General features: G+C 61.4%; 57 protein-coding genes and 1 tRNA gene (1 of these 58 running past the window's edge). 35 read left to right on the top strand and 23 right to left on the bottom strand.

What is annotated here, in order from left to right; all coding sequences use genetic code 11:
* Positions 1–125 precede the first annotated feature (125 nt).
* Positions 126–677 (bottom strand): recombination regulator RecX, encoded by a 552-nt coding sequence (recX, locus tag A6U98_RS23935; protein WP_064653374.1) that lies wholly within the window; start codon positions 675–677, stop codon positions 126–128.
* Between the two features lie 9 nt (positions 678–686).
* Positions 687–1712 (bottom strand): histone deacetylase family protein, encoded by a 1026-nt coding sequence (locus tag A6U98_RS23940; RefSeq protein ID WP_064653376.1) that lies wholly within the window; start codon positions 1710–1712, stop codon positions 687–689.
* A gap of 133 nt (positions 1713–1845) precedes the next feature.
* On the opposite strand from A6U98_RS23940, the gene A6U98_RS23945 reads away from it, so the two are divergent.
* Positions 1846–2457 carry an HAD-IA family hydrolase gene (locus A6U98_RS23945; protein ID WP_064653378.1) on the top strand — a complete coding sequence of 204 codons (612 nt, stop codon included), beginning with the start codon at positions 1846–1848 and terminating at the stop codon, positions 2455–2457.
* 15 nt (positions 2458–2472) lie between these two features.
* On the opposite strand, the gene A6U98_RS23950 is transcribed toward A6U98_RS23945, so the two are convergent.
* The gene (locus A6U98_RS23950) at positions 2473–2991 is read right to left on the bottom strand and encodes a GNAT family N-acetyltransferase (RefSeq protein ID WP_064653380.1); all 519 of its coding nucleotides are present in this window, start codon (positions 2989–2991) and stop codon (positions 2473–2475) included.
* A gap of 24 nt (positions 2992–3015) precedes the next feature.
* The gene (locus tag A6U98_RS23955) at positions 3016–3582 is read right to left on the bottom strand and encodes an XRE family transcriptional regulator (RefSeq protein ID WP_064653381.1); all 567 of its coding nucleotides are present in this window, start codon (positions 3580–3582) and stop codon (positions 3016–3018) included.
* A gap of 137 nt (positions 3583–3719) precedes the next feature.
* Here A6U98_RS23955 and tenA point away from each other — a divergent pair, with 137 nt between their 5' ends.
* The 4 genes from tenA to A6U98_RS23975 all read left to right on the top strand — a co-directional run bounded on the left by tenA (position 3720) and on the right by A6U98_RS23975 (position 6915).
* Positions 3720–4418, top strand: coding sequence for a thiaminase II (gene tenA, locus A6U98_RS23960; RefSeq protein WP_064653383.1), 699 nt, complete (start codon positions 3720–3722; stop codon positions 4416–4418).
* A 76-nt stretch (positions 4419–4494) separates the two neighbouring features.
* Entirely contained in the window at positions 4495–6327 is a 1833-nt protein-coding gene (gene lepA, locus A6U98_RS23965; protein WP_017962846.1) for a translation elongation factor 4, read from the top strand.
* 58 nt (positions 6328–6385) lie between these two features.
* The gene (locus A6U98_RS23970) at positions 6386–6616 is read left to right on the top strand and encodes a type II toxin-antitoxin system CcdA family antitoxin (RefSeq protein ID WP_003544591.1); all 231 of its coding nucleotides are present in this window, start codon (positions 6386–6388) and stop codon (positions 6614–6616) included.
* Positions 6616–6915 (top strand): CcdB family protein, encoded by a 300-nt coding sequence (locus A6U98_RS23975; RefSeq protein ID WP_064653384.1) that lies wholly within the window; start codon positions 6616–6618, stop codon positions 6913–6915. The genes A6U98_RS23970 and A6U98_RS23975 overlap by 1 nt, the downstream gene beginning before the upstream one ends.
* Before the next feature lie 4 nt (positions 6916–6919).
* On the opposite strand, the gene A6U98_RS23980 is transcribed toward A6U98_RS23975, so the two are convergent.
* The 3 genes from A6U98_RS23980 to A6U98_RS23990 form a co-directional block, all read right to left on the bottom strand.
* The gene (locus A6U98_RS23980; protein ID WP_064653386.1) at positions 6920–7372 is read right to left on the bottom strand and encodes a GFA family protein; all 453 of its coding nucleotides are present in this window, start codon (positions 7370–7372) and stop codon (positions 6920–6922) included.
* Positions 7373–7458: 86 nt separating this feature from the next.
* Positions 7459–8007 carry a sugar O-acetyltransferase gene (locus tag A6U98_RS23985; RefSeq protein WP_064653388.1) on the bottom strand — a complete coding sequence of 183 codons (549 nt, stop codon included), beginning with the start codon at positions 8005–8007 and terminating at the stop codon, positions 7459–7461.
* Between the two features lie 11 nt (positions 8008–8018).
* Positions 8019–8795, bottom strand: coding sequence for a type 1 glutamine amidotransferase (locus tag A6U98_RS23990; RefSeq protein ID WP_197496435.1), 777 nt, complete (start codon positions 8793–8795; stop codon positions 8019–8021).
* Between the two features lie 210 nt (positions 8796–9005).
* Here A6U98_RS23990 and A6U98_RS23995 point away from each other — a divergent pair, with 210 nt between their 5' ends.
* Positions 9006–9299, top strand: a complete 294-nt coding sequence (locus A6U98_RS23995) for a SelT/SelW/SelH family protein (protein WP_003544579.1) — start codon at positions 9006–9008, stop codon at positions 9297–9299.
* Positions 9300–9304: 5 nt separating this feature from the next.
* Here A6U98_RS23995 and A6U98_RS24000 read toward each other — a convergent pair whose 3' ends face one another.
* The gene (locus tag A6U98_RS24000; protein WP_064653391.1) at positions 9305–9724 is read right to left on the bottom strand and encodes a BA14K family protein; all 420 of its coding nucleotides are present in this window, start codon (positions 9722–9724) and stop codon (positions 9305–9307) included.
* A gap of 168 nt (positions 9725–9892) precedes the next feature.
* Between A6U98_RS24000 and A6U98_RS24005 the strand changes: the two genes are divergently transcribed.
* From A6U98_RS24005 to A6U98_RS24055, 11 genes are all read left to right on the top strand, one after another.
* A tRNA-Leu gene (locus A6U98_RS24005) sits at positions 9893–9979 on the top strand.
* Positions 9980–10487: 508 nt separating this feature from the next.
* Positions 10488–12395 carry a TIR domain-containing protein gene (locus tag A6U98_RS24010; protein ID WP_064653393.1) on the top strand — a complete coding sequence of 636 codons (1908 nt, stop codon included), beginning with the start codon at positions 10488–10490 and terminating at the stop codon, positions 12393–12395.
* A gap of 335 nt (positions 12396–12730) precedes the next feature.
* Positions 12731–13015: a hypothetical protein gene (locus tag A6U98_RS38150; RefSeq protein ID WP_064653395.1), complete on the top strand. Its 285-nt coding sequence runs from the start codon at positions 12731–12733 to the stop codon at positions 13013–13015.
* A gap of 548 nt (positions 13016–13563) precedes the next feature.
* Positions 13564–14337: a glucose-1-phosphate cytidylyltransferase gene (gene rfbF, locus A6U98_RS24020; RefSeq protein WP_003544573.1), complete on the top strand. Its 774-nt coding sequence runs from the start codon at positions 13564–13566 to the stop codon at positions 14335–14337.
* Positions 14328–15392: a CDP-glucose 4,6-dehydratase gene (gene rfbG / locus A6U98_RS24025; protein WP_027682134.1), complete on the top strand. Its 1065-nt coding sequence runs from the start codon at positions 14328–14330 to the stop codon at positions 15390–15392. The genes rfbF and rfbG overlap by 10 nt, the downstream gene beginning before the upstream one ends.
* Positions 15389–16624, top strand: coding sequence for a class I SAM-dependent methyltransferase (locus A6U98_RS24030; RefSeq protein ID WP_064653397.1), 1236 nt, complete (start codon positions 15389–15391; stop codon positions 16622–16624). Before rfbG ends, A6U98_RS24030 begins: the two co-directional genes overlap by 4 nt.
* Complete coding sequence (rfbC, locus tag A6U98_RS24035; protein WP_064653399.1) at positions 16621–17163, top strand: dTDP-4-dehydrorhamnose 3,5-epimerase; 543 nt, start codon at positions 16621–16623, stop codon at positions 17161–17163. Before A6U98_RS24030 ends, rfbC begins: the two co-directional genes overlap by 4 nt.
* Positions 17160–18398, top strand: a complete 1239-nt coding sequence (locus A6U98_RS24040; protein WP_064653401.1) for a glycosyltransferase family A protein — start codon at positions 17160–17162, stop codon at positions 18396–18398. Before rfbC ends, A6U98_RS24040 begins: the two co-directional genes overlap by 4 nt.
* Before the next feature lie 76 nt (positions 18399–18474).
* Positions 18475–19623, top strand: a complete 1149-nt coding sequence (locus A6U98_RS24045) for a DegT/DnrJ/EryC1/StrS family aminotransferase (protein WP_064653402.1) — start codon at positions 18475–18477, stop codon at positions 19621–19623.
* 32 nt (positions 19624–19655) lie between these two features.
* Complete coding sequence (locus A6U98_RS24050; RefSeq protein WP_064653405.1) at positions 19656–20414, top strand: CmcI family methyltransferase; 759 nt, start codon at positions 19656–19658, stop codon at positions 20412–20414.
* 24 nt (positions 20415–20438) lie between these two features.
* On the top strand, positions 20439–21113 hold the full coding sequence (locus tag A6U98_RS24055; protein WP_064653407.1) for a GNAT family N-acetyltransferase: 675 nt from the start codon (positions 20439–20441) through the stop codon (positions 21111–21113).
* Between the two features lie 5 nt (positions 21114–21118).
* Here A6U98_RS24055 and A6U98_RS24060 read toward each other — a convergent pair whose 3' ends face one another.
* Both A6U98_RS24060 and A6U98_RS24065 read right to left on the bottom strand, forming a co-directional pair.
* The gene (locus A6U98_RS24060; protein ID WP_064653409.1) at positions 21119–21451 is read right to left on the bottom strand and encodes a hypothetical protein; all 333 of its coding nucleotides are present in this window, start codon (positions 21449–21451) and stop codon (positions 21119–21121) included.
* A 61-nt stretch (positions 21452–21512) separates the two neighbouring features.
* On the bottom strand, positions 21513–23120 hold the full coding sequence (locus A6U98_RS24065; protein WP_064653411.1) for a GumC family protein: 1608 nt from the start codon (positions 23118–23120) through the stop codon (positions 21513–21515).
* 135 nt (positions 23121–23255) lie between these two features.
* On the opposite strand from A6U98_RS24065, the gene A6U98_RS24070 reads away from it, so the two are divergent.
* From A6U98_RS24070 to A6U98_RS24125, 12 genes are all read left to right on the top strand, one after another.
* Positions 23256–24305, top strand: a complete 1050-nt coding sequence (locus A6U98_RS24070; protein WP_064653414.1) for a glycoside hydrolase family 5 protein — start codon at positions 23256–23258, stop codon at positions 24303–24305.
* A 2-nt stretch (positions 24306–24307) separates the two neighbouring features.
* A complete protein-coding gene (locus A6U98_RS24075; protein ID WP_064653415.1) occupies positions 24308–25600 on the top strand; it encodes a hypothetical protein in 1293 nt (430 codons plus the stop codon).
* Between the two features lie 40 nt (positions 25601–25640).
* Positions 25641–26660 carry an acyltransferase gene (locus A6U98_RS24080; protein ID WP_064653417.1) on the top strand — a complete coding sequence of 340 codons (1020 nt, stop codon included), beginning with the start codon at positions 25641–25643 and terminating at the stop codon, positions 26658–26660.
* Positions 26661–26971: 311 nt separating this feature from the next.
* Positions 26972–27856 carry a formyltetrahydrofolate deformylase gene (gene purU, locus A6U98_RS24085; RefSeq protein ID WP_018244360.1) on the top strand — a complete coding sequence of 295 codons (885 nt, stop codon included), beginning with the start codon at positions 26972–26974 and terminating at the stop codon, positions 27854–27856.
* 119 nt (positions 27857–27975) lie between these two features.
* Complete coding sequence (locus tag A6U98_RS24090) at positions 27976–30897, top strand: aminotransferase (RefSeq protein WP_064653419.1); 2922 nt, start codon at positions 27976–27978, stop codon at positions 30895–30897.
* 521 nt (positions 30898–31418) lie between these two features.
* On the top strand, positions 31419–31613 hold the full coding sequence (locus tag A6U98_RS24095; protein ID WP_003544544.1) for a hypothetical protein: 195 nt from the start codon (positions 31419–31421) through the stop codon (positions 31611–31613).
* Positions 31614–31841: 228 nt separating this feature from the next.
* A complete protein-coding gene (locus A6U98_RS24100) occupies positions 31842–32837 on the top strand; it encodes a P1 family peptidase (protein ID WP_064653421.1) in 996 nt (331 codons plus the stop codon).
* Positions 32838–32952: 115 nt separating this feature from the next.
* Positions 32953–33873, top strand: coding sequence for a LysR family transcriptional regulator (locus A6U98_RS24105; RefSeq protein WP_027682150.1), 921 nt, complete (start codon positions 32953–32955; stop codon positions 33871–33873).
* Between the two features lie 150 nt (positions 33874–34023).
* Complete coding sequence (locus A6U98_RS24110; RefSeq protein WP_197496436.1) at positions 34024–35553, top strand: ABC transporter substrate-binding protein; 1530 nt, start codon at positions 34024–34026, stop codon at positions 35551–35553.
* Positions 35554–35891: 338 nt separating this feature from the next.
* The gene (locus A6U98_RS24115) at positions 35892–36839 is read left to right on the top strand and encodes an ABC transporter permease (RefSeq protein ID WP_064653425.1); all 948 of its coding nucleotides are present in this window, start codon (positions 35892–35894) and stop codon (positions 36837–36839) included.
* Between the two features lie 3 nt (positions 36840–36842).
* Positions 36843–37706, top strand: a complete 864-nt coding sequence (locus A6U98_RS24120; RefSeq protein WP_064653427.1) for an ABC transporter permease — start codon at positions 36843–36845, stop codon at positions 37704–37706.
* Positions 37707–37742: 36 nt separating this feature from the next.
* Positions 37743–39134 (top strand): amidase, encoded by a 1392-nt coding sequence (locus tag A6U98_RS24125; RefSeq protein ID WP_064653429.1) that lies wholly within the window; start codon positions 37743–37745, stop codon positions 39132–39134.
* Here A6U98_RS24125 and A6U98_RS24130 read toward each other — a convergent pair whose 3' ends face one another.
* The 3 genes from A6U98_RS24130 to A6U98_RS24140 all read right to left on the bottom strand — a co-directional run bounded on the left by A6U98_RS24130 (position 39135) and on the right by A6U98_RS24140 (position 41914).
* On the bottom strand, positions 39135–39992 hold the full coding sequence (locus tag A6U98_RS24130) for an NlpC/P60 family protein (protein ID WP_064653430.1): 858 nt from the start codon (positions 39990–39992) through the stop codon (positions 39135–39137).
* Positions 39993–40003: 11 nt separating this feature from the next.
* Entirely contained in the window at positions 40004–40354 is a 351-nt protein-coding gene (locus A6U98_RS24135) for a MarR family winged helix-turn-helix transcriptional regulator (protein ID WP_064653432.1), read from the bottom strand.
* Positions 40355–40501: 147 nt separating this feature from the next.
* On the bottom strand, positions 40502–41914 hold the full coding sequence (locus A6U98_RS24140; protein WP_064653434.1) for a M17 family metallopeptidase: 1413 nt from the start codon (positions 41912–41914) through the stop codon (positions 40502–40504).
* Between the two features lie 144 nt (positions 41915–42058).
* Between A6U98_RS24140 and A6U98_RS24145 the strand changes: the two genes are divergently transcribed.
* Positions 42059–42895 carry a tetratricopeptide repeat protein gene (locus A6U98_RS24145; protein ID WP_064653436.1) on the top strand — a complete coding sequence of 279 codons (837 nt, stop codon included), beginning with the start codon at positions 42059–42061 and terminating at the stop codon, positions 42893–42895.
* Positions 42896–42944: 49 nt separating this feature from the next.
* Here the strand turns inward: A6U98_RS24145 and A6U98_RS24150 are convergent, their stop codons facing one another.
* The 10 genes from A6U98_RS24150 to A6U98_RS24195 all read right to left on the bottom strand — a co-directional run bounded on the left by A6U98_RS24150 (position 42945) and on the right by A6U98_RS24195 (position 52700).
* Positions 42945–43577: a LysE family translocator gene (locus A6U98_RS24150; RefSeq protein ID WP_064653438.1), complete on the bottom strand. Its 633-nt coding sequence runs from the start codon at positions 43575–43577 to the stop codon at positions 42945–42947.
* A gap of 200 nt (positions 43578–43777) precedes the next feature.
* Complete coding sequence (locus A6U98_RS24155) at positions 43778–44764, bottom strand: type II secretion system F family protein (RefSeq protein ID WP_064653440.1); 987 nt, start codon at positions 44762–44764, stop codon at positions 43778–43780.
* 15 nt (positions 44765–44779) lie between these two features.
* Positions 44780–45787 (bottom strand): type II secretion system F family protein, encoded by a 1008-nt coding sequence (locus A6U98_RS24160; protein ID WP_064653441.1) that lies wholly within the window; start codon positions 45785–45787, stop codon positions 44780–44782.
* A gap of 5 nt (positions 45788–45792) precedes the next feature.
* On the bottom strand, positions 45793–47268 hold the full coding sequence (locus tag A6U98_RS24165; RefSeq protein ID WP_064653442.1) for a CpaF family protein: 1476 nt from the start codon (positions 47266–47268) through the stop codon (positions 45793–45795).
* 132 nt (positions 47269–47400) lie between these two features.
* Complete coding sequence (locus A6U98_RS24170) at positions 47401–48678, bottom strand: CpaE family protein (RefSeq protein ID WP_064653444.1); 1278 nt, start codon at positions 48676–48678, stop codon at positions 47401–47403.
* A 14-nt stretch (positions 48679–48692) separates the two neighbouring features.
* Entirely contained in the window at positions 48693–49445 is a 753-nt protein-coding gene (locus A6U98_RS24175; RefSeq protein WP_064653446.1) for a CpaD family pilus assembly protein, read from the bottom strand.
* Positions 49442–50941, bottom strand: a complete 1500-nt coding sequence (locus A6U98_RS24180) for a type II and III secretion system protein family protein (protein WP_064653448.1) — start codon at positions 50939–50941, stop codon at positions 49442–49444. Before A6U98_RS24180 ends, A6U98_RS24175 begins: the two co-directional genes overlap by 4 nt.
* Positions 50942–50952: 11 nt before the next feature.
* The gene (gene cpaB / locus A6U98_RS24185) at positions 50953–51768 is read right to left on the bottom strand and encodes a Flp pilus assembly protein CpaB (protein WP_064653450.1); all 816 of its coding nucleotides are present in this window, start codon (positions 51766–51768) and stop codon (positions 50953–50955) included.
* 110 nt (positions 51769–51878) lie between these two features.
* Positions 51879–52391 carry a prepilin peptidase gene (locus tag A6U98_RS24190; protein WP_064653451.1) on the bottom strand — a complete coding sequence of 171 codons (513 nt, stop codon included), beginning with the start codon at positions 52389–52391 and terminating at the stop codon, positions 51879–51881.
* 123 nt (positions 52392–52514) lie between these two features.
* Positions 52515–52700 (bottom strand): Flp family type IVb pilin, encoded by a 186-nt coding sequence (locus tag A6U98_RS24195; RefSeq protein WP_064653453.1) that lies wholly within the window; start codon positions 52698–52700, stop codon positions 52515–52517.
* A gap of 380 nt (positions 52701–53080) precedes the next feature.
* On the opposite strand from A6U98_RS24195, the gene A6U98_RS24200 reads away from it, so the two are divergent.
* The 5 genes from A6U98_RS24200 to A6U98_RS24220 form a co-directional block, all read left to right on the top strand.
* Positions 53081–53485, top strand: a complete 405-nt coding sequence (locus A6U98_RS24200) for a pilus assembly protein N-terminal domain-containing protein (protein ID WP_064653455.1) — start codon at positions 53081–53083, stop codon at positions 53483–53485.
* A gap of 115 nt (positions 53486–53600) precedes the next feature.
* A complete protein-coding gene (locus A6U98_RS24205; protein WP_064653457.1) occupies positions 53601–54236 on the top strand; it encodes a TadE/TadG family type IV pilus assembly protein in 636 nt (211 codons plus the stop codon).
* Entirely contained in the window at positions 54236–54817 is a 582-nt protein-coding gene (locus A6U98_RS24210) for a TadE/TadG family type IV pilus assembly protein (protein WP_064653458.1), read from the top strand. The genes A6U98_RS24205 and A6U98_RS24210 overlap by 1 nt, the downstream gene beginning before the upstream one ends.
* 206 nt (positions 54818–55023) lie before the next feature.
* Positions 55024–56244, top strand: coding sequence for a phosphopentomutase (locus tag A6U98_RS24215; protein ID WP_064653460.1), 1221 nt, complete (start codon positions 55024–55026; stop codon positions 56242–56244).
* Positions 56241–56414 carry the start of an adenosine deaminase gene (locus tag A6U98_RS24220; RefSeq protein WP_064653462.1) on the top strand. The gene runs 795 nt beyond the window's last position, so only the first 174 of its 969 coding nucleotides appear in the window; the start codon lies at positions 56241–56243; its stop codon lies off the right edge, out of view. Before A6U98_RS24215 ends, A6U98_RS24220 begins: the two co-directional genes overlap by 4 nt.

Below are 56414 nucleotides of genomic sequence, written 5' to 3' on the forward strand. Positions count from 1 at the left end.
GGTCTTCCATCCGCCACCGCAAGAGGCATTACAGCGCCAAGAGCGGGTAAAGGGAAGTTACAAAGGTGGCGGCAGCCGGATAAGGGGCCGGCATCGGCGATCTCCTAGGCCGAGGCGATGCGATATCAGCGACGGCCAGCAAGGATGACCTCTTCGGCGTCTTCGAAGCTCATTTCGAAGACTTTCCTGCCGATGTCGAAGTTGAAGCCGTTGCGGGCGAAAGCCGAAAGCTCCTTCGCCTTTCGCTTTTCGTCGAGCTCGACCCGGCGGAAGGGGCCGAAGGCGCGTTTGCGGGCAAAAATCGCTGCGGCATAGAGATCGTCAGCCTCCTCAAGTGCCGCCTCGACCTTGTCGCTGGAGACGCCCTTGGCAGCAAGCTTCTGGGCGATCGCGCGCTTCGATTTACCGCCGCGCACGGCAGAGCGCGTGCTGACCTCCGCATAGGCGTGATCGTCGAGCACCTTGTTGTCATAGGCAAATTTGACGGCGAAATCGGCAACGGCCTTGAGTTGTGCCGCGCTGATATCCTCGAATTTCTCCTTCGCCTTGCGGGTGATTGCGTCAAACAGCTGCTTTTCCGTCATCATCCGCCGCTCGAGGCGGTAGACGGTGGAGTTGCGCGCCCAGCTCAGCATGCGTGATGTCGGAATGTCGGATGGAACGGTCTCGTCGGTCATCGGCAGTGATCAGGCTTCCAGACCCTTGAGGACATTGGCAACGTTGAGGCCGATCTCCGGCACGCCGTAGCCGCCCTCCATGCAGGCGAGCACCGGCAGGCCGGCGGAAGCGATCATCGCGCCCATGCGGGTGAAATCGTCGGAGGTGAGGCTGAAGAAGGAGATCGGGTCGCGCTCGAAGGTATCGACGCCGAGTGCCACGACGATCGCCTCGGCGCCGAAGGCCTTGATGCGGGCCAGCGCATCGGCAAGGGCCGAAGACCAGACATCCCAAGGCGTGCCCGGCGGCATCGGATAGTTGCGGTTGGCGCCCGTGCCCTGCCCCTCGCCTTCCTCGTCGGCATGCCCGAGAAAATAGGGAAAGGCATGCATGGGATCGCCATGCAGCGAGGCGGTGAAGACATCGCCTCTGTGATAGAAGAGATCCTGCGTGCCGTTGCCATGGTGGAAATCGACATCCAGGACCGCGACTTTCCTCGCACCATGGTCGAGCAGCCGCTGCGCGGCGACACCTGAATTGTTGATGAAGCAATAGCCGCCGAAGAGATCGATTCCGGCATGGTGGCCGGGCGGGCGGCAGAGCGCGAAGGCGAAACGATTGCCGGCATTCAACCAGTCGGCACCTGATATCGCGCAGCGCATCGAGGCGATTGCCGCCTCGTAGGAGCCCTTGGTGATCGAGGTGTCGGCGGCATTGGCGTAGTGGCCGATCGCGCCGACGATATTGTCGGGCACGCGCTGGCTGGTGCGGCGAACGGCGAAGGAATTGGCGATCGCCTCGCCGGTGAAACCGGCCGCCACCCAGCGGTCCCAGACCGTGGCGAGAAAATCCAGATAAGCGGGATCATGCACTTTTCGAGCCGTTTCCAATCCGTGCGGATCGGGCGCCACGACATCGGCAAAGCCCGCCTGCTTGACCGCCGCCAGGATCCATTCGGCGCGAAACGGCGCCTCGAAAGGCGTCACCAGCTGGCCGGCGTGCAGCTCGGTCCTGGCATCGCGCAGCTTGTGATCTTCGGAATAGATGACGCGCATTTCAGATCCTGCCCTTGATTGACAATGGAGATTTACACGGCTCGGCCGCGACAAAAAAGTGGCGCCACGTCTTGAACGTCCAGGCGGATGACGCCACCTTCGCCGGTGTTTTGAGAACGAGGAAATTTTCTGCATGAAAGTGCTGATGGTCGATGTCGACGGCGTACTCATTCATGGCCGTCCGGCCGATGGCCTGCCTCTCTTCACCTATCTGGAGCGCGATCTCGGCCTGCGCCCCGACCTGCTGCAGCAGGAATTCTTCCAAACTCACTGGCGCGATATCATCATCGGCCGCGCGGCGCTGGAACCGCGGCTTGCCAGCGTTCTCGCAAAGATCGCGCCCCACCTCAGCGCCGAAACACTGATCGACTACTGGTTCGAAAACGATTCCCGTCTCGACCGCAATCTGCTCGAAGACCTTGCCGCTCTCAGGCAAAGCGGCATCACTCTCCTGCTGGCGACCAACCAGGAGCATAGGCGGGCACGCTACCTGATGGAGCAAATCGGCCTTAACGCGCATTTCGAAGACATCATCTATTCCGCAGCACTCGGGCACAGCAAGCCTTCTCCCGATTTCTTCCGGCTGGCGACCGATCGGGCCGGCGTGCTGCCCGGCGAAATCGCCTTCATCGACGATATGGCGGTGAATATCGAAGCGGCGCGACAGTTCGGCTGGAATGCCGCGCAATGGACGGCGGGCACGACGCTTGGCGGCGCGCTTCCGGTCTTCGCCAGGCCGGCATGAGCGGCGCCGGCGCAATCAGATAAGCCGCTTGTAGAACAGGGTGGTGGCGCAGAAACCGCCTTCCGGCCACAGCGCATAATCGGGGATGACACCGACGCGCTGCCAGCCCAGGCGCGGATAGATCGCCTCGGCATCGCTGCCGGTTGCCGTGTCGAGCACGAGCAGGGTCTTGCCGCCGCTTGCCGCCTCGCGCTCGGCGGCATCCATCAGCAGCCGGGCGAGCCCCTTGCCGCGGGCGGAGCGGTGCACCAGCAGCTTCTTCAGGTCGCCGCGATGCGGCTGGTTCGGCATCTGCGCGGCCCCCACCTGGACGGTGCCGACGATCCTGCCGTCGAGTTCGGCGACCAGGAGCAGATTGCCGCCGGTGGCAACGGCATCGGCGACATCACGCCAATAGGGCTCGGCGTCCTCGGGCCCATAGGGCTGCATGAAGCCGACGGAGGCGCCGCCCGCGACGCAATCGACAAGCACTTGCGAAAGGGCCGGAATGGCGGCGCGAGCCTCCTCGGCGGAAAGGGTGCGAATAGCAGGCATGCTGTTCTCCTGAATTGAATGCTTCTATCGGCCGCCGCGATCGAGCACGACGCAATAGCGTGCCGGCGCGTTGCCCGGATTGTGGAAGACGTGACCCTCGCCAACCGGCATGAAGAGGCAATCGCCCGGGCGCAGCCGGTAGACGATCTCAGCCGCCGTCATTTCGAGCTCGCCGTCGAACAGCCAGATATGCTGTGTCATGCCATGGGCGCTCGCATGCGGGGGGAAACTGACGCGGGCGCCGGCCGGGAATTCGACCTCGACGATATCGACATCGGAAGCCGTGCCCGGGGGTGAAACAGACCGCCTGATATAACCGGTCTCCGGATCGCGCCAGACCTGTTGCTCCTGCCTGCGGGCGAGCGGCGAGGCCTGCCCTTTTTCCGCAAAGAAGGCCGACAGCGACAGGCCAAGTGCTGCGCAGATCCTTGCCAATAGCGAGGCGGTCGGGCTCGCCTCCGCCCGCTCGATGCGCGAGATCATCGCCCGGCTGACGCCGGAGGCCGCAGCAAGATCATCGAGCGTCAGAGCCTTTTCCTGCCGCAGCGTGCGGATGCGGATGCCGATCGCCTGTTCGAGTTCCTGTTCCATTTTTAGTCCCGTGATTCCACTATAAGAGAAATACATTATCCGATGATGGAATCAAGTGCCTACGAAAAGCGGCCAGACGCGCCTTGCTTTCGCCGCTGCCCCGTCCATATATGGCGGCGTAATCCGAGGAGAGAGTAATGGACGCCAGCACGCAGAGCACGGAACCGACAGGAAGCTTTACGGCTGCCGCTTGGGACAGGATCGCGCCGATCATGGCTGAAATCGAGGCCTTGCCGCTGCTGCAGCGCCTTTCGGACGGCACGCTGCCGCCGGAGGTTTTCCGGCACTACATTCTGCAGGATGCGCTTTACCTCAAGCATTATGCGCGCTGCCTTGCGATCGTCGCGGCCAAAGCGCCCGACAATGCGCAGGTCCTGCGTTTCCTCGGTTCGGCGCAGAAGGCGATCACCGTCGAGCAGGGCCTGCATGCCGGCTTTCTCACCCAGTTCGGCATCACGTCTGCGGACGTCACATCAGCCGAGCCCTCGCCTGCCGGCTTTGCCTATACGAACTTCCTGCTTGCCACCGCCTATCACAGCTCCTACGCGGTGGCGCTGTCCTCCATCCTTCCCTGCTTCTGGATCTACTGGCACGTCGGCGAAGCGATCAAGAACCGGCCTGCTATCGAGGGCAATGCCTTCCAGGCCTGGATCAACACCTATGGCGATCCGCAATTTGCCGCCGGTGCCCGCGAGGTGATCGCGCTGACCGACATCGCCGCCCGCGCCGCATCGCCGGTGGAACGGGCGCAAATGACCGATGTCTTCGTGCGTGCCTCACAATATGAATGGATGTTCTGGGATTCGGCCTGGCGGCTGGAGACGTGGCCGGTCTGATACGCGCCCGACACAGGACGAAATAGCGTAAACAGCAGGATAATTACCGCTTTGCGGCAGGGGGCGGCGCTGCTATATGGCGCGCATGAGCACCAATTCCACCACTCCGCTGTCCCATATCCGCAACTTTTCGATCGTGGCCCATATCGACCACGGCAAATCGACGCTGGCCGACCGCCTGATCCAGACGACGGGCGGCCTTGCCGAGCGCGAAATGTCCGAGCAGGTGCTCGACAATATGGATATCGAGCGCGAGCGCGGCATCACCATCAAGGCCCAGACCGTGCGCCTGCATTACCAGGCGAACAACGGCGAGAAATACATTCTCAACCTGATCGACACGCCCGGCCACGTCGACTTCGCCTATGAAGTCTCTCGGTCGCTGTCGGCCTGCGAGGGTTCGCTGCTTGTCGTCGACGCCAGCCAGGGCGTCGAAGCGCAGACGCTCGCCAACGTCTATCAGGCGATCGACAACAATCACGAGATCGTCACCGTCCTCAACAAGATCGACCTGCCGGCGGCCGAACCCGACCGCATCAAGGAACAGATCGAGGAAGTGATCGGCATCGACGCTTCGGAGGCGGTGCTGATTTCGGCAAAGACCGGCCTCGGCATTCCCGATGTGCTGGAAGCGATCGTCCACAAGCTGCCGGCGCCGAAGAGCCCCGGCGGCGAAAAGGCGCCGCTAAAGGCGCTGCTCGTCGACAGCTGGTACGACGCCTATCTCGGCGTCATGGTTCTGGTCCGCGTCATCGACGGCGTGCTGACCAAGGGCCAGACGGTGCGGATGATGGGCACCGATGCGAAATACCAGGTGGAGCGCGTCGGCGTGCTGACGCCGAAGATGGTCAATATCGACCGCCTCGGCCCAGGCGAGATCGGCTTCATCACTGCTTCGATCAAGGAAGTGGCCGATACCCGCGTCGGCGATACGATCACCGAGGACAAGCGGCCGACGGCCCAGGCGCTGCCGGGCTTCAAGCCGGCCCAGCCGGTAGTGTTCTGTGGCCTCTTCCCGGTCGATGCCGCCGATTTCGAGGATCTGCGCGCCGCCATGGGCAAGCTTCGCCTCAACGACGCCTCCTTCTCCTTCGAAATGGAATCATCTGCGGCACTCGGCTTCGGCTTCCGCTGCGGCTTCCTCGGCCTGCTGCATCTCGAAATCATCCAGGAACGGCTGGAGCGCGAGTTCGACCTCGACCTCATCGCCACCGCACCCTCGGTCGTCTACAAGATGTACATGACCGACGGCACGGAGCGCGAGCTGCACAATCCGGCCGACATGCCCGATGTCGTCAAGATCTCGGAAATCCATGAGCCGTGGATCCGCGCGACGATCCTGACGCCCGACGATTATCTCGGCAGCATCCTGAAGCTCTGCCAGGACCGGCGCGGCATCCAGATCGAACTCACCTATGTCGGCACGCGTGCGATGCTGACCTACGACCTGCCGCTCAACGAAGTCGTGTTCGATTTCTACGACCGGCTGAAGTCGATCTCGAAGGGTTATGCCTCTTTCGACTACACGCTGACCGACCACCGCGAGGGCAACCTCGTGAAGATGTCGATCCTCGTCAACGGCGAGCCGGTCGACGCGCTGTCGATGATGGTGCACCGGACGGCTGCCGAAAAACGCGGCCGCGACATGTGCGAGAAGCTCAAGGAGCTGATCCCGAAGCACATGTTCAAGATCCCGATCCAGGCGGCGATCGGCGGCAACGTCATTGCCCGCGAGACGATCTCGGCGCTGCGCAAGGACGTGACCGCGAAATGCTACGGCGGCGACGCCACCCGCAAGCGCAAGCTGCTCGACAAGCAGAAGGCCGGCAAGAAGCGCATGCGCCAGTTCGGCAAGGTGGAGATCCCGCAGGAAGCGTTTATTGCAGCGTTGAAGATGGGTGACGAATAACGCTTCTCAACGTCATCTTATGCGCATACAATGTGCGCATAAGACTGAGGAGATCGTTATGGCCCAGCAGCCAAGAAAAGCAGCGAACCTGTCTCTTGACGAAGGTCTCGTCTCCCAGGCGCGCGAGCTCCAGATCAACATTTCCCGGGCGGCGGAAGATGGCATCGCAAAGGCCATAAAGGCGGAGCGCGAGCGGCTTTGGCGTATCGAGAACGCCGAGGCCATCCGTCTGGAAAACGAATATGTTGAAAAGCACGGCTTGCCCTTCGCCAAATACCGTCAGTTTTAATGGCACGCTTTCAAGTTTATCGCCTTAAGAGCGGGAATGTCTTAGCAATCGATCTTCAAACCAATCTGCTTGACGATCTGCCTACGCGCGTCATGGTTCCGCTGCATCCGGTGGAAGAACTGAGCTGGTCAATCTCGCGATTGAATCCACGCTTTACCATTGAGGGTGAAACCTATGTCATGGCCACTCAGCGCATGGCATCGGTCCCGACCACGGAAATAGGAAAAGCGGTCGGAGATTTATCGGGCAAAAGCGATGCCATCATCGGCGCCATGGATTTTCTCTTCCAGGGTTTCTGAGCCCTCATCCCCTGCCCATATACTCCTTCACCAGCCCCTCATAGGCGTCCATTTCAGGCAGCGCCTCGTAGCTGTGGACCGCGCCAGTCTCGGCGAATGACAGCTTCTCGCTTGTCCACGTCTCGATGAAGGGCGTGAACCAGCTCGGATCGTCGAGCATGGTCGCGCGCAGATTGACGAACCAGTCCATGCCTTCCGGCCGAGTGAACATCCAGCTCATGCAATGCGGGCAGAAATAATGCTTCGTGACGCCATGCAGGCCGCCGATCACCGGCTCGCCTTGCGTCACCTCGAAGCCGTCGCTCGGGATGGCCGCACTCAGCGAATAGGCGCTCGATGTCATCTTCTGGCACCCCGTGCAATGGCAGGCCATGGTGAGCAGCGGCGGGGCGCTGATCTTCAATCGCACCCGGCCGCAACGGCAGCCGCCCTCCATCGGTAAATTCAGTTCGCTCATGCTTCCCTCCCCTTTTGCCCTCTCATCTAGCGGAATGATCGCCGCTGTCGAGATGGCGAGGGGCCATCACGGGATAGGAGCCGGCGTTAACGCATGCGGGCTGGATTGCCGACCACGGTTGCGCCGGCCGGCACATCCCTGGTCACCACCGCACCGGCCCCGACAATCGCACCGTCGCCGATGGTGATGCCGCCGAGGATGATGGCGCTGCCGCCGATCCAGACGTCGTTGCCGATGGTGACCGGCCGGGCGATCTCGATGCCCGTGCTGCGAAGTGCCGGCTCCTTGTGATGCTCGGCGCAATAGATCTGCACGCCGGGGCCGAACATGCTGCGATCGCCGATCGTCACCCGGCCGGAATCGAGGATGGTGCAGCCGGCATTGAAATAGACGCGTTCGCCGAGAGTGATATTGATGCCGTAGGAGCAGTGAAACGGCGCCTCGATGAAGACATTGAGTGCTGCCTGCGCAAAGAGCGCCCTCAGGGCCGGCGCCATGGCACCGCGCTCATCCGGCGGCAGCGTGTTATGCGCATGGACGGCTAAGCGCGCCTGCCGGCGCAGGAGATCGAGCTCGTCATCGAGGCAGCAATACCATTCGCCCGCCGCCATCTTGTCGCGTTCGCTTGCCGCCATCGTATCACCCCTCACGCCGAGGCCTGCGACAGCATTTCGACCTCTTCCCGTTCGATCAGGCTGACCCAGGCGCGCGCAATGGCAAGGCCCGCGGCATCGGCGGCGCCGGCATGCCTTGCCGCCAGCTCAGCATGGTTCTCCAGCCAGCCCGGCGCAATACGCGCGATCGTATCGGGGAATTCGGCCTTCCATTGCTCGACGACCGCTGCATTGGCCTCGAAATGGAACTGGGTGCCATAAACGGCGCGACCGATGCGGAAGGCCTGGTTCTCGGCGACGGGGCTCGAGGCGAGACGCACCGCGCCCTCAGGCAGGGAAAACGTGTCAGCATGCCATTCGAAGATGGTGAACTCGCCGCCAAGCGCCGACAGCAGCGGATCGGCCCGGCCCTCGGCGGTGATGCCGATCCCGTGCCAGCCGAATTCGCGGGCGATTCCTAAATGATTGTCGGCGCCATAGGCGCGGGCGAGGATCTGGCTGCCGAGGCAGATGCCGAGCACGGCTTTGCCGGCATCGCCGAAGCGGCGCGTGAGCCGGACGAGCTCCGGCAGATAGGGATGCGTCTCGTCGTCCAGCGCGCTCTGCTCGCCGCCGAGAACGACCAGCGCGTCATGGCCGGATATGTCTAACGGCAGGACGCCGTCCTTCCACACCCGGAACCACTCGATCTCCGCGCCGGCCTCGTCGAGCGCTGCGGCTAGCGCGCCGAGGCCGGTATTTCGCATATTTTCGATGACTGCGACGCGCATAGGCTCTTCCTGATATGGCCGACCACGGGAAGAGACCATGCCGGAGGACGGCGCGCAAGACGCCAGAACAGGATTCGGGATTCAGGCTTCAGGCCAGTTCGGCCCAGAATCTCAATCCTGTTCTTAATTAAATAGTTAGAGCATGATGTCGCCCGAAAACCGCTCACACCTTTCGGCATCATGCTCCAGCAAGCCGATTGCGCCGGCACGCAACAGGGCTTAAATCTCAGCAAACGAAAGGACATCGCCATGACCGAGAAAGCCCGCGTCACGATCCTCTACTGCACCCAGTGTAACTGGCTGCTGCGCGCCAGCTGGATGGCGCAGGAGCTGCTGCATACCTTTTCCGACAGTCTTGGCGAAGTAGCGCTGATTCCCGCCACCGGCGGCAATTTCGAGATCCGCGTCAATGGCGATCTGATCTGGGAGCGCAAGCGCGACGGCGGCTTTCCTGGGCCGAAGGAGCTGAAGCAGCGGGTCCGCGACATCGTCGAGCCCGGCCGCGATCTCGGCCATGTCGACCGCGCCTCGCTCGAAAGCTGACGGGCTCAGCGATAGGGCGAGCGGCAGGTCTTGTAGATGCCCTCGTAGGTGAGGAACCGATCCGTCCTCGGATTGTAGGAGCGGTATTCGTTGCTGCACCAGGCGGCATGGCTGTTCATGTCGCGCGCCTTCGGCTGCACCCTTTGCACCGGCGGCGGATCATAGGTCAGCTGCGGCGGCCCGGCAGCGCCCGGCCGGTAATAGGTCGGCCCCGCGCCGCGCGGGCGGTAGTTCGGCTGGACATAGGCGGGGCGATGCCATTGCTGCGGACCGAAACCGAAGCAGCCGCGAAAATCGCAAAGCGTCGAGCCTGTGTTCAGCGGCCCAACCCCCGGCTTGCCGAGCTTCAGCGAATCGGCCCCGGCGATTGCGGGCGTGAGAATGGCGAGAAGGCCGGCGAGCAGAAGCGTGCGAGGAGCAAGCATGAGGCATTCCTTTCGGTATTTCCCTTATATAGGGCGTGACCGCCGGAGCGCTATGCCCACCCTTCGGCGCTCCCGCCCATGTGATCGGCTGCTTTTTCACTAACTGTCAGAAAAACTTCAAAAACCCAGTTGACAGTCAGGGGCCACCCCCTTACATCGCTCTCCGTCGCCCAGATGGCGGAATTGGTAGACGCGCCAGCTTCAGGTGCTGGTACCCGAAAGGGTGTGGAGGTTCGAGTCCTCTTCTGGGCACCATTCCCATTATAAGTTATTGTTTCCTTGGACCATCAAGGAATTTCGGCTGCTCACTGGGTCACAGGAGCGAGGCAAACTGTGCCTCGATCATTCAGATACCTCTGTCGCTTTCTTCGCTGCCGAGCGCCTGATACGCTCGCCTTGTTCAGCCCGACCTTCGCCATGATCTCACGGTTCATCAGCCCGGCATAGTTCCCTAACCCTAGTGTGCAAGGCTCTCGATATCCGCCAGCAAGCTAGACGTAATGGGGCCTGTATAGCCGTGACGACAAGGAGGTCGTGTAGGGCTTTTGTTGTAGCCACGCCGCGTTCAAGCAATGGTCGGCGCTCAAAGGGTCACAATCGTGGATGGCGTAGGCTGCGAAGATGAGCTCGGTGATAAGGCATGTGGTTTGGTCATTGTGGATCATGTACTAAATTACTTGCAGTTGAACCCTTAGTTACGTTCTATCCGCAGTCATGGAGCATCGACCTTCGATAAGAACCGCAAGGAGCGCGTCTAAGTAACATGGCCAAACCAAATGTATTCATCGGCTCGTCTGTGGAACACAAGAAGGTCGCGGAATTGGTGCAGTCACTCCTTGATTATGACGTGAACCCGATCCCTTGGACGCAGGATACCTTTGAGCCTACGCAGTATCCGCTTGAATCTCTTGAAGGTCGGTTGAAGCGGTCCGATTTTGCCGTGCTCGTATGCGCTCCAGAAATGCAGGACCGGACTGTGATTCGAGGCAAAGAACTCAATGCCGTACGGGATAACATAGTGTTCGAGCTTGGCCTAGCGATAGGCCGTCTTGGCCGCGAACGCACATTCTTGATTAGCCCGCGAGACGTTGACCTTCACTTACCTTCCGACCTTTCTGGCATCTACCCGGAGACCTACGATGCTTCCCTGCTGTCAACTAGCCCCGAGGCGGCGTTGGGGCCGGCTTGCGGAAGAATCAAAAGGGCAATCTCGAAGCTTGGTATCCTCTCACGTCCTGAAGTTAGTGAAGCCACAGGGGAAGAGGCCGTACCAGAAATACCGCATTCGACAATCGATGTGCTGGAAAACTTGCCGGCTACGACAGATTGGAGCGCCGATGATTTCCGATGGAACTGCACATTCGCCACGTTAACAAAAAACGACGCCTTAGCCACACACGTGAGCGAGCAGTTTTTCCAATCGAAGTTTTCTGCTTCCGATGAGGAGGTTGCTCATTGGGAGTCTAGCAAACAATACGCGGAGCTTGCGTACGGCGCGTCGAGAGACATTGGTCCCATACGGACCAACAGTGAAAAATATCCAAGAAACGCAGCTCTGAAAGAACTACTCGCGCGAACACTGTTACGCTACGGAGCCAGCGAAGAAGCCGATAGTCTTCTCTCGGAAGCCCTCTCCGACGCCAAAGAGATGGCGTTAGCCAGCTTAATAGTCACACGTGCTGTCAAGAGCGATAGCAGCGCGGACCCACATGTGCGAGCACCGGACCTTCTTCTCAAGCTTAATGCGATCCCAAGGAATGGCCATCGTGACGAACTTGAATACCTTCAAGCAGTAAACGCGATAGCCCATTACGGTGGTTTCCAAGAAATCTCCAAATCTATCTCAGAGATTCTGATCGCGAAGCAGCCGGAAGATGACAACGCAAGATTCAGATTGGCCTATGAATATTCTGAGGCGAGCCAAAACCAACTCGCAATGCTCCATTACGATGCCATACCGAAGTCTGAACGAAGCGGAGTCGCATGGAATAACTTGGGCGTCGCATACTCACGCCTTCAGTTGAAGGGCATGTCGGTCGCAGCCTATCAAGAGGGGTCTGCGAAAGGTGAGACGCTATCCGACGGGAATTTAGCACAGGTGCTAATTAGTGCTGGCTTCTTTGTCGAAGCGAAACAGCAGGCTGAGGCGGCGATAGCCAAAGAGGACCACGACCAGAGTGTGATCGGTGCCTTGAGTACGCTGCAAGCGGCAAAGACGGAAGAAGCCTCAGACTGGTCGGCAGCAATGAAAATCGGGCGGGCCAGGCAGAAGCTTAGGAAAGCAATCGGAGTCGCGGCGGTCTCTTTTGATGGTCCCGATCTTGCTGGCGAATGGCTAACACCCGATGGTCCACTTCGCTTAGAAAATGATCACAATGGGGGGTATCAAGGAACCATTGAGTTCATGAAGGATGTGGTTCGAAAAGGCCTTATTGGGGAAACGAAGGTCAAGGAACGGATACAGATAACCGTAACCCTTAGGAGGTTCGGAGCGGCGCTTGAGGGCCATTTAAAGCGGGAGGGGAATGAGACCTCGAATTCTCTGCTCGGATCTATTGGGTCTGAGCGAAAAGTACTGCTTCATATTTCTCAGAATGGGGAAGCGCTCCAAGGATTTCAATATGGTCTCGACGAGACGCCCGTTCAATGGAATAGAGCCCACCAATCCTAGCTAGGGAATTCAATTCCAACGAGCGACGAAGCAGGTAACGGAGACCTGCAGCAATAGTTGTCCCCCGCCCGAGAGGCGCAAAAGCGAACTTAATTCCAGTTGGCCAAGGGCGTCACAGCGCGCTTTATCGAAGGCTGCCATGGATGCTCAGCCCCTCAACTCCAACAGTAATTCCCTCACGAAACAGTTATCTCCTCAGGATGGGCGCTTGGGCCGAATCAGTCACGCTAGCTGAATTTTAGATCCACGATCGTCCCCCCCCTCTTGATAGCTGGCCTCCATTGACTCCCTCACTCCCAAGTGCGAACATAAAGCGAACAAAATGGAGTCTTGCGATGATCCGATACGCCACGTCCGCAGCCAGCAACCCCGCGCCTATAAAGGCCCGCGAGGTGTCAGCTGCCAAGCCGGCCAATGAAATGCCACCCCCGAAGCCGGTCATTGAGGTAGTCGCTGCGGCGCCTGCGGCCGGCCTGCTGCTGCCCAGCGCCGGGGCAGACGAGCTCGGCTCCGACACTCAACCGAAAACCACCAAGCCAGCACGCCGTGCGGCAACAAAACGTAAGTCCAAGGTCGTCGAGGCAGACGACACTTCCCTCCAGCTTAGTCTAGAGGCTTAGACGCAACGATCCGGCCAAGGTATGGCGGCGCGTAGAGAACTCCCACCATAATCTATATAGCACTTCGGAATCCCGAAATTGGTTGCGGGCCTGAAATCATTGGATGTTTCTCCACAATGACAGCCCGCGAAAGGCGGCGAATTTCGGGATCCCGAAGCGGGGGAATTTCGGGATTCCGAAGTGGGATTTTTTTCTTCGGGCCGACGCGCCGGGCCTTTGCCGGGACAATCGGCAGGTGGTTTCTGACGTTTTCCTATCAGGATCGGCAGCTTCTGGCCGGATCGATTGCGCCCGCTTGGCGCTCCTCGTAAAACTCGAAGGACGTGCCTTCGGCCAAGGGGATTCCCGAACGGCGAGCCTGTTCCATTGCTCAAACGCACGGCCTTCGAAACGCACGGCTGCCCGTTCCGATAGCCCCGCAAGCCTCGCACAAGAACGAAATCGGATACCGAGGCAAGGATGAACATACGGCCGTTCCGCCTGTAAAGAGCCGGGCGGCTCTGAGGGTGGTCGGGAAACCTGACTACACACTCTGGAGTTCGCTTGGGATGAAAGTCGTAATTCTCGCCGGTGGCCTTGGCTCTCGTCTTGCCGAGGAAACCAGTATCCGACCCAAGCCTCTGGTCGAAATCGGCGGCATGCCGATCCTCTGGCACATCATGAGCATCTACGCCCATCACGGGCTCAATGATTTCATCATCTGCGCCGGCTATAAGGGCTATTTGATCAAGGAATATTTCGTAAACCTTGTCCTGCACCACAACGACATCACCGTCGACCTCGCCTCCAACAGCATCAACTACCACGGCGGCACACGACCGAACTGGCGCGTGACCGTGGTCGATACCGGCATGTATTCGATGACAGGCGGCCGTCTCGGGCGCATTCGAGACCATCTTACGCCAGGCGAACCCTTCTGCATGACCTATGGCGACGGCGTCGGCGACATCGATATCGCCGCCGAGGTCGCGTTCCATCGCAGCCATGGCCTCAAGGCGACGATGTGCGCGGTCACTCCGCCCGGACGTTACGGCGCCACGAATATCGAGGGGCAGTTCATCACTTCCTTCGTCGAGAAACCGAGAGGCGACGGCCAGCGCATCAACGGCGGCTTCTTCGTGCTCGACCCTTCGGTGGTCGATCTCATCCCCAGCGACGACACGATCTGGGAAGCCGGACCGCTGGAATGGCTCGCCGCCAACAACCAGCTCGCCGCCTTCAAGCATGACGGCTTCTGGCAGCCGATGGATACGCTGCGCGAGCGCAACCAGCTCGAGGAGCTCTGGAGTTCCGGAAAGGCGCCGTGGAAGCTATGGGCCTGACGGACTTCTGGAATGGCAGGCGCGTGTTCCTGACGGGACACACTGGGTTCAAGGGATCCTGGCTGTCGTTGTGGCTGGAAAAGCTCGGTGCGGAAGTGACGGCGGTCTCGCTCGAACCCGAGACCAATCCCTCGCTCTACGGGCGGCTTGCGCCCTGGAATGGACAGGGCCATCACATTGCCGACATCCGCGAAGCGGCGACGTTCAAGCAGCATTTCATCGATTTCGAGCCTGAGATCGTCATACACATGGCAGCGCAGGCGCTGGTGCGGCGCTCCTACGAAAATCCGACCGAAACCTTCGCGACCAATGTGATGGGAACGGCAAACGTGCTTGACGCGGTGCGGGAAACGCCCTCGGTCAAGACGGCTCTCGTCGTCACCTCCGACAAGGTCTATGCCAATAACGGCAGCGGCGTTCCCTTCGTCGAGACGGATATGCTGGGCGGCAAGGACCCCTACTCCAACTCCAAGGCCTGCACCGAACTTGTCGTCCAGAGCTACCGCGACAGCTTCTTCAAGGGGCGCGATATCAGGCTTGCGACGGTACGTGCCGGCAATGTCATTGGCGGCGGCGACTGGTCGAAAGACCGGTTGATCCCGGACTTCATCCGCGCCTTCGAAAGCAGCCAGCCGATCCTACTGCGCTATCCCGAAGCGATCCGCCCCTGGCAGCATGTGCTGGAGCCGCTCGGCGGCTATCTCGCCTTCGCCGAGGCCTTGACACTTGCCGGCGAACAGGAGCTGCCCGAAGCGCTCAATTTCGGCCCGGACCCGCAGAGCTTCGCGACAGTCTCCGAACTTGCCGAGGCGCTTGGCCTTGCTCATGGCGTGAACGACGTCTGGAAGCCGGCGCCGGGAAAACATCTTCCGGAAGCGCCTGCCCTTACCTTGAGTTCGGCTCTGGCGCTCGACACCATCGGCTGGTGCCCGCGGCTCAGCCTGCAACAGACAATCGACTGGACAGCCGCCTGGTACAAGGCCAACCGCGAGGGCGCCGACATGCGCGCCTTCTCGCTCGCCCAGATCGCGGCCTATGAGGAAACAGTATCATGACAGCGCATAATTGCCGGTTCTGCAACGCTCCGCTGAAACATCGTTTCGTCGATCTGGGCTCGACGCCGCTCGCCAATGCCTATCTGACGGAGGAGCAGCTCAACAAGCCGGAGCCCTCCTATCCGCTGCGCGCCTTCGTCTGCTCTGAATGCTGGCTGGTGCAGGCCGATGCCTTCGTTCCGCCGGAGGATATCTTCAGCCACTATGCCTATTTCTCCTCCTACAGCGACGGCTGGGTGGAGCATGCCCGCCAGTTTACGATCATGGCGCGCAAGCGCTTCGGCCTCGGTGAGGCATCACAGGTGATCGAGGTTGCGAGCAATGACGGCTACCTCCTCAAGCATTTCGTCGAAGCCGGCGTGCCGGTGCTCGGCATCGAGCCGGCTGAAAACGTTGCGGAAGTGGCGCGGCAGATCGGCGTTCCCACGGAAGCGCGCTTCTTCGGCAAGGAAACCGCTGCCGACCTCGTCTCCCGCGGCCTTGCCGCCGACATTGTCATCGGCAACAACGTGCTGGCGCATGTGCCCGACATCAACGATTTCGTCGGCGGGCTTTCGGCCGTGCTGAAGCCGGACGGCGTCGTCAGCGTCGAATTCCCGCATCTGCTGCGGCTGATGGAAAACATCCAGTTCGACACTGTCTACCACGAGCATTTCTATTATCTGTCGTTGCTCGCCGTTGAAAAGGTGTTCGCGGCGCACGGCCTCAAGGTCTTCGACGTGGAGGAACTGCCGACCCATGGCGGGAGTCTCCGCGTGCTTGCCTGCCGCGCAACATCCACGGCTCATGCAACGGGCCGCGGCCTTGCCAAGGTGCGCTCCGACGAGGCAGCCGCCGGTTTCGACAAGGTCGAGACCTACGAGGCCTTCCAGAGCCGCGTGGCGCCGATCAAGGATGGCCTGCTCGCCTTCCTCGAACAAGCCAAAAGCAGCGGCAAGAAGGTCGCCGCCTATGGCGCTGCCGCCAAGGGCAACACGCTGCTGAATTTTTGCGGCGTCGGCACCGATCTCATCGAATATGTCGTCGACCGCAATCCGCACAAGCAGGGGCATTTCCTGCCGGGCAGCAAGCTGCCGATCTACGCGCCGGAGAAGATGGACGAGACGCAGCCGGATTACGTGCTCATCCTGCCCTGGAACATCAAGAACGAGGTCGTTGCGGCCAACAGCAGGATCGGCGCCTGGGGCGGACGCTTCGCCGTTGCCGTGCCGGAACTGACGGTGCTCGGATGAAATTCCTTCCGACCGCGGTTTCGGGTGCCCTTGTCGTGGAAGTCGACGCACGCTCCGACGACCGGGGAATGTTCGCACGAACCTTCGACGCGCAGACCTTCGCGGCGCAAGGTCTCATGCCCGTCTACCCGCAGTGCAATGTCTCGCAGAACCACAAGCGCGGGACGCTGCGCGGCATGCATTACCAGGCCGAGCCGCGGCCGGAGATCAAGCTGGTGCGCGCCACGCGCGGCAGGGTCTTCGACGTGGCGGTCGATCTGAGACCGGATTCGCCGAGCTATCTCAAATGGGCCTCCGTCGAGCTCGATGCTATCAGTCACAACGCCTTCTACATACCTGCAGGATGCGCACACGGCTTCCTGACGCTCGAGGATGATTGCGAACTCTTTTACCAGATGTCGGAAACCTACGTGCCGGAACTTGCCCGTGGCGTCCGCTGGGACGACCCCGCCTTTTCCATCGCCTGGCCGTTCACGCCGAGCATCATCAGCGAGCGCGACGCCGCGCTTGACAGCTATGGCCGGGAGACAAGCCTTTGAGCGGTATCAAACTCAGCATCTGCATCCCGACCTACAACCGCGAAGCCAATCTCAGAAACGCGCTGACCTACTGCGAGAACGACTACAAGTTCGACTTTCCCTTCGAAATCGTCATCTGCGACAATGCCTCCACGGACGGCACGCAGCAGGTGGTCGAGGAATTCATCGGTCGCGGGATGCCGATCCGCTACTACAAGCGTGAAACCAATGCCGGCGCCGCGGCAAACGTCACGAGCGCTCTGCGCCTCGGCAAGGGCGAATACCTCATCTACCTCGCCGACGACGACATCCTGATCGCCGATGCGGTGGCGGACACCATCAAATATCTCGACAACAATCAGGAGGTGACCTGCGCCCATGCGCCGTGGTTTCTCTACGACGAAGTCGCCAAAACCGACATCGCGAAGTTCTACAATGTCGTGGAGGATCGGAAGTTTCCGCAGGGAAGTTTCGGCGACGTCTTCCAGTATATCTGCGAAGGCCACATCTTTCCGGAAATCGCGATCTACCGCTCGTCAGCCCTGCGGTCGGCCTGGATCCCGCGGGAATTCTGCTTCTACCCGTTCCCGTTCCTTGCACATTTCCTCGATCAGGGCGCGGTCTCGTTCCTGCACCGGCCGTTCTACCGCTCCATCGTCAATTCGGCGATCGCCCGCGACCGCCCGCAAGAAGGCACCAACGACGTCATGACGAGCTGGGATCGCTATCGCGGCGGGCTTGAATATTTTCTCTATACCGGCGTCAGGCGCGGGGCGCTGCCACTCACGCCCGAGACGCGTCTCAAATATGACGAGATGTGCAAGGTCTTCACGCTCAATCGGATGGCGGTCGCCTTCCGCTTCTGGGCGGAGCGCAAGAACTTCATCAAGGCCTATGAGCTCTATACCCGCATCATGTGGGGCGGGATGCTCGACCACCCGGAAATCCGCAATTTCCGCGAAAGGCTGCCCCTGATGGTCGCCATACAGACGCTGGTGAGCGAAGTAAATTCGGCAATCGGCATCGATACGCTGCTTCTCGACGGTTTCCCGGAAATCACCGCGCTCGAAGGCCTGATGCGCGAACTCGGCCTCAACGAAAAGGTGAAGGTGACGGTGAAACTCAGCGACAGCCCGCTGGAAAGCACCGCCGTCTTCATCAGCGCCGACAGCGACCGGGACTATTTCGTAGCAGTCGGCTACCTGCCCAATCTCGTGTTCCACCAGCACGATGTCGCCCGGCACATCATCATGTGAGCCTCGCGCCAGCTTCAAAAACTAGCGTCGTGGCGGGCGCCTGCGTCTTGATTTCAATTCAACAGAAATTAGCGGCATGACAAACAGGATCTTCTACACCAAGCCTTCGATCACCCAGCTCGAAACGGATTATGCGGCCGATGCCGCCGCCACCGGCTGGGGCGCGCGCTGCTACGACTATCTCAACCGCTTCGAACGCGACTTCAAAACCTATCTCGGCAGCGGCTTTGCGATCGCGACCTCGAGCTGCACCGGCGCCATGCACATGGGGCTTGCAGCGCTCGGCGTCGGCGCCGGCGATGAAGTGATCCTTGCCGACACGAACTGGGTCGCCACCGTCTCGCCGATCGTCCACCTCGGCGCAAGACCCGTTTTTGTCGACGTGCTTGCCGATACGTGGTGCATTGATCCCGAACAGGTCGAGCGCCATATCACGCCGAAGACCAAGGCCATTATCGCCACGCATCTCTACGGCAATCTCTGCGACATGGACGCGCTGCTGGAGATCGGCAAGCGGACAGGCATTCCGGTGATCGAAGACGCGGCCGAAGCGGTCGGCTCCGTCTGGCACGGCCGCCGCGCCGGCTCGATGGGCGCATTCGGCACCTTCTCCTTCCACGGCACCAAGACGCTGACGACAGGTGAAGGCGGCATGTTCGTCACCAATGATGCGGCACTCTACGAAAAGGTGTTGACGCTTAGCAATCACGGCCGGGCTCGCGGACAGACGAAGCAGTTCTGGCCGGATGCGATCGGCTTCAAATACAAGATGTCCAACATCCAGGCGGCCATCGGATGCGCCCAACTCGAGCGCATCGAGGAACTCGTCGACCGCAAGCGCGAAATTCTGGCTTCCTACATGATCCGGCTTTCGACCCTGCCCGGCATCACGATGAACCCGGAATACACCGGCACGATCAACGGCGCTTGGATGCCGACCGCAGTCTTTCATCCGTCGACGGGCATTACCCGCGAGATGATGCAGCAGACCTTCGAGACCGCCAATATCGACGCGCGCGTCTTCTTTTATCCCCTCTCCAGCCTCTCCATGTTCGAAGATCGGCCCGAGAACGTCAACGCCTGGAGCATTCCGGGCCGCGCGATCAACCTGCCCAGCTATCACGACATGAGCGAGGCCGATATCGACCGGGTAGCGGCAACGCTGCACGATATGGCGGCCGGGCGGATCTACCACAACAGCACGGCATTGCGGCAGTCGGTCTAAGACAGCCCTACAGCGAAGGACAAAGAACAGTCATGACAACGAAGGACGATCGTCTCGAATTCGAAGCCCACAAGCGGGAAATGTCGCTTGCACTCGGCAAGGACGAGGCAAGTTTCCAACAATCGCTGAACACGCTGATCGGGCTCGACAAGTTCGACTATTTCTATCTCTGGTCATGGATGGGCGTGCCGATCATCCAACTTCCGGTCGATATCCTGGCGACCCAGGAAGTCATCTGGGCGACAAAGCCCGATGTTATCATCGAAACCGGCATTGCGCGCGGCGGCTCGCTGATCTTCATGGCGTCGATCCTCGCCGCCATGGGCAACGACAAGGCCAAGGTCGTCGGCGTCGACATCGACATCCGCGCCCATAATCGCGAGTCGATCGAATCCCATCCGATGTCGAACCGGATCAAGATGATCCAGGGCGGTTCCGTCGACGACGACGTGCTCGTCGCCGTGAAGGCGGAGATCCCGCCGGGCGCCCGCGTGATGGTGGTGCTCGACAGCGACCATTCCTACGAGCATGTCCTGGCGGAATGCCGCGCCTACGGTCCGCTGGTGACGGAAGGCTGCTACCTCGTCGTCGCCGACACGCTCATCGGCCACCTGACGGAGGAACAGGCTTTCACAAAACGCTCCAAGGTCTGGCTGCGCGGCAACGAGCCGTTGAAGGCAATCACCGATTATCTGGCGGAAACCGACCGCTTCGAAGTCGATCCGGTTCTGAACGGCAAGCTCGTGCTGTCGTCCTCGCCGGGCGGCTACTGCATCTGCCGCAAGGCGTGAGCGGTCAAGCGGGGATCGTCGTTCATGACGCAGGTCGATATCGTCAGCCTCAAGGACAATGCGGATCCGGCCAGACGGCTCCGACTTCCGATCAAGGACGATAGCGGCAGGCACGTCGGCGACCTGCAATGCATCGACAGGTCGATGCTTGCCGATCCCGGCCTGATCGACGACCTGACGACGTGGCGCAACCAGTCGATGCCGTTTTTCCTCACCCAGTTTAGCGCCACCCAGGAACGCACGCGGCGGTGGCTCGAAACCATCTCGCTGCCTGCCGCCGACCGAATCCTGTTCGTCATTTGCGATCCAGGCGGAAACCGGTTCGGCAATTTCGGCATCTGCAACATCCGGCCCGGCTCGGCCGAATTCGACAACGTCATCCGCGGCCGGGCGAGCGACACGCGCAACCTGATGTTCCATTGCGGCAGGGCACTGCTGGAGTGGATGTTTTACGGGCTTGGGGTCGAAACCGCCGAGCTGCATGTCTTCTCCCATAATGAAAAAGCGATCGGCCTTTACAAGCGGCTAGGCTTTGCGGTGGCCGAAAACCTGCCGCTGCGGCGCACCGAGGAAGAAGGCGTGGTCAAATATTCGATCGTCGATCCATCGGAAGCAAATGCCGGCTTTGACTATCTGAGGATGGAGCTTCCGATCGAACGTTTCCGGCAGGCGCATCCATCGGCTTTGCTGACCGCCTGAAGCCCTCACCGCACCGGCTGATAGTGGCCGCGGAGCGGAACCTTGTCGTCCATCGAGATGAAGCCGTCGCGTTCGCAGACATACATCAGCGTCGGCATGCCACCCGAACGGAAGATCTCGTCATAACGGCGGCGGACCTGAACGGTTTGCGTGCGGCAATTGTAGGATTCCTCTTCCTTCTTGTCCGGCTGCCCCTTGACGCCGGGAAGACCCTTATAGGGATAGAGGGGTTGAACGCCCGAATCGACCGATTTCGTCCAGTCGACGGCGGAGGCGGACGCGGGCCCTAGGCCGGACATGGCAACGAGCAATATCGGAAGCATCATTACAAGCCGCATAGCAACTCTCCTGCCGGCGTTGGTGGCCGCTCTTCCGATGTAGGAGAACCGACGACCATCATCAAGCGGCCGCGGCGGGCGACTTCCTGAAATAACTTCTGATGACGGGATGGCCGAAGAGGCCGGCGAGGATCGCAAACCCGGCGCCGACGACGAAACCGGCCAGAAAACCGCCGATGACGCCGGCGACCAGCAGGATTTTCTTTCCCGGGCCATCGGCCTTGACCGGCGGCTCGGCCGGCGAGATGACGCGAATGTTACTCTGGTTGAGGTTCTGCTCCTCGCTCGTCTGGCTGGAGCGTTTCAGCACCGTCTCGTAAATATCGCGCGCCGCAGTCGCCTTGCGCTGCAATTCGTTCAATTCCACCTGCTTGTCCGACGAACTCGCCTGCAGCGCCTTCTGCACGGCGAGCTCCTTGGCGATGCTGTCCTCGGCCGCCTTGGACTGCTCGTATTCGCCCCTTGCCGAGGTGGCGAGACGCTGCAACTCGCCCTTGATTTCGCCTGATATGCTCTGCAGCGACGAGCGGGCCGCCTGCAGGCGCGGATGACGCGTGCCCATTTGGCTTTCGAGGCTGCCGACGGCGGCGGCCTGGGTGGCATATTGCTGACGCAGGCTGACGAGCGGCGAGGTGACGCCGCCCTCCGTCTGGTTGCCGGCGACGATGTCCTCGACGCGGAGATTGGCAACGGCATCGGCGCGCGCCTTGGCCTGGATGGTCTTTTCCTGCGCCGTCACCAGCATCGTGTTCAGCGAGACGAGCCGCTGGTCGGAGATCAGGTTGCCTTCGGTCGCGGCCATGTCGTTGTCGGCGCGGAAGGTTTCGACAGCCTGCTCGGCCTCCAGCACCTTCTGGCGCAGGTCGTTGAGGCGTCCGTCGAGCGTCGAGGAGGTGTTTTCATAAATGCCGTTCGAGGCATTGTTCTCTTCCTCGGTGAAGGAGGTGACGACCTGATTGGCAAGCCTGGCTGATTTTTCGGGATCGTTGGTCGTGGCGGCAAGCGAGACGACATAGGTGCTGGCCTCACGGGTGATGACCAGCGCCTTCTGCAGAGTGCCGATCACGGCGGCGCTATCCGTCCGGCCGCCGGTGAATTCGGGATCCTGGTCGAGCTTCATGGCTTCGGCGACGCGGCGCAACACATTGCCCGAGGTGAGGATCTGCACCTGGCTGTCGATCAACGCCGAGATCATTTCCGGCGACGGACCCGACGTTTGCGCGCCGGCATCGGCAAGGCCGATCTGGCGCGGATCGAAATAGAGGCTGCTGACGGCGGTGAATTTCTGGGCGATGAGCGGCGCCACCGCCCCGCCGGCGAGGGCTCCGAGAAGCGCCAGGCCAAACACGATCAGCCGCCGGCTCCAGATCGCGGCGATACTCGAGCGGAGGTCGAGAAGCGGTGCGGCAGGCGCGGATGTAGCGTTCGGCGGCGCGTCCGCGACAGGCTGTTTTTCAGGCGAAGGCGCCGGGCGCTCATATTGGCGGGTTTCCGCAATGCTCGCCGGCGGCACGAAGGGGGGTGGGGCAGGTTCGGGCGATGGCTGGACGAAATCATCCGGGCGGATGACAGGACTGCGCATGCGTACGCCTTCCGGCGCAGTCTGAGACGGCTCAAAACTGCGCCAGCCAGGGAGCCGGCTTACCCTGTTCCTGTCATACTGGTTCATACGCGCACTCGTGTCCTGCCCAGCGTGAAAGACTGAAGCCGAGGTGCCGATACTTTAGAAATTCTTAGCTAACGGACCGTTAAAATAACCGCAGCGACACAGATGTTGCGATTTGCCGCGATAGCGAGGATGGCCATGAAGACGACACGACATCTGACAGCGCTGCTGCTTGCGGCTGCTCTCATCCCGTCGCCGGCCCTTGCGACTGAGGCGCCCTGCTATCGCGGCGTCAATTTGTCCGGCGGCGAATATGGCGAGCGCGGCGGCATCTACGGCACCAACTACACCTATCCGAGCGAAGAGACGATTGGCTATTTCGCCGAAAAAGGCATGACGATCATCCGGCTGCCCTTCCGCTGGGAACGGCTGCAGCCCGCACTCGGCGGGCGGCTCGACGAGGATGAGCTCAAGCGGATCAAAGATACGATCGGCCTGATCCGCAAACATGGCATGGCGGTTCTGCTCGACCCGCATAATTTCGGCTACTACGACAAAACCCAGGTCGGCACGGCGCCGGCGACGGATGCCGCCTTCGGTGACTTCTGGGCAAGGCTCGCCGTCGAATTCGCCAATCAGGACGGCGTTCTCTTCGGCCTGATGAACGAGCCGCACGACATCAAGGCGACGGACTGGCTGGATGCCGCCAATGCCGCGATCCGCAGCATCCGCGCCGTCGGCGCCCGCAACCTCATCCTGGTGCCGGGCACGGCATGGAGCGGCGCGGGCAGCTGGGAAAAGGATGTGATCGGCGGCGCCAACGGCACGGTGATGCTCGGCGTGCGAGACCCGCTCGACTTCTACGCCTATGAGGTCCACCAGTATCTCGACGCCGATACCTCCGGAACCCATCCGACCTGCGAAGGTGCCGGCGCCGCAGTCGCGGCGATCAACGGCGTTACCGCATGGCTGAAGCAGAACCACAAGCGCGGCTTTCTCGGCGAATTCGGCGCCTCCGCCGACAAGGACTGCATGAGCGGGCTGACGGAAATCTACGCCACCATGTCTGACAATAGCGACGTCTGGCTCGGCTGGTCCTATTGGGCGGCCGGCGATTGGTGGCCGGCAACCGAGCCGTTCAACGTCCAGCCGCGCAAGGGTCCTGAGCGGCCGCAGATGCAGCTTCTTGCCGAGGTGGCAAAACCCGGTGCCGGCACTTGCTCCGCCGTCAAGCCTGCGGGGAAATGAGCATGGCAGCCGTCGAGCACAGGGCAGCAAGATTCACTGTAGCCGGCACCGTCGCCGGCAACCGGCTGGATGCCGTCCACGCGGCATCGCGCACCGATCATGTGGTGCTCTGGCTCGGCCTGCTCTCCGTGCTCTACAACGGCATTCTCGCCTTCATCAACCACAACATCGTGCCGCTTTCGATGACGCACGTCGCCGCCAGCGAAGGCCTGATCATGGCGAGCGCCATCATCTACATCCTGCACAAGGGGATCTACGAGACCGATCTTCCGGCCTTCCTGTTCCTGCTGTTCACGCTCGTCGTGACCATTTATGTCAGCGTGCTCAACCGCATGCTGTTCATCGATCACTTCCGCAATGTGCTGATCATCTTTTGCTTCACCGGGCTCGGGGGCTGGAGCAATGAGAAAACGATGAAGCTCGCCTTTCGCTGGGCAAGCCTTACAGTCATGATCTTCCTGATCTTCGAGATCGTCAGCGTGCCGTTCTACGTCAGCATCGTCCATCCGTCCGATTATTTCGCCAATACGCGCGGGCTGCTGCCGCTAAGCTACAACACGACGGGCCTCTTCCAGAACGCGCTCGGCTTTCCCGAGCGCTTCTCCTTCGGCATCATCGACCACCGTTCCTCCTCGATCTTCCTCGAGCAGGTGTCGCTTGCCAATTTCTGCGGCGTGATCGCCGTCTACCTGATTTCGATGTGGGAAAGGCTCAGCCGCTGGGACCGGCTGCTGATGATCGGTACAGCCGTGCTGATCCTGGTGACGAACGACACGCGCACGATGCTGATCTTCTGTTTTGCCTGCATCGTCGGTTATTTCGTCTTTCCGAAGATCCCGAAGAATTTCAATCTGGCGCTGATGCCGCTGATCGTCGCCGCCGGCTTCCTCGTCTACGTCCTGAAACCCAACGCGACCGGCGACAACTTCACCGGCCGCATCAACCTGACGATGAAGAAGATCATGGAGCTCGATCCGCTCGCCATCCTTGGGCTCTCGGTCGACAGGGTCGCCGAATTCGCCGACAGCGGCTATGTCTACCTGATCTACGCGGCGACAATCTTCGGCGTCATCGCTCTATGGCTGTTCGTCTGCCTCTTTCCCGCCGGGCGCACGGCGGCGCAGCGGCGCTGCGCCCATTCACTTTCTCTTTTCATTTTTCTGAATATGATGATCGGGGGCACCGCGGTCTTCTCGATGAAGATTGCCGGTCTCCTGTGGTTCGTCGTCGGATATATGCGTTTCCACGACAGCCCGCGCATCCGGCAGGATCGTCCGGCAGATGTACTGAGTTGATCGCAGCGGCGCCTCGCCGCGCGAGCCCGAGGAGCGCTCGATGCTTGTCCAGCTTCAATATCTGCGCGCCATCGCGGCGCTGATGGTCGTCTATTTCCACGCGGTTTTGCAGCTTGCCAAGGTCAATCCAGCAGTCGACGCCTCCGCCTTCGTCTATGGCGAAACCGGCGTCGACATCTTCTTCGTCTTGAGCGGCTTCGTGATGTGGCTGACGACGAGCGGACGCCCGATGAGCCCGGTGGATTTCGCCCGCCGACGGATCAAGAGGATCGTGCCGCTCTACTGGCTGGCGACGCTGTTTTCGGCGACGGTGGCGCTGGTGGCCCCGTCATTGCTGAAATCGACGGTGTTCGACCTGCCGCATCTCATTGCCTCTCTGTTCTTCCTGCCATGGGCCAATCCCGCCGATCCCAGCACGATCACGCCGGTGGTCGTTCCCGGCTGGACGCTGAATTACGAAATGTTCTTCTACTTCGTCTTCGCGCTGCTATTGCCGCTACAGGAAGTTCGGCGCATCCCGGCGATGTTTGCCGTCTTTGCGGTCATCCTGATCGCCTGCCGGCTGCTGCCGGAAACGACTATGACCCGGTTCTACCGCGAGCCGATCATGCTGGAATTCCTCGCCGGTGTCGTGCTCGGCTGGCTCTACGGGCAGAAGGTGCTTCTGCCGAACCGCTGGGCTTGGGCGGCTGTTGCCATAGGCTTTGCGTTTCTCTTCATCAACGAGGCGCTGATGCCGCCAGAAAGCCGGTTCTATGCCTGGGGAATCCCGGCGATCTTCATCGTCTACGGCGCGATCTCCATCGACTTTTCCAAGTTGCCGGTTGTGGGATGGCTGAACTATCTCGGCGACTGCTCCTACAGCATCTACATCACCCATGCCTTCACCCTGGCTTTTCTGAGAGTCGCCGCCGACCGCCTGCCGATCGGCATCCTGCAGCAGCCGGTGCTCTTCGTCATTCTCTCGCTGGTGCTCTCGTCGATCGGCGGTGCGATCATCCATGAGATCACCTCGCCGCGCCGCCGGAAGGTTGTGGTGGCGAGCCGGCCGCCGGCCTGAAGCGCGTCGATTCTTTCAGATTCTCTTGTCTCGCTTCAGCTCATTGTTTCCGCATGTCATGATCGCAAAATCGCTGCATAGTTTTGCGCGACATGCCTAACTTCAGCGCCGAGGGCGAGAATACGCATCCAAGCGGCGCTGACGGTACAGTTTTTCGCGCAACTTCTCCTAAGCTTCAGACTGAGCAATGACAGAACTTGCACAAACGTGATGGTTTATCTTGCAATTTGTCGCATGAATGAAAGTGCGCCGGCCTATTCGCGGCCCGGGCTTTGATCTAAGCACGGCGGCGGCCTTGGAGAGGGAAAGACATGACAAGTTACGTATTGACGGTATCCTGCAAATCGACGCGCGGCATCGTCGCGGCGATTTCGAGCTATCTGGCAGACAAGGGCTGCAACATCGTCGATAGTTCCCAGTTCGACGATCTCGATACCGGCAAGTTCTTCACGCGGGTAAGCTTCATCTCCGAGGAAGGCGTGCCGCTTGCCGAACTCAAGGAAGGCTTCGAGCCGATCTCCAAGCGGTTCGCCATGGATGCCGAGATCCATGACGGCAATGCACGCATGAAGGTGCTCTTGATGGTGTCGCGCTTCGGCCATTGTCTCAACGACCTGCTTTATCGCTGGAAGATCGGCGCGCTGCCGATCGACATCGTCGGCGTCGTCTCCAACCATTTCGATTACCAGAAGGTCGTGGTCAACCATGACATTCCCTTCCACCACATCAAGGTGACGAAGGAGAACAAGCTGCAGGCCGAAGGCCAGATCATGGATATCGTCGAACAGACGGGTACGGAGCTGATCGTTCTCGCGCGTTACATGCAGGTGCTTTCGGATGCGATGTGCCAGAAAATGTCTGGCCGGATCATCAACATCCATCATTCCTTCCTGCCGAGCTTCAAGGGCGCCAACCCCTACAAGCAGGCCTATGGCCGCGGCGTGAAGCTGATCGGAGCGACGGCGCATTACGTCACCGCCGATCTCGACGAGGGCCCCATCATCGAGCAGGACACGGCGCGCATCACCCATGCGCAGTCGCCTGACGATTACGTCTCGATCGGCCGCGACGTCGAAAGCCAGGTGCTGGCGCGTGCCATCCACGCCCATATCCACCACCGCACCTTCCTGAACGGCAACCGCACCGTGGTCTTTCCGGCAAGCCCCGGCGGCTACGCCTCCGAACGCATGGGTTGAGCGCCGCCTAGACCCTGCATCTCTTTTGCTGGCGAATGACAATCTCCCGTTGCCTGCTGGCTGCAAGTACTTGATTATCTCGTTCAATAGGTAATCGAATCATGCTGCGGAGGGGTGTCATGACCGACGAGGCGCTTGTTGATCGCATGGCGCTGCCGCGTCCCGACGTCACCGCTAGCGACGCGGAAGAGATACTCCTTGCTCATTACAGCCTATCCGGCACGCTTACCGAACTCGGCAGCCAGGAAGATCGAAACTATCGCGTCGATAGCGGCAGGGGTCGTTACGTCCTGAAGATCTGCCATGCCGCCTACGAGATCCGCGAGCTCGAAGCACAGAATGCGGCGATCCACCACCTCAAAAGCAGGCAAGGTGCGCCGCGCGTTCCGAAGGTGATCCCCACCAATGAGGGGCGGGAGATCGTCGTCCTTACCGTGCGTGGGCAGGGCTATCAGGTCCGGCTGCTGGAATATCTGGAAGGCCATGGGCTGACGGAGCTGACCTATCTGGCGCCGGCTTCCGTGGCAGCCGTCGGCGCGCTCTGCGCCAGGCTGGCGCAGGCGCTTGCCGATTTCGACCATCCCGGTCTCGACCGCAGCCTGCAATGGGACCTCAGACGGGCAGGTCCCGTTGCCGTGCAGCTGCTTTCGGCCATCACCGACAGTGCGGCGCGCGACCGGATCGCCAAGACCATGGTGATGGCCGTTCGCCGCATCCAGCCATTGGCGCCATCGCTTCGGCTGCAGGCCGTGCATCACGACGTCACCGGTGACAATGTCGTCGGCCACCGTAACGCCCGTGGCCATATCATCCCCGACGGGGTAATCGATTTCGGCGACATCATCCGTGGCTGGCTGGTCGGCGACCTCGCCGTCACCTGCGCTTCGCTGCTGCATCAGGCAGATGGCGACCCTTTTCATGTCCTGCCCGCCGTCACCGCCTATCAGGCGATCTATCCGCTGATCGACGAGGAACTGAAGGCGCTCTGGCCGTTGGTCGTCGCACGCGCGGTCATTCTCGTCGCCAGCGGCGAGCAACAGATTTCGGTCGATCCCGATAATGACTATGTCCGCGACAATCTCGACCGCGAGCGGGCGATCTTCGATACGGCGATGTCGGTTCCCTTCGAACTCATGGAAGCCGCGATCCTCAAGGCAGCCGGCGCAGATGTCGCCGCGCCGGAAACATCGGGATGGCTGCCGCTGCTGCCCGACATCGATCCCGCCGGGATCGCCTATGTCGATCTTGGGGTGCGGAGCCTGCATTTTTCCGCCGGCAACTGGCTGAATGCCGACATGGACTGGCGGCTGCTTGCCCGCATGGCAACCGAAAACGGTACGGCAGCGACACGCTACGGCGAATATCGGCTTTCCCGTGCGGGAACCGCGAAGGGACAGGCGACCTGCGCCCTGCATGTCGACATATGCCTTGCCGCAGGCAGCGCGATTGCCGCGCCCTTTGCCGGCCGCATCGGCTGGAAGGACCAGCATCTGACAATCGCCGGCGACAAGATGACCCTGCATCTCGATGGGCTCGACCTCTCGGTCGAGGATGGAGCCGAGATTGCCGCCGGCGATTCGCTCGGCACGGTTTTCGGAGAGGCGTCGTCGCTCGGCGGGCTGCGCGTCCAGCTTTGCAGCGTCGCCGGTCTCGAACCACCGCTCTTTGCCTCACCGCGCGCGGCGGCGGCCTGGTCGGTGCTCTGCCCTTCGCCTTCGCTGCTTCTCAGCCCGCAAGCAGATGCGCCGCAACCTGAAACCGCCGCGCTCTTCGCCAGGCGGCGGGCGCATCTCGCAAGGCCGCAGAAGAATTATTATGCGGCGCCGCCGCAGATCGAGCGCGGCTGGAAGGAACATTTGTTCGATGTCGAGGGCCGCGCCTATCTCGACATGGTCAACAACGTCACCATTCTCGGCCATGGCCATCCCAGGTTCGGGGCAGCGATCCACGCCCAATGGCTGCGGCTCAACACCAATTCGCGCTTCCACTATGCCGCGATCACGGAATTTTCCGAACGCCTCGCCGCCCTGTCGCCGGACGGGCTCGACGCGGTCTTCCTGGTCAACAGTGGCTCGGAGGCGAACGATCTGGCTCTTCGGCTGGCGAAGGCGCATAGCGGTGCGCGCCACATGCTCTGCCTGCTCGAAGCCTATCACGGCTGGTCAGCGGCGAGCGACGCCGTCTCCACCTCGATCGCCGACAATCCGCAGGCGCTGACAACCCGGCCGGACTGGGTGCACACCGTCGTTTCGCCGAACACCTATCGCGGCGACTTCCGTGGTCCCGATACGGCAGCGGATTATCTCGGCATGGCGACGCCGGTGCTGGAGGCAATTGATGCTGCGGGCGAAGGCCTTGCGGGCTTCATCGCCGAATCGGTCTACGGCAATGCCGGCGGCATTCCATTGCCGGAAGGCTATCTTAAAGAGCTCTATGCGCAGGTACGTGCTCGCGGCGGCCTCTGCATCGCCGACGAAGTGCAGGTCGGCTATGCCAGGCTCGGGCATTATTTCTGGGGCTTCGAGCAGCAGGGCGTCGTGCCTGATATCATCACCGTCGCCAAGGGCATGGGCAACGGCCATCCGCTCGGCGCCGTCATCACCACGCGGGAGATTGCGCAATCGCTGGAGAAGGAGGGCACTTTCTTTTCCTCCACGGGCGGCAGCCCCGTCAGCTGCATCGCCGGCATGGCGGTGCTCGACATCATGGCCGATGAAAAGCTGCAGGAAAATGCCCGGACGGTCGGCGATCATCTGAAGGCGCGGCTCGCCGCGCTGATCGACCGCCATCCGATTGCGGGCGCCGTGCACGGCATGGGCCTCTATCTCGGTCTCGAATTCGTCCGCGACAGAACGACGCTGGAGCCGGCGACGGAAGAGACGGCTGCAATCTGCGACCGGCTTCTCGAACTTGGCGTCATCATGCAGCCGACCGGCGATCACCAAAATGTGCTGAAGATCAAACCGCCACTCTGCCTCAGCATCGACAGCGCCGATTTTTTCACGGACATGCTGGAGAAGGTGCTCGAAGAAGGCTGGTGACACAGGGCTTCCATCATTAACCAAATCGGTCATTTCGAGGCATGTCGAATTTTAATGAGACGGGCCATTGCCTGATACAGCAAGGCTTCCTATGTCTGCCGCGGTGATCGATCGAAGTTCGATTCTGTCATGCGAATTTAACGAAGAGCTGATATGTTTCTTTCTGTAAGTTCGGGCTATGACGGAATGAATTTTTTCGGATCGTCGATATTTTGACACGTTTCGGAATATGTTTCTGACAGGCTATCGGGTAATCTCTACCAAGTTAGTGGATTATAGAAGACAGCCTTCACCGGCCCCGGGCTCTACCGGGACCACTCAAGTGCAACGCCAACACAAGGAACGAGCATGATAGACATCGATATTCTCGCCGATCTCCTTGGGCGATCTGTGCTTGGCAATGACCGTCCGGGCGCCCTCTCCCGCCCGAACTGTCGAATGTGACGTTCGTCCTCCTTTCAACGGTACCAGACAAGTCAATTCGCCATGGCTGCGCATATCGCGCGGCAGGAGTTCTATCTATGAAGAAGCAAGTTATCGAATATGCAGGCGTTCCCGTCGGGATCGTCATTCCCGATGAAGACCGGCTGAAGTTCATCGCCGTGAAATTTCATGTCCACGACCTCGACGAGCAGCGTTTCGGCTCGCCGGACGAGGTGCGGCTGGCCATCCATGACCTGATGACCCGCCGTCATCCGAAGCCGCTTCATGCCTGAGGGCATGAGGCCGCGATCAGAATTCACGGCTTTTCCCGATGTCCGACCGGTCCCGCCAAATGGGGCCGGTCTTGTTTTTTGAGGACAATTGCAGTCCTATCGGCGGCCTTTGCGTCTAGAGCATTTCCGTTTTTCTTCGAGTGAAAATGCTCTATCTCTTTGTTTTCACGCAATTCCGAACGCAAAACAGCTGCACGCTTTTGCTGGAATTGCTCTAAGGATCCGCCCTTGCCCGATCTTCTGAACCTCATCACCGACATCGAAGGCGTTTCCGTCGGCCATGCGACCGACCTTGCGCTCGGTTCCGGCGTCACGGTCATCGTCTTCGACGAACCGGCCGTCGCATCCGGCACGGTGCTCGGCGGTGCGCCCGGCGGGCGCGACACCGGCCTGCTCGATCCGTCGATGACCGTCAATGCCGTGGATGCCTTCGTGCTTTCCGGCGGCTCGGCCTTCGGGCTGGATGCCGCCGGCGGCGTGCAGGCGGGCCTGCGCGAGCTCGGCCGCGGTTTTGCCGTCGGGTCGGTGCGCATTCCGATCGTGCCGCAGGCGATCCTGATGGACCTGCTGAACGGCGGCGACAAGGATTGGGGCCTTCACTCGCCCTATCGCGACATGGGTTACACGGCACTCCAGGCTGCGGCCAAGGGCACATTCGCGCTCGGCACGACAGGTGCCGGGACAGGAGCGACGACGGCCACCGTCAAGGGCGGGCTCGGCTCGGCCAGCGCCGTCAGCAGCGCCGGGTATCGCGTCGCGGCGATCGTCGCCGTGAATGCGCTCGGTTCGGCAACGATCGGCGACGGGCCGCATTTCTGGGCGGCGCCTTTTGAAAAAGATGCGGAATTCGGCGGGCTCGGCATGCCTGCGGTGGCCGACCACCGGATGCGGCTCAAGGGCATGAACACGCCGGCAACGACGATCGGCGCTGTTGTGACCGATGCGCAACTGACGAAGGCCGAGGCGCACCGGCTTTCGCTCGCCGGCCATGACGGGTTTGCCCGAGCACTGCTGCCGGCGCACCTGCCGCTCGACGGCGACACCGTCTTTGCCGCTTCGACGGCCAAGCATCGAAGAGACGACATGGCGAGCCTGATGGAGCTGTGCCACCTCGCGACCATCGTCATGGCCCGGGCGATCGCCCGTGGCGTCTACGCCGCGACCGCCCTTCCGGTCGAGGGCGCGCAAAAGGCCTGGCGCGACTGCTACCCGAATGGTCGTTGATTGAGATCTTTGTTTTTATGCATGTCGTTGTCCCAAAACCGCTGCGCACTTTTGGGCGACATGCATTAGGGTCGGAACCGGAACCCACAACGTGCCGAATGGCGGAGAGACGTGAATGCAGATCCGGGCGCTGATGTATTTCGACGAACTGGTCAGGACCAATTCGATGCGCCAGGCAGCCGAGAACCTCAATGTCGCGCCGACGGCGATCAGCCGGCAGATCGAGAACCTCGAATATCATTTCGGCGCGCCGCTCGTCGAACGCAGCGCTCGCGGCGTCAAGCTGACGGCCGCCGGCGAACTGCTCGCCGCCCGCGCTGGCCGGACGCTGCGCGAACTCGATCACGTGCAGCAGCTGATCGAGGACCTGAAGGGCCTGCAGCGCGGCCGTGTCAGCATCTATGCCAATGGGGCGACCGTCGCCAATCTGCTGGCGCCGGCGCTTGCCGAATTCAGCCTGAAATATCCGAAGCTGCGTTTTACCGTGACGATCACCAGCGCGCGGCAGGCGGTCGATGCCGTCAACAGCGCCGAGGCGGATATTGCGGTGACGCTGTTTGCGCCTCCGATGTCCGGCACCAAGGTGCGGCTGCGCTCCGAGATCGCCTATGATCTCATCGCCACGCCGCAGCACCCGGCAGCCGCACATGACGAGATCCCGCTGAGGAAGCTTGCCGACTATGCATTGGCGCTGCCGGATCAATCCTTCGGCTTCCGCCAGGCCTTCGACGCGCTGTTCGAGAAAGAGGGGTTGAGCCTCGATCCCGTCTTCGTCACCAGCTCGCTCGAAATGCTGAAGGAACTTGTGCTCAGCGGGGCTGCCGCCACGCTGCTGCCGGCGCTGACTGTCCGCCGCGAGATCGAAGCGGGTCAGCTCCTTGCCATTCCGCTGGCCGGCAAGACCGGCATCCGCACCCATGTCGATCTCTGCGTCGCGCCGGACCGGCAGCTGTCCTTCGCCGCGACGAAACTGCTCGACTTCATCGAGAGGTTCATGCGCGAGCGCACGAACCGCCGGGCCGAGACGAAAGACTGACGCTTCGCGCTTGCATTGCCCGCAGATTTGCGGTGTAGCTTTTTCGGCTACACTGAGCACACAAAATCGTCATTGTGTGTGCACCGGCATAGTGTCACTCTCCTCGCAAAAGGTCTTCGTCATCGACGCGCGGCCAGACAAGGGAACATGATGATCAAGCTTTCGTTTGCGCCTTCAGCGCGTTTCGCCCGGCGGCTTTCGCTCGGTGCCGCGCTCTCGGCCGGCCTGGTGATGACGGCGATGACGCCGGCCGAGGCGGCGAAGACCACGCTCAATCTCGGCATGAGCGTCGAGCCGACCGGTCTCGACCCGACGATCGCAGCACCGGTCGCAATCGGCCAGGTGACCTGGCAGAACGTGTTCGAAGGGCTGGTGACGATCGACCACGCCGGCAAGATCCAGCCGCAGCTGGCAAAAAGCTGGGAGATCTCTCCCGATGGCCTGACCTATACCTTCAAGCTGCAGACCGGCGTCAAATTCCATGACGGCGAGGCCTTCGATGCCACTGCCGCCAAGTTTTCGCTCGACCGCGCCCGTGGCGCCGATTCGGTCAATCCGCAGAAGCGCTTCTTCGCTTCGATCGCATCGATCGATACGCCCGATGCCGAAACGCTGGTGCTGCATCTCTCGGCACCGACCGGCAGCCTGATCTACTGGCTCGGCTGGCCAGCCTCGGTGATGGTCGCACCGAAGACGGCTGCCGACGACAAGACGACGCCGGTGGGCACCGGTCCGTTCAAATTCGCCAGCTGGGCGAAGGGCGACAAGGTCGAACTCGCCAGGAATGCCGATTATTGGAACAAGGATGCGGCCGCCAAGCTCGACAAGGTGACCTTCCGCTTTATCGCCGATCCGCAGGCGCAGGCGGCTGCATTGAAATCCGGCGATCTCGATGCCTTTCCGGAATTTGCAGCACCCGAACTGATGAGTTCCTTCGACGGCGATGCGAGGCTCGTCACCAGGATCGGCAATACCGAGCTCAAGGTCGTTGCCGGCATGAACAATGCCAAGAAGCCTTTCGACGACAAACGCGTCCGCCAGGCGCTGATGATGGCGATCGACCGCAAGACGGTAATCGACGGCGCATGGTCCGGCCTCGGCACACCGATCGGCAGCCACTACACGCCGAACGATCCGGGCTATCAGGACATGACCAATGTGCTGCCCTATGACGTCGAGAAGGCGAAGGCGCTGCTGGCCGAAGCCGGCTACCCCAACGGTTTCACCTTCACGATCAAATCGCCGCAAATGGCCTATGCGCCGCGTAGTGCCCAGGTGATGCAGGCGATGTTTGCCGAGATCGGCGTGACGATGAATATCGAGCCGACGGAATTTCCGGCGAAATGGGTCCAGGACATCATGAAGGACCGCAACTTCGACATGACGATCGTTGCCCATGCCGAACCGCTCGACATCGACATCTATGCCCGCGATCCCTATTATTTCAATTATAAGAACCCCGCTTTCAACGCGCTGATGAAGAAGGTCCAAGAGACGGCCGATCCTGCCGCGCAGAATGCGATCTATGGCGACGCGCAGAAGATCCTCGCCGAGGACGTGCCGGCGCTCTACCTTTTCGTCATGCCGAAACTCGGCGTCTGGGACAAGAAGCTGAAGGGCCTGTGGGAGAACGAGCCGATCCCTTCCAACGTGCTGTCAGGTGTTTCCTGGGACGATTGAGAGCGGCAGGCTGGGGTGGGATGAGTCTAGGAGACATCCGACATGCATTTGGCCGATATCGCGCGCAGCCGTCTCCCTTCCTCACCACGTCGGTTCAGCTCGGGTTCGCTGGCGAATGACATTCCTGACGCAAGCGCTTGTGCCGTGAATGGCTCCTTCCCGCTCCGCCCTCCGTCATGCTCGGCCTTGAGCCGAGCATCCACACCGCATCCACCAGCAGCCTTGGCATGGATCCTCGGCTCAAGGCCGAGGAGGACGGAGAGTGGGGTTGGCGTTCTCGCCAAACTCGCCGCCGATGCGCCGGGGAGCCGCCGTTCCACATCGAAAGTGTGGCACGCATGATCTCACTCCTCGCCCGCCGCTTCGCCGCTCTTCTCGTCACGCTGGTCATCGTCTCACTGCTGATCTTTGCCGTCATGGACCTTCTGCCCGGCGATCCCGCCTCGATCATGCTCGGCACCTCGGCAACACCGGAAACGCTTGCAGCGCTCCGTCACAGTCTCGGCCTCGACCAGCCGCTGCTGCTGCGTTACGGGCAATGGTTGACCGGCGTGCTCTCCGGCGATCTCGGCAGTTCCCTGACCTATGGCGTACCGGTCGCGGGGTTGATCGTCGAGCGGCTGGCGGTAACGCTGCCGCTGGCGCTGATGGCGATCGTGCTTTCGGTGGCGATTGCCCTGCCGCTCGGCGTGGTGGCCGCGTCGCGCCGCGGCGGTGTCTTCGACATCATCGCAACGCTGTTTTCGCAGATCAGCATCGCCGTTCCCGCCTTCTGGGTGGCGCTGCTGTTGATCATCCTGTTTTCGACGATGCTCGGGCTGATGCCGGCCGGCGGTTTCCCGGGCTGGAGCGCCGGCCTGCTGCCGGCATTGCAGGCGCTGGTTATGCCCGCCGTCGCGCTGGCGATGCCGCAGGCGGGAGTGTTGACGCGGGTGGCACGCTCGGCGGTGCTCGATACGATGCATGAGGACTTTGCCCGCACCGCCGTTGCCAAGGGACTGTCACGTAGTGCCGTGCTTTGGCGGCATATCGTGCCGAATGCACTGATCCCGATCCTCACCATGATCGGGCTGCAATTCACCTTTCTCGTCGCCGGCGCGGTGCTGGTGGAAAACGTGTTCAACCTTCCCGGCCTCGGGCGGCTCGCGCTGCAGGCGCTCTCCCAGCGTGACATCATCGTCATGCAGGATGTCGTGCTGTTCTTCGCAGGCCTGGTCATCGTGATGAATTTCATCGTCGATCTCTCCTATCTGGCGATTGATCCCAGGATGAGAAAGGCGGCCTGACGCATGGCACCGATCGTATCCAACGCCATCATCAGCCGCCGCCGGGTCTTTAGATTTAGCCGGCGAATGAACCTGATTGCAGGGTCTGTCATCATCGGCCTGCTGGTCGCCGTTGCGCTGCTGTCGCTCGTCTGGACACCGCTGCCGCCGGCGAAAATGCAGATCATCCACAAGCTGCAGCCGCCGCTTGCATTCGGCCTGCTCGGCACGGACCAGTTCGGCCGCGATGTGCTTTCGATGCTGATGGCGGGATGCTGGAATTCACTGTCGATCGCCATCACTGCGGTTGCGATCGGCGGGACGCTCGGCTCGATATCAGGCATTTCGGCGGCGGCAATCCGCGGTCCCTTCGAGGCGTTGCTGATGCGGATCTGCGACGTCATCTTCGCGCTTCCGCCGATCCTGTCGGCCATGGTGCTCGGCGCCTTTCTCGGGCCAGGGCGGTTCACCGCGATCACCGCGATCGCCGTCTTCATGATCCCGGTTTTTGCCCGCGTCACACTCGCGACCTCGCTGCAGGCCTGGAGCCGCGACTATGTGACGGCGGCGCGCGCGATCGGCAATACACGCCTGACCATTTCGCTGCGCCATGTACTGCCGAATATCATCAGCCAGATCATCGTGCATGGTGCGATCCAGCTGGGGCTGGCGATCCTGACCGAAGCGGGTCTCAGCTTCCTCGGGCTCGGCATGGCGCCGCCGGCGCCGACCTGGGGTCGGATGCTTGCCGATGCGCAAACCTATCTGGCGCTCGCCCCCTGGCTGGCGATCCTGCCCGGCCTTGCCATCGCGCTCACCGTCTTCGGCTTCAACATGCTCGGCGACGGTTTGCGCGATCTGCTCGACCCGCGCGAGGCGAGCCGCTGATGTCCTCCCAAGACGAAAAGCCCGAAAGACCATGCCATGACCGAAACCGACCTCACCATCCGCGAACTCAGGCAGCGTTTCACCGATAAGAGCCTTTCCCCTCTCGAATACTGGCTCGCCCTCGAAGACCATATCGCCGCCTGGGAGCCGTCGATTTCGGCGCTCTACCTCTACGATCCGGAATCGGCGCGCGCCCAGGCGAAAGCATCGACGGAGCGCTGGGCGAAGGCAGAAACGCTAGGTCCCCTCGACGGCATCCCGGTGACGCTGAAGGAACTGATCGCCACGAAGGGCCAACCGGTGCCATCAGGCACAAGGGCAGTGGAACTCAAACCGGCAGAGGCCGACGCGCCGGCCGCGGCCCGGCTGCGGGAAGACGGCGCGGTGATCTTCGCCAAGACCACCTGCCCCGATTACGGCATGCTTTCCTCCGGGCTTTCGAGCTTTCATCCTCTCAGCCGCAATCCCTGGAACACCACGCAGAATCCCGGCGGATCGAGCGCCGGGGCTTCCGCAGCGGCAGCGGCCGGTTACGGACCGCTGCATATCGGGACCGATATCGGCGGCTCGGTGCGCCTTCCCGCCGGCTGGACCGGCATCTTCGGCTTCAAGCCAAGCCATGGCCGCATTCCGGCCGATCCCTATTATGTCGGGCGCTGCGTCGGGCCGATGGCGCGCACAGTCGAGGATGCGGCCTTTTCGATGGCGACGCTGTCACGGCCGGACTGGCGCGACGGCACCAGCCTGCCGCCGAACGATTTCAACTGGATGGATCTCGACATCGACCTGTCGGGCATGACGATCGGGTTGATGCTCGATGCCGGCTGCGGGCTTGCGGTGGACGACGAGATCAGGGGGGCGGTCGAAACGGCGGCGAAACAGTTCGAGGCGGCCGGCGCGACCATTCTATCGGTCCAGCCAGTGCTGACACGCGCAATGCTGGATGGGCTCGACAATTTCTGGCGATCCCGGCTCTGGGGCGATATTGCCGATCTCGACGAGGAGCGGCGCGACAGCATCTTGCCCTATATCAGGGATTGGGCGAAGGGTGGCGCCGACATCCGCGGCGTCGATGCGGTCAGAGGCTTCAACCAGACGATCGAGATGCGCAAGAGCTGCGGACGGCTCTTCACCGAGGTCGACGCCCTGCTTTCGCCGACCAATCCGATCATCTCCTATCCGGCCGAATGGGCATCTCCGACCAATGATCCGGCCCTGCCGTTCGAACATATCGCTTTCACGGTGCCGTGGAACATGTCGGAGCAGCCGGCCGCCTCGATCAATTGCGGTTTCTCCCGCTCAGGCATGCCGATCGGGTTGCAGATCGTCGGGCCACGCTTCGACGACATGCGGGTGCTCAGACTGTCGAAAGCCTTCGAGGATTGGACGGGCACATTGAGATCCTGGCCGCAGCCTCCGATCGGCTGATCAGCTGATCGGGCGGCGATAGCCGGTCGGTTGCTCGTAGAGCCAGCCGATGCGCTCGACCGCGGCCTCGAAATTCTCGCGCGCCACCGTCATGCTATGGCCGTTGGCGTGCAGAATGGTTTCCGGATCTTCGAAGACGGCGACATGACCATTCCAGAATACCAGGTCGCCACGACGGATTTCGGAGCGATCGATCGGCTGGCCGAGGCCCGCCGCCTGCATATCGGTATCGCGTGGCACAGCTCTGCCCGTCATCAGCATCGCCAGCTGGACGAGGCCGGAGCAATCGATGCCGAGGCCGGAACGTCCGCCCCAGAGATAGGGCGTTTCCAGGAAACGGGCGACGACCTCCACGTAATCGGCGCCATCGAGGGCGCCGATCGGCTGGACATGCTTGGCGAAGATCGCCGTTCCGTCCTCGAGCACGACATAGCGATTGCCGCGCGCTTCCGCCACGCCGGCGACATGAACGCGGCTTCCCATCGACAGGATCGCCTGGTGGGGCTTACGCAGTTCCGGTTCGGGATAGACGAAGGAGCGTTGCACGGTGACGATATGGGTCGGCGCCGGCCGGCCTTCCAGGAGCGCGTCCGCCGCGACATAACCGACATAACCGTCCGAGGCGGCTTTCACCCAGCACCAGCCACCGGCGCGATCGAAAACCGTCACGTCCTCGCCGAGAAGCAGTTCGGTATCGATGCCGCGGGCAAGGTCCGGTTCGGGACGCAGGGCCACGACCGGGACGGCAACGCGGGCGGGCGCGCCTTCAGTAAAACGCGAAGCCTCGACCTTGCCTTCGAGCCCCGCTTCCGCGAGATCAGACCTGTAGGCATGCAGGCGGCGGTCGAGTATCGTCATTCGCATTCCTTTCAGATCGGCAACCGGCGGGCCTGATCTCGGATGAGATCGCCGAGCTTTTCCAGATAGAGCGCGCCGTCGACAGTGCGCTTGATAAGCACGTTGCGCCGGTCGGCATCGTCGCGCACGCGGTCGACCAGACCCATCCCGCCCATCGTGTCCAAGGCGCGGGTGATGACCGGCTTGGTGACATCTAGCGTGGCGGCAAGCCCGCGCACCGTGTGCGGCGGCGGCACCAGATAAATATGCAGCAGGATCGCCATCTGGCGCAACGTCAAATCGCGGTCGTCGTGGCGGACCTGATCGAGCGCCGCGCCATGCCAGAGCCCCAGCGCCTGGGAGGCGGTCAGTTCGATCGGCACGGCCCCTCCGGAAGATCGTTACGCTAACGTTCCATTTTCCGGCAGTTGCCCTGCATATGCAAGGGCTGCCGGGAATTGCCGCCCGGTAAGGTGAATAAAATTTTAACGATCGGCAGCGGGGCGCAACGCGTGAACACGCGGCGCGCCTCAACCTTTTTTGCGTATGGGGTCAACGCAGCTTTCGCGGATATGGTGAAAGAGCGCGCGGATCGCCTGTGCCTCGCCGCCGCCCGGCGAATGCGGCCGTTCGGACGGAGCCCAGCCGTAAATGTCGAAATGCACCCAGCTCTTCGCCTTGCTGACGAAACGCTTGAGGAAGAGGGCCGCAGTGATCGCACCCGCCATGCCGCCGGCCGGTGCATTGGTGAGGTCGGCGAACTTGGTGCGGATATCCTTTTCGTAGCCGGAATAGAGCGGCAGGCGCCACAGCGGATCGTCGGTTTCCAGGCTCGATTCGGTCAGGTCATGCGCCAGATTGGCGTCATCGGTGAAGAAGGGTGGGAGATCCGGACCGAGGGCAACGCGGGCAGCACCGGTCAGCGTCGCCATGTCGATCAAGAGCTCGGGCTCTTCCTCGTCGGCATAGGCAAGCGCGTCGGCAAGGATCAAACGGCCTTCGGCGTCGGTATTGTCTATCTGGACGGTTAGGCCCTTGCGGCTGCGGTAGATGTCGCCGGGCCGGAAGGCATTGGACGAGATCGCGTTTTCGACGACGGGGACAATGACGCGCAGGTCGACCTTCAGCTTGGCGTCCATGATCATCAAGGCAAGCCCCATGACATTTGCCGCGCCACCCATGTCCTTCTTCATCAGCAGCATGGAGGCGGCAGGCTTGATGTCGAGACCGCCGGTATCGAAGCAGACGCCCTTGCCGACGAGCGTCACCTTGCGATGGCCCTTCTTGCCCCAGCGCAGCTCGAGAAGGCGCGGCGCGTCGGCGCTGGCGCGGCCGACAGTATGGACCAGCGGGAAGTTCTGCTTGAGCAGGTCGTCGCCCGATATAACCGATATCTCCGCCTTGTAATGTTCGGCCAGGCCACGGAAAACGGCCTCGAGCTGGTTCGGCCCCATATCGTTCGTCGGCGTATTGATGAGGTCGCGGGCGAGAAAGACGCCGGCGAGCTGGCGCTTGATGTCGGCGGCGTCGGCATCGCGGGGGATCATCAGCGTCGCCGCCGGCGATTTTTCGGATTTGTAGCGGTCGAAACGGTAGCTGCCGAGCCCGAAGCCGAGGGCCAGGCGATTTGCCGTCAGCGGCGCGGTCTCGATGTGCCAGTCGCCGGCCGGCAGCGCACGGGCGAGCCTGCCGGTGATATAAGGCTGCTCGGATGGATTGGTGCCGAGGCCGTAAAGCGCGCCGCCTAGATGGCCTTCGGCCGTCGGGATCAGCAGCAGCGACCCGCTTTCAGCCTTGTAGCCTGCCCTGCGCGCCCAATCGAGCGCGATCGGATCGATCGTGCCGGTTTCGATATGGGCAGGCGTGACGGCAAAGATCGGCAGCGTCGAGCCGCCCTTCGCGTTGAAAGGGGTCGGTCTCTCGATGAACTGATAGGGGGCCATGATTGTCCTTCGGCGGTCGTAAGGAATCGTTCCTTAACGGTCTGTTAGGGTTAACAGACTATTGCTGGAGCGAAGATTACGCGTCAAACCTTTCCCTGTTCCGCTTCGAGGTCAGGCGCCGATTTCGGAATCCAGGAACGCGTCATGCCTACCTCGCTCACCACTACATTTACGAATCGTATCCTGCAGGGCGCTGCGGCAACGTTGCTCGTCTTGGCACTTGCCGGTTGCTCGACGACCAAGGACCGGATGACAACGGGCTCGGTGCCGAAACTCACCAAGCCGGTCGAAGAGATGGACGCGACCGAACTGCGCTCGGCGACGGGCCGGCTCGGCCAGGCCTATGAAAAGAACCCGCGCGATCCGGTCACCGGCGTCAACTACGCCAATCTGCTGCGCATGAACGGCCGCGACACGCAGGCGCTCGCCGTCATGCAGCAGGTGGCGATCGCCAATCCCGGCGACCGCAACGTGCTGGCCGCCTACGGCAAGGCGCAGGCGGCGGCCGGCCAGTTTCAGCAGGCGCTCGACACGATCGGGCGCGCCCAGACACCGGACCGTCCGGACTGGAAGCTGATCTCGGCCCAAGGCGCGATCCTCGACCAGATGGGCCGGGCAAGCGATGCCCGGCAGCGCTACCGCGACGCGCTCGACATCCAGCCGAACGAGCCCTCCATCCTTTCCAACCTCGGCATGTCCTATGTGCTGACCGGCGATCTGCGCACGGCCGAAACCTACCTGCGCTCCGCCGCCGGCCAGCCCACAGCCGACAGCCGCGTCAGGCAGAACCTTGCCTTGGTCGTCGGTCTGCAGGGGCGTTTCCCGGAAGCCGAGCAGATCGCCCGGCGCGAACTTTCGCCGCAACAGGCCGATGCCAATGTCGCCTATCTCAGAGGAATGCTCTCGCAGCAGAATTCCTGGCAGAAACTCGCCGCCAAGGACAAGACGCCTGGCGCAGCGGACGGCAGCAATACCAACTGACCGGATCTCCTCTGAGCATGAGAGCGTCCGAAGTCACTCGCGCGCCAGCCTATCGATCACTTACGCCCGCGAGAATGAGCCGGAGGCCGAGGCCGGCCATGACGGCACCCGCGGTGCGGTCGATCCAGCTCTTGGCGGCAAGATAGATCCGCCGCGGGTGGCGGGCCGAAAAGGCGAAGGCCACGATCGAATACCACCCGGCCTCCACGACGAACACGCCGAGCGGCAGCGCGACGATGAGATCGAGCGGCACCGTTCTCGGCAGAAGTGCCGCAAAGAGGCTGGCATAGACAATGATGGTTTTCGGGTTGCTGAGTTGGGTCAGCAGCGCAGTCGTGAAGCTCAATCTCAGCGCGCGGTTGCCATTGACGGCGTCAGAGACTTCGAGCGGCTGACCGGCGCTCCTCCAGATATTGACGGCGATATAGACGAGATAGGCGCCGCCTGCGACCTTCAGCAGGATATAGAGCCATTCAAACTGAGACAGCAGCGCCGTCAGCCCGGCAAGCGCCAGCACGGCAAAAACGACACCGCCGACGCCCATGCCGAGTGCGGCCGCAAGGCCATCCAGCCTGGAACGCGAGATGGCAATCCTGGAGACGACGACGAAGCTCGGGCCGGGGCTCATCGCGCCGACCGCCAAGGCTGCAATGATGCTGATGAAAATACCGGTAGAAGACATCGGAGACCTCTCTTTTGGATTGAACGAGCGCCAGGGGCACTGTGGCTGCATCCGCGCGCTTGCCAATGGTCGTCCATCGCATTTACCAGCTATGCCGGCGGCGGTCACGCGTGTTCGAAGGCCGCGATCGGCCGACGGCCTTTGAAGGCAACAGCGTCTCTGCCGAAAGCGGCATCCGCTTTTCGGGGCCGGCGCAATCGTCAGAACTTGTCCGCCACCTGAATGCCGGCCGGACCGAGAATGACGGCGATCAGCACCGGCAGGAAGAACAGGATCATCGGCACAGTCAGTTTCGGCGGCAGCGCGGCCGCCTTCTTTTCCGCTTCGTTCATGCGCTCGTCGCGCCCTTCCTGGGCGAGAACGCGCAGCGCCTGCGCGACCGGCGTGCCGTAGCGATCGGCCTGGATCAGCGCCTGAGTCACCGAACGCACCAGCTCGATCTGAGTGCGCGTGGCAAGATTTTCGAGCGCCACGCGACGATCGGGCAGGAATGAGAGTTCGGCCGTGGTCAGCACCATCTCCTCGGCGAGAGCCGGCGACTGCTCGCCGAGTTCTTCAGACACACGGCGCATCGCGGCCTCGATCGAGATGCCGGATTCGACGCAGATCAGCATCAGGTCCAGCGCATCCGGCCAAGCGCGCTTGATCGAGTGCTGGCGCTTACCCATGAGGTTGGAGATATAAATGTTCGGTGCGTAGAAGCCGAGATAACCGACGCCGATGACGGCGAAGAGGCGGATCGGCGTGCCCTTTTCGGCGAGATTGCCGAGGCCGAAGACCCAGAAGGCAGCTAGCGCCAGGAAAAGGAAAGGCAGCAGGAAACGAGCTACCAGGAAGGTATTCAGCGCATTCTCCGAACGAAACCCGGCGGCACGCAGCTTGTTGACCGTGTTTTCGTCGACCAGCGCCTTACGCAGGTTGAAGCGCTCGACGATCTGACGGACCGAGCGGTTGTTCTGGCTCCTGAGCGAGGCCTTGCCGGCGCCGGTTTCCGTGTTCATGCGGGCGCGTTCGCGAGCACGGATCTGCTCGCGCTCGGTGGAAACAGCCTTCATGCGCTTGTTCAGATCGCCGCGCTCGAAGAAGGGAACGGCAATCGTGTAAAAAGTGGCGAAGACGGCGATCGCGACGAGAAGGGCGATCAGCATGCTCGGATTGGTCAGCGTTGCGGCAAGATCCTGCGACATGGTGCTTCCTTCCGGCTAGATGTCAAAATTGACCATGTTGCGCATGACGAAGATGCCGATCGACATCCAGATCGCCGAGACACCCATAATGAAATGGCCGCGCGGATCGGTGAAAAGGATCATCATGTAGTTCGGCGACGTCATGTAGACGAGGGTCGCGACGATGAAGGGCAGAGCCCCGATGATGACGGCCGACGCCTTGGCTTCCATCGAGAGCGCCTGGACCTTGGCCTTCATCTTCCTGCGCTCGCGCAGCACCTTGGAGAGGTTGCCGATCGCTTCCGACAGATTTCCGCCGGCCTGCGACTGGATGGCGATGACGATGGCGAAGAAGTTGACTTCCTGGAGCGGCATGTGGATCGTCATGCGGGCGCAGGCGTCGGGAATGCTGAGGCCCACCTGCTGCGCCTCGATCACCCGCAGGAACTCACTCTTGACAGGCTCGGTGCCTTCGGTCGCGATAAGGCGGATCGCATCGTTGAGCGGCAGGCCTGATTTGATCGAGCGCGTGATGACGTCAAGCGCATTGGGGAACTCGTTCAAAAATTTGGTCTGGCGGCGTTTGATCAGGAAGCCGACGACCCAACGCGGCAGACCGAGACCGGCAACGACGGCGATACCGACCATGACCATCAACGATGCGCCGACGACCAAAGCGACAAGCAGCAGCACGGAGGCGAAGACGGCGCTGATGAGATAGAATTTCGCCGCCGTGATCGTCAAGCCGGCCTGCATCAGCCGCGATTTCATCGACACGGTCTTCTTGGTCTTTTCGTGCTGGCGCTTTTCCAGATCCTTCAGATTGTCCTGCACCGATTTACGGCGCTTCGACAGCTCTTGCACCCGGTCACGGGCGGCCTTGACCTTGATCCGGTCGCTTTCGGCCGATTTGACGCGATTGATGCGGCTTGCCGATTTCTTGTCGGCCTCGATCTTCGAAAACAACAGCGCATAGGCGACCGCCGCCGCGGAGACGGCGGCGAGGACGACGATTGCCAACACTATCGGATCGAACCCGAACATCTCGCCTATTCCTTCGTTTTCGCTTCCATCGCATCGAGGGCGGCGGCAAGACGCTTTTCCTCGTTGAAGTAGCGGGCGCGATCCCAGAAATGCGGCTTGCCGACGCCGGTCGACATGTGCCGGCCGATCAGGCGGCCGTTCGCATCCTCGCCTTCGATCTCGTAACGCATCAGGTCCTGGGTGATGATGACGTCGCCTTCCATGCCGATCACCTCGGTGATCTGGGTGATGCGGCGTGAACCATCACGAAGGCGTGCCGCCTGAATGACGACGTCGACCGAGCTTGAAATGATCTCGCGCACCGTCTTTGCCGGCAGGGTGAAGCCGCCCATGGCGATCATCGATTCGATACGGCTCAGGCATTCGCGGGGCGTGTTGGCGTGGATGGTGCCCATCGAGCCGTCGTGACCGGTATTCATCGCCTGCAGCAGGTCAAACACCTCCGGTCCGCGCACTTCGCCGACGATGATGCGCTCGGGACGCATGCGCAGGCAGTTCTTGACCAGATCGCGCATGGTGATCTCGCCCTCGCCTTCGATATTCGGCGGGCGCGTTTCGAGACGGACGACATGCGGCTGCTGCAGCTGCAGTTCGGCGGTATCCTCGCAGGTGATGACGCGTTCGTCCCTGTCGATATAGTTGGTGAGGCAGTTCAGAAGCGTGGTTTTGCCCGAGCCGGTGCCGCCTGAAATGACGACATTGCAGCGCACGCGCCCGATGATCTGCAGCACGGTTGCGCCTTCCGGGGTGATCGCGCCGAAACGGACGAGCTGATCGAGCGTCAGCTTGTCCTTCTTGAACTTGCGGATGGTGAGCGCCGGCCCGTCGATCGACAGCGGCGGCGCGATGACGTTGACGCGCGAACCATCCGGTAGGCGGGCGTCGCAGATCGGGCTCGATTCGTCGACACGGCGGCCGACCTGGCTGACGATGCGCTGGCAGATCGAGAGAAGCTGCGCATTGTCGCGGAAGCGGATCTCCGATTCGATCGTCTTGCCGCCGACTTCGATGAAAGTCTGGCCGGCGCCGTTGACCATGATGTCGGCGATATCGTCGCGCGCGAGCAACGGCTCCAACGGGCCGTAACCGAGGACGTCGTTGCAGATATCCTCGAGCAGTTCTTCCTGCTCGGAGATCGACATCGCAAAGTTCTTGATGGTGATGATGTCGTTGACGATGTCGCGGATTTCCTCGCGCGCACTTTCGCCGTCGAGCTTGGAGAGCTGCGAGAGATCGATCGTGTCGATCAGCGCTGAAAAGACCTGCGCCTTGGTGTCGTAATATTCATCAGTGCGGGCCGGGCGCTTGCGCTGCGGCGTCTGCATCGGCGGTGGCGTCACCTGCTGGCGTGCGGAGTCGCGCGAGGGTTCGACCAGAATGGAGGGGGAAGAGGCCGCAGGGGCGGCGGCCGGAACCGGCGGCGGCGGAGCAATCGCCCCTCCGACCTTTCCGGAACCTTCGTTTCCGCGTTTTCCAAACATGCCACTCGATCCAATCTGCTCGTTCTAGAGCATTTCCCGATCTCTCCGAGTCACGGAAATGCTCTGTCTTTTTGCTTTCACGCAATTCCGGACGCAAAACCGCTGCACAGTTTTGCTGGAATTGCTCATCGTCTACTTGCGCTTCAGGAGGCCCAGCAGACCGCCCTTCTTCGCCTTCTTGATCGCGACACGGCCGGTGACGATATGCGATATCTGCGAAAAGGTTTCCGCCGTCGGCGACTTCGGGTCGACTTCGGAAATCATCCGGCCGCTATTGGCGGCGTTGCCGAAAAGATTGATGTCGAAGGGGATGATCGCGATCGGATCGATCTCCAGCGGCTCACAGAAATCCGACGGCGAGATCTCCGGCCGTTTCGGCATGCCGACCTGATTGAGGATGAGATGCGGCGGCCTGTCGTTCGGCCGCATCTTGCGCAGCGCGTCCAGCATGTTCTTGGCGTTGCGCAGATTGGCGAGATCGGGAACCGCCGCGATGACCACCTCGTCGACGCTCGACAGCACCGAGCGCGTCCATTCCGACCATGTATGCGGAACATCGAGCACGGTGACGGGCGCGCTGCGCTGCAGGACATCGAGCACCGGCTGGAACGCCTGGCCGTCAAAATCATAGGCACGGTCGAGCAGCGAGGGTGCGGCAAGCAGCGACAGATGCTCGGAGCATTTCGTCAGCAGGCGGTCGAGGAAGACCTCGTCGAGACGATCGGGTGCGAAGACCGCTTCGGCGATGCCCTGGGCCGGATCCTGGTCGAAGTCGATGTTCGCCGTGCCATAGGGCAGGTCGAGATCGGCGAGGATCGTCTCGGTGGAGAAGAGATTGGAAATGCCGAAGGCGCAATTATGCGCAATGGTCGAAGCGCCGGTGCCGCCCTTCGAGCCGATGAAGGCGATGCTGCGGCCGAGCGGCTCGGCGTCTGGATCGACAAAGATCGAGGCCATCGCCGTAAGGATATCAGGCATGGCGACGGGCTGGACCATATATTCGGAAATCCCGTTGCGGATGAGCTCGCGATAAAGCCCGATATCGTTGTAATAGCCGATAATGACGACCTTGGTCGTCGGATCGCAGACGGCGGCGAGTGGCGCGAGTTCGCCGAGCAAGTTCGCGGCATTCGCCTTGGTCTCAAGGATGATGAGGTTCGGCGTCGGGGCGCCGGAAAACATATTGGCGGCAGCGGCGATGCCGCCGCTGGTGATGCGCATGCTGACTTTCGCGACGCGCCGATCATTGGCGCAGCGTTCCATGACATGCTGCAGGGCCTCGCTCTCGCAGAAGGCATGCACGGAGATGCGCGGCAGCGGCCGCATGTTTTCCAGATCCGCCATGCGCACCGCCTCCTCGGCATTGCGAAGCTCGCTGGGATTCCTGATTTCGTATTCGATCGCGCTCATCGTTCCGTTCCGCCTCAGAATCCGCTGTCGCTGGCATCTTCGATCGTCGTCGTCGTCGTCCGGTATTCCTGGATCGCATTGTTGCGCCGCTGCGCATCGATCGGGGTCATGCCGCGGGGCGCCACCAGATCCTCCGGATTGGCGATCTGGGCGGCAAGGTTGTTCTGCGAGGCGCAGCCGAAATTATAGTAGTTCTGGTTGGTCAAATCGTTCGATATGTCCTTCGGCCACTGACCGCATTGCGTGGTGACCGCGGTGGTGCCGGTAAAGCTCAGCCGGATCGGCGCCGCATCGCCGGGACCGACCGCGGCATAGGAGGTGTTGACGATTTTCGAGCTTGCGATCCCCCTCGATGTCAGCTCGGCACGGACCTGATTGCGCAGCTGATAGGCTGCCGCCGAATTGGGCGAGCCTTGCGGCGACAGCACGTAGACCGGGCCCGAGGCGCGCGAGATGTAGTTTGCGGCAAAGCCGCGGATGAGGTCGCGCTGGGCGATGGTCAGGCGGCGATCGGTGGAGGCGACGGGTATATCCACCGTCTGCTCCGCTTCCGTGACGATGATCGGGTGGCGGGCACGGTAATCGTCCGGAATGCCGCCGGTCGTCAGCTGGTCATGCGGGCCGGCGCATCCGGAAAGTATCGCCACCGAAATCGCGACCGTGGCAAAAAGCGCCTTCAAGATTCCAAGGCAGGGTGTCGTCGCATTCATATGGGCCATCGCCTGATCTCTGTTTTCTGCCATTGCTGCCGATCGTGCCCCGCTCATTTGTAGATAAACCCGATCGAGCCGTGGAACTGTGCGTCGGCGACGGGCGCCTCGCGGCGGCCATAGACCTTGTTGACGCGGTTGAGGAAGAAGGTTGCACCGTCATTCTCAGGGCTGAAATTGTCGTCCGGCCGGTTGAGCTGGTTGCGCGCCACCGGACGCACCAGATAGGGCGTTGCGATGATGACGAGCTCGGTTTCCTGACGCTCAAAACCTTTCTGGCGGAAGAGCGTCCCGAGCAGCGGGATCTTCGAGACGCCGGGCGTGCCGCCCATCGTCTGGGAAACATTGTCGCGGATGAGGCCGGCCAGCGCAATCGAACCGCCTGAAGGCAGTTCCACTGAGGTCTCCGCCGAACGGCGCTGATAGGTGGCGTTGCCGCTGCCGGCCACCGGTTCGGAGACATTGGTCTTGATCTGCAGGCTGATGCGTCCCGATGACAGCACGACCGGCTTGAAGGCGAGGTTGATACCGTAGTTGAACGGCACGACGGTGACGTTGCCGTCGTTGTCGGTCGTCGAATAAAGCTGCTGGCCACCGGAATTGAAGGTCGCGGCCTGGCCCGATATCGCCGTCAGCGTCGGCTCGGCGAGCGTCTTGACGACCTTGGCCTGTTCCAGCGCGTTGAGGTAGGTGGAGATGTCGTATTTGCCGATCGAGCTCTTGAAGAGCGCCGCCAAGCCGCCGCCGACCGTCGCTGTCGCGCTGTCGGCGTTCGGACTGCCGAGCTGGGCGACCGTCATGCCGGAGGAATTGGAAACCAGATTGTCGAAGCCGAGCTGCTTCAGCACCTCGCGGCGAACCTCGGCGATCGTTACCTTGAGGGTGACCTGGTCCTCGCCCTCGATCTGCAGAAGGTTGACGACCTGCGAGCTCTGGCGACCTTCGGCAAAGAGCGCCACCGAGCTGTCACCGCCGGTGCCGGATGCCGTTTCGGTTCTGGTCGTCGCCTCGCCGCCCTTCAGGAAGACCTGCGCCAGATCGGCGGCCTGTGTGGCATCCTGCGGCGTGCGCACGGTGCCAGTCAGCACGATGTTGTCGGAGACGATTTCGACGTTGATGTTGGAGTCGCGAATGAAGCGGCGGAGATTGACTTCGAGGCCGGAGACGTCGCGCTCGATCTCGATGTCGAGATTGACGATTTCCTGTCCACCGGCGCCGAAGACGAAAATATTGGTCTGGCCGACCTTCTTGCCGAACAGGTAGATGCGCCGCGACGTGCGGGTCACGGCATCGGCCATGGTCGGATCGGAGACGAGGATATCGTGCGCATCCTCCGGCAGATCGACGACGACGGCCTTGTTTAGCCCGAGCTTCAGCCGGCGATGAGCATTGGAGCCGGTCTGCGAGATCCGGACCAGGCTATCGGAATCGGCGTGCGCCTCGCCTGCTCCGAAAAGTGGGGCGAAAGGGGCCGGCACCATACCGGAGACGCCGATTGCCAGCGAAAGGCAACCTGTCAAGAGAGGTCCGGCGCGCCGCGTTGAATTGCCCATTTGCACGTCCCTTACTCCGCCTTCGGCGCGGCGCCGCCATCCGTGACGATGGCGCCCGATTTGATAACCTGGATGATCGCACTGCCGTTGTCGCCGCTCAGCAAATAGTCGGCGGCGCTGGTATCCTGCTCCTGCGCATCGGCGACTGAGCGAAGCGCGAGCGACAGCCGGTCCGCCATCTGCTGGGCGACCGCGAGAACCTTCGTTTGATCAGGGGTGAGCTCGAGCGTCGCGGTCGTGCCGACCACAGATTTCGAGCCATCATCCTTTTCCTGGATCTGCTGGTCTATGGCGAGGACGCGGACATTGCTCAGCACCGTTTCGGTGATGAGCTTGTCGGCCTCAGCGCCCTTGCGGACCATGATGACGTCGACGCGATCATTCGGCAGGATGAAACCGCCCGCACCGGTTGCCACCGATATCTCGGTCGCGACGGCGCGCTTGCCGGCCGGCAGCAACGAGGAGAGGATGCGGCTGCTGGAATCGGCGATCTTTTCCGGCCGGATCGGTTCGCCTTCGAAGATCGGGAGACGCACGACGGCGCCCTGCAGATCCTTGATCGCATCGGGCTTGTCGGCTTCGGTGATGAGGCCGGGAACGACGCCGCCCTGCGGCCAGGCCATCCAATGCACCGACTGATCGCTCACCCTTTCGCCAACCGCCAGATTGGCGCTTGAGACGAGGACGTTGACAGTCGGTTCCTTCTCGACGACCGAGCGGACCTGGGTAACGACACCGCCACTGCCCGCCATTTGCATTGCCAGGAGGCCGGCAAGGCCGGCTGCCACCACGGCGACAGCTAGGATTATAAGGCGGGCCGGTTTCATCGATCATTCCTCAAGGCACGACATGTTCGCCCTGTAGAATGCTCAGCAATTGGTATAATTATGGTTAATGGAATGCTTACATTTTAAGTTAACGGGCATTTAAAATGCCGTTATTTCAGGCTTTCCAGCGCCGCGAGGAACAGCGGCGAGGAAGGAAAGGCCATGAAGCCGCCGATGGCGATGGCGATGCCGTAGGGGATCTTCTTGGCGAGCAGAACCGAGTTCGGTACCGGTAGCCCGATGGCGAGGATGGTATTGGACTGCGTTCTCACCAGCAGGATGAGCAAGGTGATAAGACCGCCGATCGCGGCGACATCGGTCATCAGCAAAAGCAGCGATTCATTCAGACCGAACCAGAGCGCGGTGGCGCTCAACAGCTTGGCATCGCCGCCGCCCATCACATTGAAGGCGAAAAGAGCAAAGCAGGCGCTGAAGACGATGGCGGCGCCGGCAAGATGCATGCCGATCATTTCCAGTCCCAAGCCGGAGAATGGCGCAAGGACGAGGAAAGAGGCGATCAGGATCACGGAAATGCGGTTCGGGATCGTCATGGTGAACAGATCCGAGAAAGCCGCCATGGCAAGGCAGAGTGGCAGTATCACAAAGACTGCAGCTGCGATCATGCGTATACCCGATCGTGACTTGATGCGAAAAGGCTCACGGCCGTTCAGCCTGTGAGCCCGCTCTATAGATCGGCCAGATTAAATCCGACCAGCATTAAGCAGACGCCGCGTCGGCGCCTATCGTTACTTGGCCGCAGTGGCCGCGGTGCTCATCTTGCCGCTCAGGTTGGTGAATGTGTTGCCGATATTGTTGCCGAGTGCCGTTGCACCGGTGATGAGCGCTACGGAAATGAGGGCGGCGATCAGGCCGTATTCGATTGCGGTCGCGCCGGATTCGTCCTTCAGAAAACGGCTAAAAAGCTTGGTCATGGTTACTCCTAACTCCAGTTGATGTTCAGCACGTCCGCCAACTGTTTGCCGTTGATCGGATGACTGCAACCTAGCGAATGGCCGTTTCCATCGGCTTAAGGAAAAGAGTTAACGCCATGTGAACGAGACAACAGGCCTTTGTAGAGTCAGTATTTTCTTACGCGCTTACCTCAATATTTAACAATATTCCGGGAATAATCGCTGCATTCATCCGGAAATAGCACAAATTCCGCTTCCAGCCGAGGCGTGCGCCGTCCAGGGAGCGTGTCAAATCGGAGCATTACGCTTCATCCTGAAACAGCACGGTAGGCTTAAGGCTTCGTTCACCATTTTTTTCCATTCTATGCGCATATTGCGCTGTGATCGTGAAAGAGGACCCAATGTCATCGAGCGGCAAAACCATTTTCTTTGCCGGCATGATCGCCGTTTTCGGTATTTCGGGAGTGTCCGCGGCCGCAGACGATGACATGTTGCGCGTCTACATGGATCACGCGCGCGTCCTGAAGCTCGATCGCCCTGTCAGCAAGGTGATTGTTGGCAATGCCGCAGTCGCCGATGCGACCGTGGCCGATGCCAAGACCATCGTGCTCACGGGACGCAGCTTCGGCACCACCAATCTGGTCCTCCTCGATGCCGACGGCAACGCGATCCTCGACGAACGCATCCTGGTGTCGATCGACGAGGGCAATACGGTGCGCGTCTACCGGCAGACCCAGCGCTCCGTGCTATCCTGCACGCCGAACTGCGAGCAGCATGCGCAGCAAGCGACCGCCGGCTCACCCTAACGCTCTCTTTTCAAATTCCTCGACCATTCGTTAAAATCGTCGTGTCAGGTTGAAACGGAAAATCAACGAACGGACCTTAGTCTGACGACTGGAAAATGTCGCTCGGGTCCAGGCAATGACGGTAATTGATCAGAAGACGGATAAGGGGCGCGCTTTTGCGCCGTTCCGTTTCTTACGGTTTCCCGCTCTCGCCCGCTCACGCGAGGGTGCTGCGGCGATCGAATTCGCGCTGCTTGCCATTCCCTATTTCTTGGTGATTTTCGCAATCCTGGAAACTTTCGTCGCCTTCGCCGCCGAGGAACTCGTCTCCAATGCCGTCGATACGATGAGCCGCCGGATGCGAACCGGGCAGATCACCTATAATCTCGGCCGCACGACCGACATGAACCAGGCGCAATTCCGCCAGGCTTTCTGCGATGAGATCTCGATCCTGATCCGCTGCTCGGCGACCGAAGTCGCCACGCCGAGCAAGCTTTACCTGGATGTGCAGACGTTCAGCACATTTTCGGCCATTCCGACCACGATCCCCAAGGTTTCCACCGACAAATATGCCGACATCAACACGGCGGCCTTCAAATATGCGCCGGGCGGCGCCGGCATGATCAACATGCTGCGCGCTTACTATCGCTGGGAAATCACCGCGGACCTGGTCCGGCCTTACATCACCACCATACGTCCCACCGACGCTTCGATGCCGAGGCAATATCTGATCGTCGCGACTGCGGCCTTCCAGAACGAGCAGTATCCATAATGGCGTTGCGCAACCCGTTCACCAGATTGGTCCTGACGCTGCGGCGGCTGGCCCGCGACCGCAAGGGCGCCGGAGCGATCGAATTCGCGATCCTCTTTCCCGTGCTCGTCATGCTCTATATCGGCGCTTTCGAGATTACGGTCGGCCTTAGCGTCAGCAAGCGGGTGACACGCGCCGCAGGAACGGTGGCCGACCTCGTCACCCAGCAGCAATCCGTCACCAAGAGTGCGCTTGCGCAAATGCCATCGGTCGCAAACGCAATCTTCCTGCCCTACAACACGACGTCGCTGACGATGAAGATCACCGGGATTAGCATCGACGCTGGCGCCAATGCGAAAGTGCTCTGGTCCTGGGCTCAAGATGGGACGGTGCCCTATGCCAAGAACGCCGCGGTGAGCGACGTGCCGTCCGACATGAAGACCGCGAACAGCTTCCTGGTCCGTACCGAGCTCAGCATCCCCTATACGATGTTCCTGTTCGCGCCGAACTTCATGCCGGACGGCATGCGCACGATCACCATCAGCCGCAATTATTTCTACCGCCAGCGGCAAGGCGACTCGATCCCCTGCGGCGACTGCTGACGGCACTTCCCGCTCTTCTACATAACTCCCTTAATCCAAATCGATTGGGGAGTTATGCGGAAATTCAAAGTGTTACAGCGTCCTTTGCGCGTCTGAAAAAGACGCACGGCGCTGTAAATTTGCCAAGCCGGCCGCAGCATTATATGGCTGGATCTCAGCCGCCTCCGACTTTGCAGAGGCCGGCGATCGGCTCTCTCGGGTGTAAAATGGCGCGTGCCTTTCTTTTCGTTCTGGATTCCTTCGGTGTCGGCGGAGCGCCGGATGCGGCGGCTTATGGCGACGAGGGCGCCGATACGCTCGGCCATATCGCCGAGTTCTGCGCAGCCGGAGCCGCAGACCGCGCCGGGTTGCGCGAAGGGCCGCTTTCCCTGCCCAACATGTCGGAACTCGGGCTGATGCACATCGCCCGGTCCGTCTCCGGCCGGTTTCCGGCCGGCATGCCCGTCCCGGAAAAGGTCTACGGTATTTATGGCGCCGCCACCGAAATCTCCCGCGGCAAGGATACGCCGTCGGGCCATTGGGAGATCGCGGGAACACCTGTCAGTTTCGATTGGGGTTACTTCCCGACAGAGGGCGACGCCTTTCCTGCCGAATTCATCGAGACGCTATGCAGGGAGGCTGACGTGCCCGGCATCCTCGGCAATTGCCATGCTTCGGGAACGGAGATCATCGCCCGGCTCGGCGAGGAACATATCCGCACCGGCAAGCCGATCTGCTATACCTCCTCGGATTCGGTCTTCCAGGTCGCAGCGCATGAGGTGCATTTCGGCCTCGATCGTCTGCTCGCCTTCTGCGGTTTGGCCCGGGGGCTGCTCGATTCCTACAATATCGGCCGCGTCATCGCCCGACCCTTTATTGGCCAGTCCGCCTCGACTTTCCAGCGCACCGGAAACCGGCGCGACTTTTCCGTGCTGCCGCCGGAGCCGACGCTGCTCGATCGGCTGATCGAGCACGGCCGACACGTGCATGCTGTCGGAAAGATCGGCGACATCTTCGCGCATCAGGGCATTTCCAGGGTCATCAAGGCGAATGGCAACGAGGCGCTGATGGATACCTCGCTCTCGGCGATCGACGAGGCTGAAGACGGCGATCTCGTCTTCACCAATTTCGTCGATTTCGACATGATCTACGGTCATCGCCGCGACGTGCCGGGTTATGCCGCAGCACTCGAAGCCTTCGATGCGCGCTTGCCCGAAGTCCACAAGAAACTGAAGCCCGGCGATCTCGTCGTGCTCACCGCCGATCATGGCTGCGATCCGACCTGGCGCGGCACGGACCATACGCGCGAGCGCGTGCCTGTCATCGCTTATGGCCCCGGCATCCGGTCGCGTTCGATCGGCGTGCGCCGCAGCTATGCCGATATCGGCGAGAGCATCGCCCGGCATCTCGGCATCCCGGCCGGACCGCACGGAAGGAGTTTTCTGTGACATCGCATTTGAAGAAGGTCGAACTGCACTGCCATCTGGAGGGTGCGGCACCGCCGGCGCTGACCGCGGCGCAGGCACGGAAATACGGCGTCGACATCAGCGCTGAGCTTCGCGACGGCGCCTATGTCTGGCATGATTTCGCAAGCTTCCTCGAATGTTACGACAAGGTT

This window comes from Rhizobium sp. WYCCWR10014 (genome assembly GCF_001657485.1).
Taxonomy (GTDB): Bacteria; Pseudomonadota; Alphaproteobacteria; order Rhizobiales; family Rhizobiaceae; genus Rhizobium.

What these genes read in the sequence shown, in the direction of transcription:
- A6U98_RS24210 (WP_064653458.1), top strand. Translation starts at nt 54,236, where the DNA reads ATGGCGTTGCGCAACCCGTTCACCAGATTGGTCCTGACGCTGCGGCGG.
- A6U98_RS24175 (WP_064653446.1), bottom strand. Translation starts at nt 49,445, where the DNA reads ATGAGCGGGGCACGATCGGCAGCAATGGCAGAAAACAGAGATCAGGCG.
- A6U98_RS24115 (WP_064653425.1), top strand. Translation starts at nt 35,892, where the DNA reads ATGATCTCACTCCTCGCCCGCCGCTTCGCCGCTCTTCTCGTCACGCTG.
- recX (WP_064653374.1), bottom strand. Translation starts at nt 677, where the DNA reads ATGACCGACGAGACCGTTCCATCCGACATTCCGACATCACGCATGCTG.
- A6U98_RS23970 (WP_003544591.1), top strand. Translation starts at nt 6,386, where the DNA reads ATGGCCCAGCAGCCAAGAAAAGCAGCGAACCTGTCTCTTGACGAAGGT.
- A6U98_RS23945 (WP_064653378.1), top strand. Translation starts at nt 1,846, where the DNA reads ATGAAAGTGCTGATGGTCGATGTCGACGGCGTACTCATTCATGGCCGT.
- A6U98_RS24150 (WP_064653438.1), bottom strand. Translation starts at nt 43,577, where the DNA reads ATGTCTTCTACCGGTATTTTCATCAGCATCATTGCAGCCTTGGCGGTC.
- A6U98_RS24090 (WP_064653419.1), top strand. Translation starts at nt 27,976, where the DNA reads ATGACCGACGAGGCGCTTGTTGATCGCATGGCGCTGCCGCGTCCCGAC.
- A6U98_RS24155 (WP_064653440.1), bottom strand. Translation starts at nt 44,764, where the DNA reads ATGTCGCAGGATCTTGCCGCAACGCTGACCAATCCGAGCATGCTGATC.
- A6U98_RS24120 (WP_064653427.1), top strand. Translation starts at nt 36,843, where the DNA reads ATGGCACCGATCGTATCCAACGCCATCATCAGCCGCCGCCGGGTCTTT.
- A6U98_RS24065 (WP_064653411.1), bottom strand. Translation starts at nt 23,120, where the DNA reads ATGAACCAGTATGACAGGAACAGGGTAAGCCGGCTCCCTGGCTGGCGC.
- A6U98_RS24010 (WP_064653393.1), top strand. Translation starts at nt 10,488, where the DNA reads ATGGCCAAACCAAATGTATTCATCGGCTCGTCTGTGGAACACAAGAAG.
- A6U98_RS24145 (WP_064653436.1), top strand. Translation starts at nt 42,059, where the DNA reads ATGCCTACCTCGCTCACCACTACATTTACGAATCGTATCCTGCAGGGC.
- lepA (WP_017962846.1), top strand. Translation starts at nt 4,495, where the DNA reads ATGGCGCGCATGAGCACCAATTCCACCACTCCGCTGTCCCATATCCGC.
- A6U98_RS23995 (WP_003544579.1), top strand. Translation starts at nt 9,006, where the DNA reads ATGACCGAGAAAGCCCGCGTCACGATCCTCTACTGCACCCAGTGTAAC.
- A6U98_RS24095 (WP_003544544.1), top strand. Translation starts at nt 31,419, where the DNA reads ATGAAGAAGCAAGTTATCGAATATGCAGGCGTTCCCGTCGGGATCGTC.
- A6U98_RS23940 (WP_064653376.1), bottom strand. Translation starts at nt 1,712, where the DNA reads ATGCGCGTCATCTATTCCGAAGATCACAAGCTGCGCGATGCCAGGACC.
- A6U98_RS23985 (WP_064653388.1), bottom strand. Translation starts at nt 8,007, where the DNA reads ATGGCGGCAAGCGAACGCGACAAGATGGCGGCGGGCGAATGGTATTGC.
- A6U98_RS23990 (WP_197496435.1), bottom strand. Translation starts at nt 8,795, where the DNA reads ATGGTCTCTTCCCGTGGTCGGCCATATCAGGAAGAGCCTATGCGCGTC.
- A6U98_RS24050 (WP_064653405.1), top strand. Translation starts at nt 19,656, where the DNA reads ATGACAACGAAGGACGATCGTCTCGAATTCGAAGCCCACAAGCGGGAA.
- A6U98_RS24070 (WP_064653414.1), top strand. Translation starts at nt 23,256, where the DNA reads ATGAAGACGACACGACATCTGACAGCGCTGCTGCTTGCGGCTGCTCTC.
- A6U98_RS24205 (WP_064653457.1), top strand. Translation starts at nt 53,601, where the DNA reads ATGACGGTAATTGATCAGAAGACGGATAAGGGGCGCGCTTTTGCGCCG.
- A6U98_RS24190 (WP_064653451.1), bottom strand. Translation starts at nt 52,391, where the DNA reads ATGATCGCAGCTGCAGTCTTTGTGATACTGCCACTCTGCCTTGCCATG.
- A6U98_RS24080 (WP_064653417.1), top strand. Translation starts at nt 25,641, where the DNA reads ATGCTTGTCCAGCTTCAATATCTGCGCGCCATCGCGGCGCTGATGGTC.
- A6U98_RS24130 (WP_064653430.1), bottom strand. Translation starts at nt 39,992, where the DNA reads ATGACGATACTCGACCGCCGCCTGCATGCCTACAGGTCTGATCTCGCG.
- A6U98_RS24105 (WP_027682150.1), top strand. Translation starts at nt 32,953, where the DNA reads ATGCAGATCCGGGCGCTGATGTATTTCGACGAACTGGTCAGGACCAAT.
- A6U98_RS24045 (WP_064653402.1), top strand. Translation starts at nt 18,475, where the DNA reads ATGACAAACAGGATCTTCTACACCAAGCCTTCGATCACCCAGCTCGAA.
- A6U98_RS24060 (WP_064653409.1), bottom strand. Translation starts at nt 21,451, where the DNA reads ATGCGGCTTGTAATGATGCTTCCGATATTGCTCGTTGCCATGTCCGGC.
- A6U98_RS23975 (WP_064653384.1), top strand. Translation starts at nt 6,616, where the DNA reads ATGGCACGCTTTCAAGTTTATCGCCTTAAGAGCGGGAATGTCTTAGCA.
- A6U98_RS38150 (WP_064653395.1), top strand. Translation starts at nt 12,731, where the DNA reads ATGATCCGATACGCCACGTCCGCAGCCAGCAACCCCGCGCCTATAAAG.
- cpaB (WP_064653450.1), bottom strand. Translation starts at nt 51,768, where the DNA reads ATGAAACCGGCCCGCCTTATAATCCTAGCTGTCGCCGTGGTGGCAGCC.
- A6U98_RS24215 (WP_064653460.1), top strand. Translation starts at nt 55,024, where the DNA reads ATGGCGCGTGCCTTTCTTTTCGTTCTGGATTCCTTCGGTGTCGGCGGA.
- rfbF (WP_003544573.1), top strand. Translation starts at nt 13,564, where the DNA reads ATGAAAGTCGTAATTCTCGCCGGTGGCCTTGGCTCTCGTCTTGCCGAG.
- tenA (WP_064653383.1), top strand. Translation starts at nt 3,720, where the DNA reads ATGGACGCCAGCACGCAGAGCACGGAACCGACAGGAAGCTTTACGGCT.
- A6U98_RS24195 (WP_064653453.1), bottom strand. Translation starts at nt 52,700, where the DNA reads ATGACCAAGCTTTTTAGCCGTTTTCTGAAGGACGAATCCGGCGCGACC.
- purU (WP_018244360.1), top strand. Translation starts at nt 26,972, where the DNA reads ATGACAAGTTACGTATTGACGGTATCCTGCAAATCGACGCGCGGCATC.
- A6U98_RS24110 (WP_197496436.1), top strand. Translation starts at nt 34,024, where the DNA reads ATGATCAAGCTTTCGTTTGCGCCTTCAGCGCGTTTCGCCCGGCGGCTT.
- A6U98_RS24180 (WP_064653448.1), bottom strand. Translation starts at nt 50,941, where the DNA reads ATGGGCAATTCAACGCGGCGCGCCGGACCTCTCTTGACAGGTTGCCTT.
- A6U98_RS24000 (WP_064653391.1), bottom strand. Translation starts at nt 9,724, where the DNA reads ATGCTTGCTCCTCGCACGCTTCTGCTCGCCGGCCTTCTCGCCATTCTC.
- A6U98_RS23980 (WP_064653386.1), bottom strand. Translation starts at nt 7,372, where the DNA reads ATGAGCGAACTGAATTTACCGATGGAGGGCGGCTGCCGTTGCGGCCGG.
- A6U98_RS23955 (WP_064653381.1), bottom strand. Translation starts at nt 3,582, where the DNA reads ATGGAACAGGAACTCGAACAGGCGATCGGCATCCGCATCCGCACGCTG.
- A6U98_RS24125 (WP_064653429.1), top strand. Translation starts at nt 37,743, where the DNA reads ATGACCGAAACCGACCTCACCATCCGCGAACTCAGGCAGCGTTTCACC.
- A6U98_RS24200 (WP_064653455.1), top strand. Translation starts at nt 53,081, where the DNA reads ATGTCATCGAGCGGCAAAACCATTTTCTTTGCCGGCATGATCGCCGTT.
- A6U98_RS24165 (WP_064653442.1), bottom strand. Translation starts at nt 47,268, where the DNA reads ATGTTTGGAAAACGCGGAAACGAAGGTTCCGGAAAGGTCGGAGGGGCG.
- A6U98_RS24030 (WP_064653397.1), top strand. Translation starts at nt 15,389, where the DNA reads ATGACAGCGCATAATTGCCGGTTCTGCAACGCTCCGCTGAAACATCGT.
- rfbC (WP_064653399.1), top strand. Translation starts at nt 16,621, where the DNA reads ATGAAATTCCTTCCGACCGCGGTTTCGGGTGCCCTTGTCGTGGAAGTC.
- A6U98_RS23950 (WP_064653380.1), bottom strand. Translation starts at nt 2,991, where the DNA reads ATGCCTGCTATTCGCACCCTTTCCGCCGAGGAGGCTCGCGCCGCCATT.
- A6U98_RS24160 (WP_064653441.1), bottom strand. Translation starts at nt 45,787, where the DNA reads ATGTTCGGGTTCGATCCGATAGTGTTGGCAATCGTCGTCCTCGCCGCC.
- rfbG (WP_027682134.1), top strand. Translation starts at nt 14,328, where the DNA reads ATGGGCCTGACGGACTTCTGGAATGGCAGGCGCGTGTTCCTGACGGGA.
- A6U98_RS24140 (WP_064653434.1), bottom strand. Translation starts at nt 41,914, where the DNA reads ATGGCCCCCTATCAGTTCATCGAGAGACCGACCCCTTTCAACGCGAAG.
- A6U98_RS24075 (WP_064653415.1), top strand. Translation starts at nt 24,308, where the DNA reads ATGGCAGCCGTCGAGCACAGGGCAGCAAGATTCACTGTAGCCGGCACC.
- A6U98_RS24055 (WP_064653407.1), top strand. Translation starts at nt 20,439, where the DNA reads ATGACGCAGGTCGATATCGTCAGCCTCAAGGACAATGCGGATCCGGCC.
- A6U98_RS24170 (WP_064653444.1), bottom strand. Translation starts at nt 48,678, where the DNA reads ATGAGCGCGATCGAATACGAAATCAGGAATCCCAGCGAGCTTCGCAAT.